The sequence below is a fragment of the Promicromonospora aerolata genome (assembly GCF_042682255.1).
GTDB lineage: Bacteria > Actinomycetota > Actinomycetes > Actinomycetales > Cellulomonadaceae > Promicromonospora > Promicromonospora aerolata.
The window spans coordinates 5,429,457-5,486,123 of sequence record NZ_JBHUHF010000001.1 but is presented as its reverse complement, the minus strand read 5'-3'; the positions used below and the strand labels follow the sequence as shown (position 1 = coordinate 5,486,123).

The following is a 56,667-nucleotide window of genomic DNA, read 5'->3' as shown; positions in this document are numbered from 1 at the left end:
GCTGAGGCGACCCGCTCGAATCTTCGGTAGAAGGTCAGGTGATCGGTCCCTCGGGATGCCGATCACCTGACCTTCTACCGACCACCCGGTTCCGTCGTCAGTGGGTGTGGTCGCCCAGGTCTGCTACGACGACGGCGAGGGTGCCGGGGCCGACGTGCACGCCCAGCACGGCGCTCAGCGGCGTGACCTCCACGTCCGCCCGCGTGCGGGTGTGGAGGCGGCCCGCCAGCGCCAGTGCCCGATCGTGCGCACCGAAGTGGTGCACGGCGACCACCGGCCGCTCCGCCTCGGCGACGTAGCCGGCAGCCTGTTCCAGCAGCCGCTCGGCGCCGACGGCGCGCGTGCGCACCCGCTGGGAGAGCTCCACCGCGCCGTCGGTCAGGCGCAGGATCGGCTTGACCCCGAGGACGGTGCCGAGCGCCGCGGCCGGGCCGGACAGCCGTCCGCCGCGGCGCAGGTACTCCAGGGTGTCGACCACGAAGACCGCGTGCGCCGTGCCGGCGACCTCGATCGCCCGCGCGGCGACATGAGCGGCGTCAGCCCCGGCGGCGGCGCACTCCGCTGCCGCACGGGCCGCGAACCCGAGGCCGGCCGCGCCAGTGCGCGAGTCCACTGCGCGCACCTGCAAGGGCGAGCGCGCGGCCGCCGTGCCCGCCGACCCCACGGTCCCGGACAACGCCCCGGACAGATGCACCGACACGATGGACCGGGCGCCCTCGTCACCGAGACCGCGGTAGACGGCCGCGAAGGCTTCCGGGGACGGCTGGGACGTGGTCATCTGCGCACCGCCGGCGACCAGCTCGGCGAGCTGCTCGGGGGTGATGTCCTCGCCCTCGGCGTAGGCCTCGTCACCCACGAGGACACGCAGGGGCACGACGACCGGTCCGTCCGGCAGGCCGGCGGGCAGGCAGGCCGTCGAGTCGGTGACGACCCGCACCTCCTGGGGTGCCGGGCTGGAAGAACGACGTCGGGTGCGCATGACCGCGTCACTCTATCCGCGCGGGGAACCGGACGGCGAAACCGTGGGCGCCTCCCCGCGCGCTGGGCCGGAGCCCGACCTAGCATCCGAGACATGTCTGATGCATCGACGCCCGACCTTGCCGCCCTCCGCGAGGCGGCCGCCGCAGCCCAGAGGGCCCTGAAGGAGGCGGAGCGGGCCGCTGCGTCGACAGATGCCGAGACGGCCGCCACGTCCCCCGCCGCAGCGCCGAGCGATGTGCTCCCCACGGGTTACGCGGCCGAGGTCGCCGCGGGCTACGCGGCGGAGGCCACCCTGCCGCTGGGCGCCCTGCTCGAGGGCGAGCCCGGCGGCGACGTCACCGCGAACCCGCAGGTGCAGGTCGGATTCGCCCTGTCGATGCTGAACCGTCACGGCCTCGTGGCGGGCGCCACGGGAACCGGTAAGACCAAGACGCTCCAGGGCATGGCCGAAGGGTTGTCCCTGGCCGGTGTGCCCGTCTTCCTGGCGGACGTCAAGGGCGACCTGTCCGGGCTCGCCCTCCCGGGCGCGGACAACCCGAAGGTCGCGGAGCGTGCGGCGAGCGTCGGGCAGGACTGGACGCCCACCCAGTACCCGGTCGAGTTCTACTCCCTGGGCGGGATCGGCAAGGGTGTACCGATCCGCACCACGGTCACCGACTTCGGGCCGCTGCTGATGTCCAAGGTGCTCGGGCTCAACGAGACGCAGGAGTCCAGCCTCGCCCTGATCTTCCACTGGGCCGACAAGAAGGGTCTGGCGCTGCTGGACCTCAAGGACCTGCAGTCGGTGATCGCCCACCTCACCTCGGACGAGGGCAAGGGTGAGCTCAAGGGCATCGGTGGCGTCTCGGCGGCCACGGCGGGCGTCATCCTGCGCGAGATCGCCGGTCTGGAGGGGCAGGGCGCCGACGTCTTCTTCGGGGAGCCCGCGTTCTCCACGTCCGACCTGATCGCGACCACGGGCGGCCTCGGCGTGCTGAGCGTGCTGGAGCTGCCGGCCGTCCAGGACCGCCCGCAGCTGTTCTCGACGTTCCTCATGTGGCTGCTCGCGGACCTCTTCCAGGAGCTGCCGGAGGTGGGCGACGCGGACAAGCCCAAGCTCGTGTTCTTCTTCGACGAGGCGCACCTGCTGTTCGCGGACGCCTCGAAGGACTTTCTGCAGCAGGTGGTGCAGACCGTCCGGCTCATCCGGTCCAAGGGCGTGGGCGTCTTCTTCGTGACGCAGTCGCCGAAGGACGTGCCGTCGGACGTCCTGGCCCAGCTCGGCAACCGCGTGCAGCATGCGCTCCGGGCCTTCACGCCCGACGACGCCACGGCGCTGCGTGCCGCCGCCCGCACGTTCCCGAGGTCGCCGTACGACCTCGAGCGCCTGCTGCAGGAGCTGGGCACGGGCGAGGCGGTGGTCACGGTGCTCACCGAACGGGGCGCGCCGGCGCCCGTCGCCTGGACGCGGGTGCGGGCGCCGCAGGCGGCGATGGAGCCGGCGGCCGACGCCGAGATCGACCGCGTGGTGGCCGCCTCGCCGGGTCAGGAGAAGTACGGCACGGCGGTCGACGCGGAGTCGGCGTTCGAGCTGCTCCAGGCCAAGGCGCAGGAGCAGGCCGCCGGGCGCGCCGCCGCCGACGGCGAGGAGTCGGCAGCCGGAGACCAGCAGGAGCTCGCCCGGGAGCGTGCCCGGATCGAGAAGGAGGCCGCTACCCGGGAGAAGGCAGAAGCGCGGGACAAGGAGAAGGCCGCCCGGGACCGGAACCGCGTGGTGGGTTCCCTGGCTCGCACGGCGGGCACCGTCCTGGTCCGCGAGCTGACCCGCTCGCTCTTCGGCACCCGCCGCCGCTGACCCTCGGGACGGTCAGGCCGGGACTATGTTGACCAGCTTCGGGGCTCGGACGATCACCTTTCGCACGCCGCGGCCGTCCAGGAACTTGACCACGTTCGGCTCGCTGAGGGCCGCCGCCTCCAGGTCCTCCGCGGTGATGTCCGGGGCGACCTCGAAGCGGGCACGCACCTTGCCCTGAACCTGGACCACGCAGGTCACGGTGTCCTGGACCAGGTACTCCGCGTCGGCCGTCGGGAACGGCGCGTGCGCCAGCGACTCCTCGTGCCCGAGCCGGGACCACAGCTCCTCCGCGATGTGCGGCGCGATGGGCGCCGTCATCAGGACCAGCGGCTCGACGGCGGCACGCGGAACCGAGTCCAGGCCCGTGAGGTGGTTGTTCAGCGTGATGAGCTTGGCGATGGCGGTGTTGGGCCGCATGTTCTCCATCTCGACGCTGACGTCGGCGATGGTGCGGTGCACGGCGCGCAGGGTGGCGGTGTCCGGTTCCTCGTCGGTCACCGTGAGCTCGCCGGTCTCCTCCGAGACGACGTTGCGCCACAGCCGCTGCAGGAACCGCTGCGAGCCGACGACGTCCCGCGTGTTCCACGGACGGGACTGGTCGAGCGGGCCCATCGCCATCTCGTAGACCCGGAACGTGTCGGCGCCGTACGCCTCGTACATCTCGTCCGGCGAGACGACGTTCTTCAGCGACTTGCCGATCTTGCCGTACTCCCGGTTCACCGGCTCCCCGCGCCAGGTGAACCCGGTCTGCTCGTCGCCCTCGACCTCGGCGGCCGGGACGTACACGCCGCGCGCGTCGGTGAACGCGTACGCCTGGATGTACCCCTGGTTGAAGAGCTTGCCGAACGGCTCCAGGCTCGACACGTAGCCCAGGTCGAACAGGACCTTGTGCCAGAACCGCGCGTACAGCAGGTGGAGCACCGCGTGCTCCACGCCACCGACGTAGAGGTCGACGCCGCCGGCCGGGCCGGACGTCGCGTTGTGCCGCGGCCCCATCCAGTACTTCTCGAGCTCCGGGTCCACGGCGTGCGCCGTGTCGGTCGGGTCCAGGTACCTCAGGTAGTACCAGCACGAACCTGCCCAGTTGGGCATGGTGTTCGTGTCGCGGCGGTAGGTCTTGGCGCCGTCGCCGAAGTCGAGCTCGACGTTGACCCAGTCCTCGTTGCGGCCGAGCGGCGCCTCGGGTGCGGAGGCCGCGTCGTCGGGCTCGAACGTGCGCGGCGAGAAGTCCGGCACCTCCGGCAGCTCGACGGGCAGCATCGAGTCGGGCAGCGCCACCGGGCGGTCCTGCTCGTCCCACACCACCGGGAAGGGCTCGCCCCAGTAGCGCTGACGGGAGAACAGCCAGTCGTTCAGCCGGTAGGTGGTGGTGCCCTCGCCGATCCCCTTGGCCTCGAGCCACTCGACGATCCGGGCCTTGGCCTCGGCCACGCCGAGGCCGTCCAGCGAGACCTCGTCGTTCGAGGAGCGGACGGCGACGCCGTCACCCGTGTACGCGCCGACGTGCCCCTCGGGCAGGCCGCCCTCGGGCTCCACCGTGTGGATCACCGGCAGGTCGTAGGCCTCGGCGAACGCGAAGTCGCGCTCGTCGCCGCCCGGCACCGCCATGATCGCGCCGGTGCCGTAGCCCATGAGCACGTAGTCGGCGGTGAACACCGGGACGGACGTGCCCGTCACGGGGTTCACGGCCAGGTGCCCCGTGAACACGCCGGTCTTCTTGCCCGCATCGGCCTGCCGCTCGACGGCCGTCTTCGCGGCCGACTCGCGCCGGTAGGCGGCCACCGCTTCGCCTGGGGTCTCGTAGCCGCCGGTCCATGCCGGGCGGGTGCCCTCCGGCCAGGCGACGGGCACCTCGTCGAGCAGCGGGTGCTCGGGCGCCACGACCATGAAGGTGGCGCCGAACAGCGTGTCCGGGCGGGTCGTGAACACCTCGAGGCTGCCGCCGGCGCCCGCCGGGTCGTACTCGGCGGTGCCGACGACGTCGAACCGCACTGCGGCGCCGAAGGAGCGGCCGATCCAGTTGCGCTGCATCGACTTGACCTTGTCCGGCCAGTCGATGAGGTCGAGGTCGTCGGTCAGCCGGTCCGCGTACGCGGTGATGCGCATCTTCCACTGGCGCAGGTTCTTGGTGAACACGGGGAAGTTGCCGCGCTCGGACCGGCCGTCGCTCGTGACCTCCTCGTTCGCCAGCACGGTGCCGAGGCCTGGCGCCCAGTTCACCGGCGAGGAGTCCACGTAGGCCAGCCGCTGCGCGTCCACGACGTCGCGCTGCTGCCCGTCGCTCAGCGCCGCCCAGACGGCGCCGCCCGTGTTGTCGCCCTCATGGCCGGGCACGGGTCGCGCGCCCGCGGCCAGCTCGTCACGCAGTTCGCCGATCCTCCGGGCACGCCCGCGCCCGCCGTCGGGCCGCTGCGCGTCCTCGTCGTACCAGGAGTCGAAGATCTGCAGGAAGATCCACTGCGTCCAGCGGACGTACTCGGGGTCGATCGTCGCGAACGAGCGGCGCGAGTCGTGCGCGAGGCCCGCGCGCCGCAGCTGCCGCTTGTACGTGACGATGTTGCGCTCGGTGACCAGGCGGGGGTGCTCACCCGTCTGCACGGCGTACTGCTCGGCCGGCAGGCCGAACGCGTCGAAGCCCATCGTGTGCAGCACGTTGTCGCCGCACATGCGGCGGTACCGGCCGACGACGTCGGTGGCGATGAAGCCCAGCGGGTGACCCACGTGGAGTCCCGCGCCCGAGGGGTACGGGAACATGTCCATGAGGAAGTACGGGTCGCCCTCCGCCGGGCGCTCGCCCGGCCCGGTAAGTCGCCCCTGCGGGTTGGCCGCATGGAATGTTCCGCGCTCCTCCCAGATGTCCTGCCAGCGCAGCTCGATCTGCTGCGCGAGGGCTGGGGTGTAGCGGAAACGGGGCTCGTCCGAGGACGTGGTGCGCTCGGGGGCGTCGGGCATTGTCACGCGGCCGAGTCTACCGACCGAGCAGGTCCCCGGCTCTCGGTCGTCCACAGGGTGAAGGTTCATCCGACATTCGCCCGCTCCTCCCCCGAAGTTGTCCGTCCGGGTGCTCGAATTGCGCGCATGATGCCCTCGTTGCGAAAGCTTCTCGCCGCCAGCATCGCCGCCACCGTCGTGTGGTCGGCCCCGACCGCCGTCGCCGTACCGTCGCCGACGGACGACCTCGGCCCAACCGGCAACGCCCCCGCCGACCACGTGGTCCTCCTGGCGCTCGACGGGTTCGACGTCGAGTACCTCGACCACGTGCGGGACGGCACCAGCCCGATGCCGAACCTGCAGCGCCTCCTGCGCCGCGGGAGCGTGACGACCTCGACCGGCGTGATGACGTCGATCACCAACCCGTCCTGGTCGTCCGTGGCTACCGGCGCCTGGCCGGAGACCCACCGCAACACCGCCTACTGGTTCAACACCGAGACGAACACCGCCCGCGGCCAGCAGCGTGACCTCGCCGTGCCCACCATCGCCCAGTCGGTCCGCGAGCAGGGCGGCAGCGTCTTCTCCGCCCAGTGGTTCATCCTGCAGAACTACGGCGTCACCTATGGCGACCCCGACGGCCTCTACACCCAGCCCGGCGGCGACTGCGCCCGCCGCACCGACGACGCCGTCGCCGTGCTGCGCGGCGAGCCCGTCAGCTCGGGTGGGCAGATGGTCACCGCGAGCGGCATCCCCGAGCTCATGGCGGTCTACTGCGACACGCTCGACGCGATCGGGCACCAGGGCGGCGACGCCGACCCCCGCATCCCGGGCGCCCTGACGGAGATCGACCGGCAGATCGGGCGGATCGTCGCGGCCACGAAGGAGGCCGGCACCTACGGCCGCACCGCGTTCGTCATCACGGGTGACCACGGCATGACGACCTTCGACAAGGGCTTCGGCGCCGAGGGGCTCGCCGCGATCGAGGCAGCGGGCTTCACCCCGCAGGTCCTCACCAGCGGTCGGTCACCGGCGCCCGGGACCGACGTCGCGATCGTCGTGGGCGGTGTCGCGGACGTCCGGATCATCGGCGAACAGGCGGGTGACCCGGCCGCCGTCCGCCGGCTGCGGGCGGCGCTGGAGACGCTGCCCCAGGTGCGGAACATCTTCGACAAGGCCGACCAGAGGCGCATGCACATGAGCCCCAACTACGGGGACCTGGTCGTCGAGCCCGAGCCGGGCTGGTCGTTCGGCGCGACGCCGGCCGGACCGGTCGGACGCCACGGCTCGACCACGGAGCTCCGTGTGCCGCTGGTCCTCGCCGGTGCGGGAGTACGGCCCGGAGTGCACCCCCGTGCACCGCGCCACATCGACATCGCGCCGACGATCTCGGCACTGCTGGGCTACGCGCCGCCGTCGGGCAGCGAGGGCCGGACGCTGCGCGAGGCGCTGCGCCGCTGAGCGGCGCCGCGGCTGAGCCGCACCGGCGCCGCGAGGTGACTGTAGGAGAACGGGGTGTGTTGCTGTCCGTAGACGGTGTCCACGGACAGCAACACACCCCGTTGGGTAACTACCAGCTCGGCCCGCCGCCGGGCCTGCTCCGGGTCGCCAACCGTCCCAGTCGTCAGTCGTCCCAGGAGATCTCGATACCCACCGCCCGGCCGCCGTGCGTGCGGGGCCGTCCGATCAGCGTGACGAGCGTGAACCAGCGGAACCGGTTGCCGTACTTCGCCGTCATCGCGCGCTTTGCGGTGCGCAGCCCGGACGCAGGGAGCACCTGCGCCCGCCCGCTCCGCCATGCGTCATGAGGCATGCCGTCGAAGTCGGACGGCGCGACCTCGACCCGGGGATCGCGGCTGATCCGCCGCACCTTCCAGGAACGCACGGGCGTGTACCCGTACAGGCGCTCGCCGTCCCGGGCGAGCCAGATCGGCGTCGTCACGGGCGTCCCGTCGGCTCGGAAGGTCCGCAGGGCGTAGTACTCGTCAGCGGGGCGGTCTCGGTGCGGCATGTTCTCGGGTCAGAACGACGCGACCAGGTGTCCGCCGACCGCCAGCATCAGCCACGCCACGGCGGCGACGTAGCCGATGACCAGGATGATCGTGCGGTTACCCACCAGTGCGTCCCGGAACCCCGTGCTCATGGGCAGGTCACCGGACTGCGCGCCCCGCACCACCTGGTACCAGAGCAGCGGCCACATGATGGTCCAGACGACCATGCAGGCAGGGCACAGCGCGACGATGACGTAGAAGCTGGTCCACATCAGGAAGAAGATGAGCGCCTGGCCCAGCACCGTCCCGACCAGCAGCGACATCCAGTACCAGCGCGGGAGCCGTGCACCGACCAGCAGCACGACACCCGTTGTGATGACGACCGGGAACGCCGCAAGACCCAGATAGGGGTTCGGGAAGCCCAGCAGCGCGCCCTGCCAGGAGTCCATCGCGGCGCTGCAGGTGACGAACAGGTTGATGGTGCACGACGCGACCCGGTCGGGATCGATGAACGCCAAGTACTTCTCGACGGCGAGCCACATCGCGGCGCCGAACCCGATGCCGCCCAGCACCACCAGGAGCAGCCCCATGGTCCGGCCGCCGAGCGGTCTGGGCCCCGGCACGGCGAGGTCGTTCTCATCGTTCATCGAGCTCTCCGACGACGTCGTGGTCGTTCCGGTCTCAGTCACCCGCCCAACGCTACCGGCGCAGACTGGGACATTGCTGAGTCCTGGGTCACAAAGTGGTCTCCGCGGGCTGGTGGGCCACCCGCTGCCGCCCGAACGCCAGGATCATGCCGAGCCCCAGCAGGGTGACCACCACTCCGGCCCAGGCGGGCGCCAGGTAGCCCCAGCCGGCGTCGATGACCACGCCCCCGAGGAACGCCCCCGCGCCGTTGGCCACGTTGAGCCCCGCGTGGCACAGCGCCGCACCCAGGGACGACGCCCCGGGTGCCAGGTCCATGAGCCGGGTCTGGAACGCGAGGCCCAGCATCTGCGACGTGACGCCGAGCAGGAACAGCGAGGCCAGGGCGGGCACCACGGAGGAGCCGGTCAGCGCGAACAGCACCAGCGACGCCGCCGTCGCCACGAAGCCGATGATCACCGCGCGCAGCACGCCGCGGTCGGCGAGCCGCCCACCGATCTGCGTGCCCACGGTCATGCCGACGCCGAACAGGGCGAGCACCCACGGCACCGCACCGCCGGGCAGACCGGTCACGCCCGTCATGGTCGGAGCCACGTAGGTGTAGACGGCGAACATGCCGCCGAACCCGATGGCGCCCGCGGCGAACGCGAACCACAGGGGCGCGTTCCGCAGGGTCGCCAGCTCGGTACGCACGGAACGTCCCGGGCCGCCGGCGGCATCGGGGACGAGGCGCCACAGACCCAGCAGCGTGACCAGCCCGAGCGCCCCGATCAGCACGTAGGACGTGCGCCACCCGGAGACCTGGCCCACCCACGTGGACAACGGCACGCCCACGACGTTCGCGATGGTCAGGCCGGTCATCATCATCGCGACGGCCCGCCCCCGCTGGGCCGGGCCCGCGACGGCGGCACCCACGGCCGCGCCGACGCCGAAGAACGCCCCGTGGGGCAGGCCCGCGAAGAACCGCCCCACCACGAGCCAGCCGATGTCCGGCGCCGCGGCGGACAGCACGTTCGCGAGCGTGTAGGCACCCATCAGCACCAGCAGCAGCCGCTTGCGCGACATCCGGGCAGCGGCCACGGTCAGCAGCGGCGCCCCGACGACGACGCCGAGCGCGTACGCCGTGATGGTGTGCCCCACCTGCGGGTCGGTCGCGCCCAGGTCCGCGCCGACGTCGGGCAGCAGCCCCATCGCGGCGAACTCGGTGGTACCGATCGTGAACCCACCGACGGCCAGCGCGACGAGCGCGGGGGCCGCCTTGCGCATCGAGCCCGCGCCGGCCACCTCGTCGGGGGCGTGCTGGGGTGAGCTGGTCGCCATGGGGGTCTCCAGGAGTGTCGTATCGATTCGGGTGACCGTCGGCGACACCGGCGACGAACGAAGGGGAACGGGAGGAGACTACCTCTGCGCGACCCACACGCGGGACGCCGCCAGCAGGCCGAGATCAGCGACCCGCTCGGCCGGACCGGGCAGTGCGCCGGACGCCGGGACGTCGCCGTCCGGCCCCGGACCGTCCGCCGGACAGGTCCAGGACACGGCGACCGTGCCCGCGAACTCGCGCCGCGTCGTGACCTCGACCTGCATGTCCAGGTCCAGGCCGAGCTCCGCGAGATAGCGCAGCGCCTCCGGATCCGCGTCCGAGATGCGCACCACCGTGCCGATGTCGCCCGCGTGCATGGACGACAGCGGCACCGCGTCCGGCCGCACGACCGTTCCGTCGGCCGCCGGGATCGGGTCGCCGTGCGGGTCGCGCGAAGGATTCCCCAGGCGCTCCGCCATCCGCTCGACGAAAACGTCTGAGACCGCGTGCTCCAGCACCTCGGCCTCGTCGTGCACCTCGTCCCAGCCGTACCCGAGCTGGTCGACCAGGAACGTCTCCAGGAGCCGGTGCCTGCGCACCATCATGAGCGCGAGCCGGCGGCCGTCGTCCGTCAGCCGGATCGCGCCGTACCGCTCGTGCTCCAGCAGACCCTGCCCGGACAGGCGGCGCACCGTCTCCGACACGGTGGACGCCCCCACCCCCAGCCGGTCGGCGAGATGCTTGGTGGTCACCTTCTCGTCCGACCACTCCTGGGCGGACCACACCGCCTTCAGGTAGTCCTGGGCGACGGGCGTCAGCTCGGCCGGGTCGGTAGCGATCTCCACGCCCCCGAGCCTAGTTGTCGGTCGGCGACGACGACGGCACCGGACCGGTGCCGGACGTCACACCGTCCGCGGCATCACCCGGAACCTCGTCGGGCAGGGGAACCGGCGGCGGGATCGGCTGCCGCTCGCTCACCGACGCCTCGCCCTTCGGCGTGACCTCGACGAGCTGCCAGTCCACGAACCGGCGCCGCTCCGGGTCGAACCGCAGCACCGTCATCTCCGAGGAGTCGCGCAGCGGTCCCACCGACGTGTTGCCCTTCGTGGCACCGCCGGTGCTCGCGTTCACGTACCGCACGCCGTACCCGACGACGTCCGGCCCGATCCGCTTGTGCATGTGCCCCGAGATCTGGAACGGCACGCAACCCGACTCCAGCGCCGCGTCACCGACGGCCGGCTGGTGGATGAGCAGCAGGTCGACGCGCTCCTCGCCGGTGTACCCGCCCAGCCCTGGCTCCCCGGCGGCCTCGCACGCCACGTCCCGCAGGCGCTCGCCTGCCTCCTCCGGCGTCTCCTCGCGGGCGATCACCGTGCCGCTGCCGATCCGCGTCTCCAGCGGGTCCCGGTCCCCCAGGATCCGCACCCCCTCGACCTCGACGACGTCTCCGTCGAGCACGATCTGGCCGTTCGCCAGCTCCGTCGCCGTGGTCAGGCGGGAGTCGTGGTTGCCGTCCGAGACCACGAACGGGACACCGTCGGGCACGGCCGACGCGAACGAGTCGACACAGACGGACTCCACACTCGTACCGTTGATGGTGGTGTCCCCGGCGTTGAGCATGGCGTCGGGCCCGACCTTCGCGGCGAGGTCCCGGATGAGGGGCGTCATCCCCGTGTTGCAGTGCAGGTCGGAGACCAGGAAGAGCGTCACGTAGTCGGTGCTCTCGGGGCTGTCGGACGCCGTGGGGCCCTGCTCGCCCTCCGCGGCCTCCTGCTCGGCCACCCGCGCGTCCCAGGCCTCGTTCAGCTTCTCCCGCGCTCCGGCGTAGAACACCTCGTTGGCCTGGTACGTCTCCACCAGCTGGCCGCTGTACGTGTCGATGACACCGGCCAGCCGGCCCGTGATGCGCGCCCCCTCCAGGGCGGTCCCCTCGAACACGGGCGAGGCGGGCAACGAGGCCCGCTCGTCGGGCCCTGAGCTCGACGTGGCGGTGCTGGCCACCAGCACGGCGACGAGCACCACGCCGGTGATCTCCCAGGTGCGCGGCACCAGCATCCGGGCAAGGTCCCGCCGTCGGGCGGCGCCCAGCAGGGCCCGCAGACCGAAACCGGCCGCGACCAGCACCAGGGCGGCCGTGCCCGCGCCGCGCGCCGCGTCCCAGACGAGCGCCCATGCCACGGTACGCACCGTCTGCTGCGGGGTGTCGAAGAACTGGAGGTAGCCGTCGAGGTCGCCGGCGAGCGCGTCGAAGCTCGCCGTGTCCACGGCCGAGAGATCGGCGGGGATCTCGTGCACGGTGATCCGCACGCCGAGGTTGAACGGCAGCGGGGAGTCCGTCACGACGGTGCCGAGCGGACCGAGGTCGGCGAGCAGCCTGTCGTTCGCGGTGACCCCGTACGTGGCCTCGTGCGGGCCGAGGCTGAGGTCTGCCTTGGCGGTCGTGATCCCGAACGTCAGGCACACGACGGCTGCGGCCACACCGGCGAGGGTCCAGCGCAGCCAACGGGGCGGGTTCGTGCGGCTCATCGGCCCTACCTTTTCATGGGCGGCGGCCGCTGCGTGCCGCCGCTCCGGGTGGTGGGCTCGGTGGGTCGGGTGGGCTGGGCGCGGGGGTCCGGCGATCCGGCGGGCTGGTGGGCTGGTGGGTCGGCGGTCCGGCGGGTCTGGCGGGCTGTGGGGTCGGTCGCGCTCGGTCATCCGGCACCGGGCGCGCCGAACCGCAACATAACGACGACCCCGGACGCCGAACCGCAGAGAACACGTCACCAACCGCCCGTTGAGACATGCAACGTTCGGCTCGACGGCCAGGTCCACGCTTAACGTGCGGCTCGGCGACCGGTCCCGTTGCTGGCTGTGCCGAACCGCAGGCTGCGAGTCGATGAGCCGGCACCATGCGCGCCGAACCGCAACATAACGACGACCCCGGACGCCGAACCGCAGAGAACACGTCACCAACCGCCCGTTGAGACATGCAACGTTCGGCTCGGCGACCAGGTCCACACTTAACCTGCGGCTCGACCCAGGCTCGACCCCAGGCTCGACCCCAGGCTCGACCCCAGGCTCAGACATCCAACTTGCGGCTCGACGGCCCGGCGGCTCGGCGCTCGGCGCCAGGACCGGCACGATGGCCCGGTGTTCGCCCTCGAGTCGGTCTGGCGCCCGGCCGCACCCGTGGCGCAGGTGTGGCCCCTGCTCGCCGACCCCCGGTTCACCTGGCCGGACTGGTGGCCCGGGCTGACCGCCGCCGCGACCCACTCCGTCGTCGGACCGGACGGTCTGGCCGCACCCGGGACGTGGGCGCACCTCCGCGTCCGCAGCCCGCTCGGGTACGCATTGCGGTTCCGGCTCGACCTGGTGCGCACGACGGCGCCGTCCGACGGCGAGCCCGGCCGCGCGGGCCTGGACGTCTCGGGCGACCTGTCGGGCCGCGCCGACGTGACGGTGTCCGCGACGGCTACCCCCGGCGCCACCGAGGTAACGCTCCTCTGGCAGGTGTCCCCCGTACCTGTCTGGTTCCGCGCCGCTGCCCGAATCAGCCCCGGACCGCTGGCGCGCGCGCACGCACACGTGATGCGGGCGGGCGAACGCGGCCTGGCGGCCCGACTGGCCACGTAGCATCTGACGGCACGGCTGCCACGAAGCCCCGCCAGCCCCGAGCCGACCGGACGGGGCCGGTCAGCCCGCCTTCTGGGACTTCGACTTCGGCTTCGACCTCGGCTTCGACCGCGACTCGGACTTCGAACCGGACTTCGACTTCGACTCCGCGACGCTGCGCTTGAGCGCTTCCATGAGGTCGACCACCTCCGCGCCCTCGCCCTCCTCCTCGGCCGCCTCGCCGAACGTCGCCGCCGTGTCGACGGTCTCGCCCGCCTCGAGCTTCGCCTCGACGAGCTTGCGCAGCTGCACCTGGTACTCGTCCTCGTAGTCCTCGGGCGTGAAGTCGGCCTCGAAGCTGCTGACGAGCTGCGCCGACATCGTGAGCTCCTTGTCGGAGATCTTCGCGGGCTCGTCGAGGGACGGAAAGGCTGCCTCACGCACCTCGTCGGCCCAGAGGAGGGTCTGCAGCACCAGCACCTCGTCCCGCACCCGCAGGGCGGCCAGCCGGGTGCGCTGGCGCAGGGCGAACTTCACGATCGCCGTGCGGTCCGTCTCCTCCAGCGTGCGACGCAGCAGCACGTAGGCCTTCGTGGACTTGGAGTCAGGCTCGAGGTAGTAGGTCCGGTCGAACATGATCGGGTCGATCTGCTCGCTGGGCACGAACTCCACCACCGAGATCTCGCGGTCCCGTTCGGCCGGGAGATCGGCGAGGTCCTTCTTGGTGAGCACCACGGTGCGCTCGCCGTCGTCGTAGGCGCGGTCGATGTGCTCGTACGGCACCACTTCGCCGTCGATCTCGCACACGCGCTTGTATCGGATGCGTCCACCGTCGGCGTCGTGTACCTGGTGCAGCGAGACGTCATGGTCCTCGGTCGCGCTGTACAGCTTGACCGGAACGTTGACGAGGCCGAAGGTCACGGCGCCCTTCCAGATCGCCCTCATCCTTCTATAGTGCGCCCCAAGCGCACTACATGCCCAGGTTTCGGTCTGGACCGACGTCGGAGGCCGGTGTCAGAGGCCGGAGCGGTCCAGCTTGGCGCAGAGCTCGGCGTTGGAGGGTTCCACGAGGTGCTCCCCGTCGGGGAACACCAGGACCGGGATGGTCTTTCGCCCGGTCAGCGCCTCGGCCTCGTCCGCTCGGGCCGGCTGCGCGGCGAGGTCCACGTACACGTAGCTCACGCGGCGCACGTCCAGCACCGCCTTGCTGCGGCGACAGTCACGGCACCACTCGGCGCCGTAGACGGTGAGCTGCTCAGGGCGGGCGATCGACGAGGTATCGCCGGCAGTCGCCCGGGGCGCTGCGAACACGTCGATCGCGAGGTCATCCGAAATCACTCGCCGGAGCCTAGCGGAGATCCCGCAGCCGTCACGACCACGAGGCACGTGATCTCGCTGACCCTGGGCGAGGTGCCCCGACCGACGGCACGATGGTGTGATGGCGTCCACGCAGCAGACGGTCATGGTCGACGGGCACCGCCTCCGCCTGAGCAACCTCGACAAGGTGCTCTTCCCGGCGTCGGGGACCACCAAGGGCGAGGTCCTGCACTACCTGACCCAGGTCGCTCCCGTGCTGCTGCCCCACGCCGCCAACCGGCCCGCCACGCGCAAGCGGTGGCCCGACGGCACGGGCGGGCAGATGTTCTTCCAGAAGAACCTCGACGCCTCCACCCCCGACTGGGTCAAGCGACGGTCGATCCAGCACAAGACCTCGGCCAACGACTACGTGCTGGTCAACGACCTCGCGACCCTGACCTGGCTGGGCCAGACGGCGACCCTCGAGCTGCACACCCCGCAGTGGCAGTTCGGCCGTACGGGGGCCCGCCTCGACCCCGACCGCCTGGTGCTCGATCTCGACCCCGGTCCCGGCGCGGGCCTGGCCGAGTGCGTACAGGTCGCCCGGTGGGCACGAGAGATCCTCCAGGGCATGGGCCTGGACCCGTATCCCGTGACGTCGGGCTCCAAGGGCATCCACCTGTACGCGGCGCTCGGCAAGGCGCAGGACACCCGCCTCGACTCCGACGCCGTCTCCGCCGTCGCGCACGAGCTCGCCCGCTACCTTGAGTCCGAGCACCCCGACCTCGTCGTCAGCGACATGAGCAAGAGCCTGCGCACGGGAAAGGTGCTGGTCGACTGGTCGCAGAACAACGGCAACAAGACCACCATCGCGCCCTACTCCCTCCGGGGCCGCGACCGGCCGTGGGTCGCGGCGCCCCGCACCTGGGCAGAGCTCGACGACCCGGAGCTCGCCCAGCTCACGCCGGACGAGGTCGTCGCCCGGGTCGAGGCCGACGGCGACCTCCTCGCCCCCCTCCTCGAGGGCCATCTCTCCGCACTGGAGCCGACGCCGGAGCGCCTGGCCACCTTCGAGAAGCTGGAGACCTACCGGGCCAAGCGCGACCCCGCCAAGACCCCCGAACCGTTCGGACCCGAGTCGGACGCCGCACCGGGCGCCGCACCCGGCTTCGTCATCCAGGAGCACCACGCCCGCCGCCTCCACTGGGACTTCCGCCTGGAGCACGACGGCGTGCTCGTCAGCTGGGCGCTCCCGCGCGGCGAACCGACCGACCCCGCCAAGAACCACCTGGCCGTGCAGACCGAGGACCACCCGCTGGAGTACGGCTCGTTCGAGGGCACCATCCCGAGCGGGGAGTACGGGGCCGGCGAGGTCACCATCTGGGACTCCGGCACCTACGAGCTCGAGAAGTGGCGGGACGACGAGGTGATCGTCACCCTCCGCTCCGCCGAGCGCGGCGCCCGGCGTCTGGCCCTGATCCGCACGGGCGGCCGCGACGGCGACGCGGAGAACAACTGGCTGATCCACCTGACGAAGGCCCAGCCGGGCGCGCCCGCGAGCGGTGGATCGTCGCCCGCCCGCAAGGCGCCGTCCCGGCGAGAGCCCAGCGCCCGGCCGCAACGCGCACGGCGCCCCATGCTTGCCACCACCGCGGCGCCCGGCGAGCTGATCCAGCCCGACGACTGGATGTTCGAGATGAAGTGGGACGGGTTCCGCGCCCTCGCCCACGTCCCGGACCCCGATACGGTGCGCCTGGTCAGCCGCTCCGGCCAGGACCTCACAGTCACCTTCCCCGAGCTGGTCGCGCTCGCCGGCCAGGTGGACCCAGCCCGGCTGCCCGTCGTGCTCGACGGCGAGATCGTCGCCCTCGACCGCGACGGCCGCCCCGACTTCCGCCGGCTGCAGCAGCGCGCCAACCTCCGCAAGGAGCGCGACGTCGCACGCGCCCGGGCCCGCGTCCAGGTGGACCTCATGCTCTTCGACGTCCTGCAGGCCGAGGGCGACAGCGTCACCGAGCGCCCCTACACCGAACGGCGCGAGCTGCTGGAGACCCTCCTCACCGCCCACGCCCCGATCCACCTCCCGCCGGCGTTCGACGGAGACCTGGACGCCGCCATGCACACGTCGCGCACGCTGCGGCTCGAGGGCGTGGTCGCCAAGCGCCGCACCTCCACCTACGCCGAACGGCGCTCGAGGGAGTGGCTCAAGCTCAAGCACAGCGCGATGCAGGAGGTGGTGATCGTGGGCTGGCGCCCGGGCCGGGCGAACGCCTCCGTGATGGGCTCGCTGCTCATGGCCGTACCCGACGACGGCGAGACGGGGGACGGCCTGCGCTACGTGGGGCGGGTCGGTACGGGCTTCACCGAGCGCGAGCGCCGGGAGATCACCGCCCGGCTGCAGAGCATGGAGCGCAAGACGCCCGGCGTGCTCGGGGTCCCGGCGGAGGACGCGTCGGACGCTCGCTGGGTGACGCCGAAGCTGGTGGGCGAGGTGACGTACGCCGACTGGGCCGAGGGCAGCGGCAAGGCATCCGGCGAGCGGCGGATGCGGCACTCCGTGTGGCGCGGCTGGCGTCCGGACAAGTCGCCGGAGGACGTCGAGGTCGAGGCGCCGGGTCAGGGCTGAGGCCGACGCCACCGCCTCCCGTGCGGCGCGGGCCGCGCCGTGGTCGCTTGGCACACTTTTACAGCATTACTCCCCTTTCGCGCAGCGCCGTCGTACGGTGTTGTGCGACGGACGGAGGACATAGATGTTCAGACACCCCCAGCGTCTGGCCGCCCCGACGGCCATCCTTGCCGCGCTCACGCTCGCGGCCGTCCCGGCGACAGCCGTCGCCGCACCAGGAGCGACCCCCAGCAGCTCCCCCGCGCAGCAGCTCGCCCACGGTCTGCGCGACCCTTTTCCACAGATCGAGCTCCCGGACCGGATCGACCTGCCCGACGCCTTCCAGCCCGAGGGCATCACGACCGCCGGCCCGTTCGCGTGGTTCGGCTCGCTCGCCGACGGCGACATCTACCGTGCCGATCTCCTGACCGGCGAGGGCGAGGTGATCAGCCAGGGCCCCGGTACGCCGTCGGTGGGGCTCACCGTGGACGTGCGGGACCGCCTGTTCGTCTCCGGTGGCACCGGGGGCGACGCTCGCGTCGTCGACGGGCGCACGGGTGAGGTGCTCGCGACGTACGACCTCGGCGGTGGCTTCGTGAACGACGTCGTCGTGACGAAGGACTACGCCTACTTCACCGACTCCCAGCGTCCGGTGATCCACCGGCTGCACCTGGGCCCGGGCGGCAGGCTCACCGACACGTTCGACCAGCTGGCGCTGCACGGCGAATGGGAGCAGGTCGACGGGTTCAACGCCAACGGCATCGCGACGTCGCCCGACGGCAAGTCCCTGCTGGTCGTGAACTCGACGACCGGTCGCCTCTTCCGGGTGGACCCGGACAACGGCCATGCCCACCAGGTGGACCTCGGCGACGACAGCCTCGCGAACGGCGACGGCATGCTGCGGACCGGGCGCACGCTCTACGTCGCCCAGAACACCCGCAACCAGGTGGCGACCGTACGGCTCGACCGCGCGGCGTCAACCGGGCGGGTCGTCGAGACCCGGACCAGCGACGACTTCGACACGCCCACCACCATCGCCCGCTTCGCCGGTGCGCTGTACCTGCCCAACGCCAGGTTCACCACGGTGCCGGAGGACGACACCGAGTACTGGGTCACGCGCCTGCCGTTGCACTGACGGGCATCCCGCTGACGGGTGTCTTGTCGCGCCGGAGGATCCCGCCCACCTGGCGGTCGCGGAATACCTGCGTCCGCCAGGTGGGTTGTCGCTGGCATGCGAGCCATCACGTATTCGACGTTCGGCGGCGCCGACGTCCTCGAGCTGACCGAGCAGCCGGACCCGCACATCGGCCCGGACACACTGCTGGTGCGAGTCAGGGCCGCCTCGGTCAACCCGGTCGACTGGAAGGTCCGGCAGGGCTACCTGGCGGGCCTGATCGACACGGTGTTCCCGGCGATCCCCGGCTGGGACGTCGCGGGTGTCGTCGAGCAGGTGGGGCTGGACACCCCTGAGTTCGAGGTCGGCGACGAGGTGTACGGGTACGTGCGCAAGGACACGGTGCAGGGCGGCACGTTCGCCGAGCTCGTCGCCGCACCCGTGCGCACCCTGGCCCGCAAGCCGCCGTCCCTGAGCTTTGAGGAGGCCGCGGCGGTCCCGCTCGCCGGTCTGACCGCCTATCAGACGATCCAGCGGGCCGGGGTCGAGGCTGGACAGACCGTGCTGGTGCACGCCGCGGCCGGCGGCGTCGGAGCGTTCGGCGTGCAGCTCGCCACGGCGCTGGGCGCGCGCGTCATCGGCACCGCGAGCGAGGGCAACCACGAGTTCCTGCGCGGGCTCGGCGCCGAGCCCGTGACCTACGGCGACGGCCTGGTCGACCGGGTCCGCGCGCTGGCGCCCGACGGCATCGACGTCGCCCTCGACTTCGCCGGCGGCGGCGCCGTCGCCGCCAGCGCCGAGCTCCTGGCCGACGGCGGCACCATCGCCTCGATCGCCGACGCCACCGCCCGCAGCGAGCACGGCGGGCACAGCATCTGGGCGCGCCCCTCCACCGCCGACCTCGACGCGCTCACGGCGCTGTTCGCCGCCGGCAAGCTGTCGGTCGAGCTCGCTCAGGTCTTCGACCTGGCCGACGCCGCGGACGCGCACCGGGCCAGCGAGACCGGGCACACCCGCGGCAAGATCGTCGTCCGCGTATAGGTCTCCTTGCCCGACGCGGGTGGTCGGTAGAACGTCAGGTGATCGGCATCCCGAGTTGCCGATCACCTGACGTTCTACCGACCACGCAGGGCCGCGCCGGCCCTCAGCCGTACACCGGCGGGTAGCCGACGGTGCCACGCAGCGTGGGATCCGCCGGATCGTAGGCCGGGAGCAGGTACACCTGGGCCGCCTCGGGAGGAGCCCAGTCCGGCAGGCGCATCTCGATCCCGTGGTCCCGAGCCGGACGGAAGCCGAGCGAGCCGTAGTACTTCGGGCTGCCCTCCAGGACCACCAGCGGTTCGCCGGCCTGCTCAGCACCCGCCAGGGCCGCCCGCACCAGGGCCGCGCCGATCCCCCGGCGCTGGTGCCCCGGGCTGACCGCGAGTGGTGTGAGCATCGCCGCCGGACGCTCGCCCGCGTCACCGGTCAGGGTGCAGCCGTCGATCATGACGCAGCCGACCACCTCGTCGCCCGACACCGCGACCAGCGCCGTCGCCGGGCGGTAGGTCCAGGACGCCCGGATGCGGTCCACGCCGTCGGCCACCTCGTCGTCGCCGAAAGCAGCGACCAGCACCTGCCGGATCGCGTCGAAGTCCTCCGGCCGTTCGGGCCGGACCTGCCAGCCGGTCACGCCGGGGCGTCCTCGGACGCAGCCTGCTCCGCGACCTCGGCCTGCGAGCGGAGGATGCAGAACTCGTTCCCCTCCGGGTCGGCGAACACCACCCAGCCGGAGCCGGGGCCGTACTTCCCGCGCCGATCGGCCAGCACCGTGGCACCGTGCGCGATCACGCGCTCGATCTCCGTGTCGCGCAGGTCGGCGCGCGGACGCAGGTCGAGGTGCAGCCGGTTCTTCGTCGTCTTGCCCTCCGGCACCTCGATGAAGAGGACGTTCACGCCCGCGCCGTCAGGGTCGGTGATCATGCACTCGTCATGGCCGGGCAGGTTCGGGTCGCCCGGCACGTCCACATATCCGAGGACGGGCTTCCACCACTCGGAAAGGGAGTACGCGTCGGAGCAGTCGATGGTGAGGTGCGAGATGAAGGCAGCCATCTTCGGACCCTGACACACCCGACCCGCCACCTCAACGATTTTCTCCGCCGCGGGACTCTCTTCCCGAGTGGTCGGTAGAACGTCAGGTGATCGGCCGCTCGGGCTACCGATCACCTGACGTTCTACCGACCACTCGACCTACCGACCGGGCCGGCCGGGCCGGCGGGGCCCGCGGGGCCGGTGGGGTGGGGGTGGGAGGAGACGGAGCGGGGTCAGGGCTGCACGCACGTCTTCCGGTATGTGGCGGAGCACCCGGGCGAGAGCTGGGCCCGCACCGTCCGACGCCGTCACGCGAACGATCCCCCAGCGTTCCTCCCGGAGATGGTCCTCGCGACGCTTCTCGTCGAACAGCGCACGGCCCGCATCGTGGCGAGGTCCCAGCGCCCCGGCGACGTACTTCACCCGCCCGTCGAACTCGGCCAGCAGCCGGAACGCCTCCCAGCCCAGGTCCGCCCGGAACTCGCCGTGCGGGGTGCGCACCCGCAGCTGTGTGGTCGGTCGCGGCAGCCCGGCTCGCAGGACCAGGTAGCGCAGCCAGGTCTCCCACGCCGACTCCGCTCCCGGGTCCGCCAGGTCGAGCACCAGGAGCGCCCGACGGCGGCCCCGTACGTCCCGCATCCCCGCCACGATCTCGCGAGCAGATCCAGCATCCATACCGAGGGCCAGCGCGTGGTCCACGATGACGAGCGCGAGCAACGGGTGCAGCGAGACGCAGCAATCCGCGACGGTGCGCGCCAGGCTGGTCACCGGCACACCGGCCACGCTGGTCCACTCGTGATCTGGGAGCGACAGACGGTGCCGCGCGATATCGGGGGCGGATGCCGACGAGGCCCGGTACGCCTGGATGACGTGGACGCGATCGGGCAGCCGCCACAGGCGCAGCCCGTGCAGCACGGCGGCCGACTCGTGGCTCACCACGGCACGGCGGAGCTGGGAGCTCACAGCGAGGACACGTGCGACCGCGCGGTCCCTGGCGTCCTGGTACGGGTCACCGGTCCCGTCCCGCCGAGCGCGGTAGGCACCTCGGCGGATCCTCTCCATCCTCTGGTCCCGCACGGCGCGGCGCAGCGCCTCGCGATCGTGCTCGCGGGCCAGGACTATCTCCGTGTCGTTCACAGAGCGAGGTTCGCTCAGATCCGGACCGGCGTGCCGCCTCCGATGCGCTGGCTGTGCACAACACGCCGAAACCAGGCCCTGTGGTCGCGCTAGTTCCCGCGCGACGCCTGCAGCCCGGCCCAGTACTACGGCCCAGGGCCGGGTGGTCGGTAGAACGTCAGGTGATCGGTAGCCCGAGCGGCCGATCACCTGACGTTCTACCGACCACCCGGTTCCCGGCCCCCAGGGCGGGTCAGCCCGGCGCGGAGCGGCCCTGGCGCCAGTAGCCCACGAAGTCCACGTACGCCTTGGGCACACCGCGCTCGTTGACCAGGTGCCGTCGCGCGCCGGTCGCCAGCGACGACTCGCCGACCGCGAACGCGTACACCTCGGTGCCCAGACGGGCAAGGTCCAGGCCGCGCAGCTCCGCGAGCGCCGCCTCGCCCAGGACGGCCCCCGCAGCGTCCCCGGCGGCGCCGCCCTCGCCGGCCCCCGGGTCGCCGTCGGACCGGACCACCCAGCGTCGCTCGACGCCGGGCGGCGTCCGGAACTCCTGCTTGTCCGCGGCCGTGGGGACCTCGATGACGGCGATGCCGCGGGCGTCGTCGGGGAGGGACTCACAGATGCCCGCGACGGCGGGCAGCCCGGACTCGTCGGCGACCAGGAGCGTCCAGTCGTGCGCGTGCCGCGGGTTGTAGGTGACGCCCTGGTCGAGGATGCCCACCCGCATACCCGGGTGCGCCTCCTGGGCGAAGCCGGCGCCGGGCCCGGCCGCCGTGGGGTGGTCGTCGGGGCCGGCGTGGAGCACGAAGTCGACGTCGATCTCGTTCAGGTCGGGTCGTGCGGCGCGGACGGTGTAGTTGCGCACCCAGGGCCGCCGGGCCTTCGGCGTGGTGAGGTACTCGGCGTACCAGAGCCCGGACGTGCGCGTCGGCAGGCGCAGCATGTCCTGACCCGCCCGGGGCAGGAAGAGGCGGAACCACTGGTCGTAGCCGGCCGGCGTGAGCTGGGCGAGCTCGTCACCACCGAGGGTCACCCGCATCATGCTCGGCGTGATGCGCTTGGTGTTGACGACGTCGGCCATCACGACGTGCGGGTCGACGGCTCGGCGTCCCTTGAATCCCATGCACTGAGGTTAGGCACACCTAACTAGGTTTGACCAGGGTCTGCTCCGGATCGGCCCGGCTCGTGTTGCGGATGCCGACCAGGGACAGCAGCCCCCCGACCACCAGGAGGGCCGCGGTCACCAGGAGGGCACGGTGGAACGAGGCGACGTCGAGCACCCCACCGGTGATGATGCCCGCGAACGCCACCGTCACCAGGCCGGCCACCCGCGCGACGGCGTTGTTCACCGCCGAGCCGATGCCCGCGTCCTGGGTGGGGACGGCCCCCAGGATGGCCGCCGTCAGGGGCGCCACCGTGATCGCGAGGCCGAGCCCGAACACGAGCTGACCGGGCAGCACCTGCGTGGGGTAGAAGGCGGTCTCGTCGATCGCGAGCATGAGCAGGTACCCGGCCCCGGCCACGAGGGGGCCCACCGTCATGAACAGCCGCGGCCCGTACCGGCCGGCGAGCGTGCCGAACCAGGCGGACAGCAGGATCATCGCGAACGTCGTGGGCAGCTGCGCCACCCCGGACCACGTCGCGGAATACCCGGCGACCTGCTGCAGGAACAGCGTGAGCACGAACCCGCCGAGCGAGAGCGCCCCGTAGATCGCGGTGGTGGCCAGGTTGCCCCACGCGAAGTTGCGCGCCCGGAACAGGCGCATCGGCAGCATCGGGTCGGCCGCCCGCCGCTGGTAGAGCACGAAGGCCACCAGCATCGCGGCGCCCGCGACCACGGGCACCAGCACACCGAGCGAGGTCCACCCGAGCCGCTCCCCCTCGATGAGGCCGAACACGACGCCCGCCAGACCGAACGCGGCCAGCACGGCACCCGGCACGTCCACCCGGCGTCCCGGCTCCCCCGGCGCCGCCGGTACCCCGCGCAGCAGCCAGAGGGTCACGGCGATGACGGGCACGTTGATCCAGAACACCCAGCGCCAGGACACGAAGTCGACGAGCATGCCCCCGACGAACGGGCCGACGATCATCGCGGCCGTCGTCCACGACGTCCACCGGCCGATGGCGCGGGCCTGCGCCTCGCCGCTGAACGTCGCCACGATCAGGGCAAGGGAGCTCGGCACCAGCAGGGCACCTGCCACCCCCTGGAGCGCACGCGCGATGACGAGGACGGGCCCGGTCGGCGCGAGCGCGCACAGCACCGAGGCCGCCGCGAACCCGACGAGCCCGACCGCCAGCACCCGACGGCGGCCGTACACGTCGGACACCGAGCCGGCCACGAGCATGAGGGCGCCGAGCGTCACCAGGTACGCGTCGACCACCCACTGCTGCAGGGCCAGCCCTTCCACGCCGGGCCCGCCGAGCTCCCGCGCGATCGCCGGCAGCGCGACGCTCACGACCGTCCCGTCGAGGAACGACACGAACGAGCCGAGCACGGCGACGAGGAGCACCCGTCTCTGGAGCGTGGTCACGGGCCACACGCTATGCCCAGCCACCGACACCCGCCCCGTCGCCGGCCGGCGACTTCGTCCGGCGCCGGATGTCGGGCACGATCACGTCATGGACCTGACGATCCGGCCCGCGACCCCCGACGACGCCGCGGCGTGCGCCGACATCTACGGCCACTACGTGCGCCACACCCACATCAGCTTCGAGTCGGACCCACCGAGCGGCGCGGAGATGGCGCGGCGCATCGCGAGCTGCTCGGCCCGGCACGCATGGCTCGTCGCGCAGGAGACCGAGGGCGGGGACGTCGTCGGCTTCGCCTACGGCGCGCCGTACTCCCCGCGCGAGGCCTACCGGTGGTCGGTCGAGACCAGCGTCTACCTGGAGGCCGGCCGACGGCGGACGGGGGCCGGCCGGGCGCTGTACGAGGCGCTCTTCGAGCGTCTCGCCGAGCGGGGGTACCGCCGGCTCGTGGCAGGCCTGGCCCTCCCGAACGACGCCAGCCTCGGCCTGCACACGGCGCTGGGCTTCGAGGTGGTGGGCACCCTGCGCGCGATCGGCTGGAAGCACGGGCAGTGGCACGACGTCATGCGCCTGCAGAAGGATCTCGCACCCCACCTCGACGGCGCGCCGCCCACGGCCCGGCCCACCCTGCCATGAGCGGCCAGGCGCCACGGGCGGGCGCCTGAACTACCTGCTCAGGGCACCGTCGTCAAGCCCGCGCTGCGATCATCGCGCACCGGCCGTTCGCGGCAGGATCCGTCCATGGACAGCACCGTCCGCGTCGCGACACCAGACGACGCCGCAGCCTGCGCCGCGATCTACGCCCCCTTCGTCGCCGACTCGGCAGCGACCTTCGAGACGAGCCCGCCGGACTCCCGCGAGATGACCCGCCGCATCGAGCGGTTCTTCGGCCGGGAGACGTGGTTGGTGCTCGAGACGGCGGGTGCCGTGGCCGGCTTCGCCTACGCCAAGCCGTTCGCGGACCGTCCGACGTTCCGCTGGACACTTGAGACCAACGTGTACGTCGCCGCCGACCACCAGCGGCGGGGAGGCGGTCGCGCCCTCTACGACACGCTCCTGGCACGGCTCGCACACCGCGGGTACCACCGCGCCGTCGCGAGCATCGTGCTGCCGAACGACCCGGCGATCGCCCTGCACGAGGCGGCCGGCTTCCACCGCGCGGGCGCCTTCGAGAAGATCGGCTGGAAGCTGGGCCAGTGGCACGACGCCGTGCTCTTCCAGCGCGACCTCGTGTCCGACGACGGCATCACCCCCGGCGACCGCACGGCCGACGCCGAGCTGCCCGGCCTGCTCACGCCCGAACCGCTCGAGGTCACCCGCACGCCGCTGCTCCGGCCCCACCCCGCCGAGGACCTGGTCGCCTACTTCGGCGACTGAGCCGGAGGCGCAGCGCAGGGTGCGGGCCGAGGGACGAGGCACACGCCCGGAGCGGAGCCGCAGGCTCAGGCGCCACGAACGGAGCCTGAGCCGGAGCCGAGCGGCTGCCACCACTGCCGCCCCTGACCCCTCCCGCCGCACCCGGACGTTCTAAGGTCGCCTGCATGAGTATTACCGTGCGCCCCGTCGAGTACGCCGACCAGCCCGACTACACCCGCCTCGGCGGCGAGGCGTTCGGGGTGCCCGAGGGCGGACGTCCCCTGCCGACCCGCGAGGAGTGGGCAGCCTCGGGCTTTCGCGAGTGGGGCGCGTTCGACAGCGACGGCATGGCCGCGCGCCTGCGGGTGTACGGGTTCACGTCGTGGTTCCACGGTGCCCGTGTCGCGACGGCGGGCGTCGCCGGGGTCGCCGTCGAACCGGAGCGTCGCGGCTCCGGCCACCTCGCGCGCCTGTTCGGCACGGCCCTCGACGAGGCACGCGAACGCGGTGACGCGATCTCCACGCTCTACCCGAGTGCGCCGGGCATCTACCGGCGCCTCGGGTACGAGGTGGTGGGCTCGTTCGACGACGTCGACGTGCCGCTGCAGAGCCTGAGCCGCGTGAGCGCGCCCGACGGCGTCGTCACCCGCCGGGCCGGCATCGCGGACTTCGACGCGATCACCGCCCTGCACCACACGTGGGCGTCCGCGCAGAACGGCCCGGTCTCCCGGGCGGAGAAACCGTTCTGGACCCCGCCGGAGAAGCTGTTCGCCGACTACACCGGCGTCACGCTGGCTGTCGACACCGCGGGCGAGGCGGTCGGCTTCGCGAGCTGGATCCGCGGCGAGGGGTTCACGCCCGCGACCGCCGTCATGGAGGTCGACGACCTCATCGCCCTGACGCCCGGCGCCGCCCGCGCCCTGTGGCGCACGATCGGCAGCTTCTCGACGGTGGTGGGCACGGCGCGGGTCTCGACGTCCGGCCTGGACCCCGCGTGGCTGGTGCTGCCCAGCCTGACCACGACGGTGCACTCGGCCCACCCGTACATGCTGCGGGTGCTGGACGTGGCCGCAGCCCTGGGCGGCGTGCGGTCGCCGCTCGAGGGTGCGCGCGTGCCGTTCGCGGTCCGCGGCACGCCCGACCTCGACGGTGCCTGGACGCTCACCGTGTCCGCGGGGGCCACCCACGTCGAGCGCGACACCGTCCCGCTCGAGGACGCGCACCACGAGCGTCCGGTCCTGAGCCCGAACGGGCTGGCGCTGCTGTACGCGGGGGCGCAGTCGGCGGGCAACCTGCGGTTCGCGGGCCACCTGACCGGGCCGGCCGGGCACGACGCCGTCCTGACCGCCCTCTTCTCGGGTCGACAGGTCCACGTCCGGGACTACTTCTGACCCACGCCGGTCCCGTCCGCCGGCCGGTCGGCCGTTCAGCGGGCGGGCCCATACTGGGGCACGTGAACATCCCGGTCGCCTGGTCCGTCGTCCTGATCCTCACCGCCGCGTGGAACCTGCTCATCTGGCCGCGGTTCTGGCAGCGCATCGTCGCCGACCCCCGCTCCCGGGACGCCGACGGCCGCGCGACCACGTTCCTCACCGTGCACAGCGTGCTGATCGCGGTCTCGCTCGCCCTGGCCCTGGCGGTCGGCGTGCTGGGCGTGCTCACCCTGCTCTGACCGGTGGGTTGTCACCATACCTGGAGGTAGGTATGGTGCGGGCATGAGCACGGACACGGCACGAGACCGCCTCGTCAGCGCGGCGCAGGGCCTCTTCGCCGCGCAGGGCGTCGGCGCCACCAGCCCTCGCGCGGTGCTGACGGCGTCCGGCGTCGGCCAGGGCAGCCTGTACCACCACTTCCCCACCAAGCACGACCTCGCCGTCGCCGCCGTCGGCGCCACCGTGGACCAGGCGCTCGCCCAGGCGATGCGGACCCTCGACAGCAACTCCCCCGCCATCGAACGCCTGGTCGCCTACCTCGAGCGGCCGCGCGACGCGCTGGCCGGCTGCAAGGTCGGCCGCCTCACGGCCGACGAGGCGGTGATGGACGACGAGGGCCTGCGCGACGTGCTCGACGCCTACTTCGTGCGGCTGCTCGGCGTCCTCACCGACATCTTCCGCGAGACGGGCCTGCCCGGCGACGTCGCCCGCGACCGCGCGCACGCCGCCCTCGCGATCATCCAGGGCGGGTACGTCCTGGCCCGCGCCCTGCAGGACCCGGACGCCCTGTCCGCGGCGGTACGCGGCTTCGTCGGCCTGCTCGACCAGAAGGAGCACCCATGACCTTCCGCGAGCGCCTGCGTGCGCTGCCCACGTTCGCCCGGCCCGGGCTCCCCGAGCTCGACCCGGAGGCCGCGCCGCCCACACCGCACGAGCTGTTCGTGGCCTGGATGGACGACGCGATCGACGCCGAGGTGCTCGCCGCGCACGCCGCGACACTCTCGACCGCGGACGCCGCAGGGCACGTCCACGCCCGCACGCTGCTCCTGAAGGACGTGACGGCGGACGGCTGGTGGTTCGCTTCGCAGTCGACGAGCCCGAAGGGGCACGACCTGGCGGTCAACCCGCACGCGGCCCTGACGTTCTTCTGGCCGGAGCTGGGCCGCCAGGTCAAGGTGACTGGGAGCGCGGCGCCGGCCGAGCCGGAGGCGAGCCGTGCCGACTTCCTGGCACGCCCGGACGTCTCGCGGGCCGCGGGCCTGGTCAACCACCAGAGCGAGCCGCTGGCGTCCCGGCAGGAGTACGAGCAGGCGTTCGCCGAGGCTCTGCGCGCCGTCAGTGCCGACCCCGAGCTGGTCGCCCCGGACTGGACCGCGTACGTGGTCACCCCCACGGCTGTCGAGTTCTGGCAGGCGCCCGATTCCGGTCCGCACGCCCGCCTGCTCTACCAGGCGGAGGCGGACGGCTGGACCACCGGGCTGCTCTGGCCCTGACCTTGTCGACCCCGAACCGAAACCACCGGAGGTACACCACCGTGACGAGCACCAGCACCGATCCCGTCCCGCACGCCCTCGCCGACTCGACCGCGGCGCTGGAGGCGCTGCTGCCCGCCGTCGGCCGGCTCACCGAGGCCGACCTCGCCGGGCCGTCGCCCCTGCCGGGGTGGACCCGTGGACACGTCCTGTCCCACATCGCGGGCATCGGGGGCGCGATGCTGCGGCAGACGGAGGCCGTCGAGCGCGGCGAGGTGGTGCCCGTGTACGCGAGCCAGGAGGCGCGCGAGGCCGGGATCGAGGCGGGTGCAAGGCGCACGGTCGCGGAGCACCTGGCGGTGCTCGAGCGCCTCGGTGCGGACCTCGCGGGGGCCTGGCCGGAGCCCGGCTCGCCGCTCTGGGCCGCTCCGAGCGGCTATCGCGGTGGACCGCTGTCCGGCTGCCTGCTCGCCTGGTGGCGGGAGGTCCGGATCCACGCGGTCGACGCGCTGGCGGGGACACCCGAGGCGGTCGGGTACGAGACCTGGGACGACGCCCTGTGCACCCATCTGGGCGAGTTCCTGGCGGTGCGGCTGCCCGACGGCGTGACCGTCGCCGACCTCGCCGGGGACCCGCGGGACGTCACGGCGTGGCTGGCCGGACGCGTCCCGGGGACGCCGCTGCCGGGCGACCTACCGGAGCTCGGCCCCTGGCCGTCCGCCGTGCCGGCCCGGTGACGGAGGTCACCGCCAAGAGCACGTGATTCGTGCCACAGCGCTCGTTCCGCTTTTCACAAGCCCGCTATCGTTCTTGACGTGACTTCTTACCTCCAGACAGCCCCGCGTCCCACCGAAGAGGTTGACGTCGCGCTGATCGGCGGAGGGATCATGAGCGCCACGCTCGGCGCGCTGCTCACGATCCTCGAGCCGACCTGGCGTATCGGAATCTACGAGCGCCTCGACGAGGTAGCACTCGAGTCGTCGAACCCGTGGAACAACGCGGGCACCGGCCACTCCGCGCTCTGCGAGCTGAACTACACGCCGCAGCGCAAGGACGGTTCCGTCGACATCTCCAAGGCGGTGACGATCAACGAGCAGTTCCACACCTCGCGCGAGTTCTGGAACCACCTCCTGACCGCCGGCCTGATGGAGGGCACGGACTTCATCAACGTCACGCCGCACATGACGTTCGTGCGCGGCGCCGACAACGTCGACTTCCTGCGGCGCCGCTACGAGGCGCTGAGCGTGCACCCGCTGTTCAGCGACATGGAGTTCAGCTCGGACCCGGCCGTCATCGGCAGCTGGGCACCGCTGATGACCCTGGACCGCGACACCGACGAGCCGGTCGCGGCGACGCGCGCCGCCGCCGGGACCGACGTCGACTTCGGCTCGCTCACGAAGAAGCTGGTCGACTTCGCAACCGCGCACAACACCGAGCTGCACCTGAACCACGAGGTGCGGGGCCTCAAGAAGCTGCGCGACGGCCGCTGGCGCCTCGCTCTGCGCGACCGCTCCTGGAACGCCGGCACCCGCGGCCGTACCGTCACCGCGAAGTTCGTCTTCGTCGGTGCGGGCGGCGGCGCCCTGCCGCTCCTGCAGGCGTCGGGCATCAAGGAGGCACGCGGTTACGGCGGCTTCCCGATCTCCGGCGAGTTCCTGCGCACGGACCACCCGGACCTCGTCGCCCAGCACCAGGCCAAGGTGTACGGCAAGGCCGACGTCGGCGCGCCGCCGATGTCGGTGCCCCACCTGGACACGCGCATCGTGGACGGCAAGAGCTACCTGATGTTCGGCCCGTACGCCGGGTTCAGCCCCAAGTACCTCAAGAAGGGCAAGTACCTGGGCCTGATCACGTCGCTGCGCCTGCACAACATCTTCTCGATGCTGGGCGCCGGCGTGAAGAACCTGGACCTCACGAGCTACCTGGTGGGTCAGGTCGCGGCGGCGCCGGAGACCAAGTTCCACGAGCTGCAGCGGTTCATGCCGACCGCGCAGCCCGGCGACTGGGAGAAGATCACCGCCGGCCAGCGCGTCCAGGTGATCAAGTGGGTCAAGGGCAAGGGCGGCGTGCTGGAGTTCGGCACCGAGGTCGTCGCGGCCCAGGACGGTAGCATCGCCGGTCTGCTGGGGGCCTCCCCGGGCGCCTCGACGGCCGTCTCCGCCATGACCGGGCTGCTGGAGCGCTGCTTCCCCGCCAAGTACGACGAGTGGAAGCCGCAGCTCACGTCGATGATGCCGAGCCTCGGCGGCGGCGCCGACTACGACGCCACGGAGCTCACCGGCGGTGCCGACCGGCGGGTCGCCGCGGGGGCCTGACCCCGACGCACGCCTGAACCCGACGAGCGCCTGAGCTCGACGAACTGAGGAGCGGTCGTCTCATCGGACCTGATGAGACGACCGCTCCTTTCGTTGGCACGTGCGGGCGGCGGAGCCGACGTCCGACGGCGGTCAGGCCGCCATCCGCACCGGGGGACGCCCCTCGGTACGGACCACGGCGCTCGGCCCGGCCGAGCGTCCTGCCCGGACCGTCACCAGGACGCCGGCCGACGCCGCGGCGAACGAGAACGCCCCGAAGCCGGTGGACCAGCCGTTCAGGTCGACCGTCAGGGCGAAGACCACGATCGCCGCCAGGGGCACGAGCATGCCGACGAGCACGGAGACGCGGGGCAGGCGTAGTGCCCGCGCCGTCCGCGCGACACACCAGCCGACGACGGCCCAGGTGAGCAGCGTGAGGACGGCGCCACCGTACGAGGCGAACAGCTCGCCGGCGTTGTGGGCGCCGTCGGGCGGCCCGAAGTAGAAGAGCTCGGTGGTCGCGACAAGCACCAGGAACCCCACGATCGCGACCGATCCGGTCACGAGAGAGCGTGTCAACACTCGGCCTCCGCACTGAGGGACTACACCGGACTTTCCTGGCGTACCCCTTTATACCAACTCGTTACCGCGCCATGTCAGCGCGTCACCTTCAATTCACCCACACATGACGACCGGAACGCAAAGATCGCCGGCGCTCAGCAGGGTCACAGCGCCTGCACGATGAGCTCCACCTGGTCCTTCGCATCGCCGAACAGCATCGCGGTGTTCTCGCGGAAGAACAACGGGTTCTGTACGCCCGCGTAGCCCGTCGCCATGGACCGCTTGAAGACCACCACCTCGCGAGCCTGCCACACCTCGAGCACCGGCATGCCCGCGATGGGTGACGCCGGGTCGTCCTGTGCCGCGGGGTTCACGGTGTCGTTGGCGCCGATCACCAGCACCACGTCGGTGCTGTGGAAGTCGCCGTTGATCTCGTCCATGCCGAGCACCTGGTCGTACGGGACCTTCGCCTCGGCGAGCAGCACGTTCATGTGCCCGGGCAGCCGGCCGGCGACCGGGTGGATACCGAACCGCACGGTGGTCCCGCGCGCCGTGAGCCGGGCCACGAGGTCCGCCACCGGGTACTGGGCCTTCGCCACCGCCATGCCGTACCCGGGCACGACGATCACCGACCGCGCGGCGGCCAGCCGGTCGGCCACCTCGAGCGCCGTGGTCTCGCGGTGGGTGCCCTGCTCGGCGTCGCCGCCCACGGCGGCGACTCCCGTGCCCGCACCGAACCCGCCCAGAATCACGCTCACGAACGACCGGTTCATCGCGCGGCACATGAGGTAGCTGAGGATCGCACCCGACGCGCCGACGAGGGCGCCCGTGATGATGAGCAGATCGTTGCCCAGCATGAAGCCGGCCGCGGCCGCTGCCCACCCGGAGTAGGAGTTCAGCATCGAGACGACGACGGGCATGTCACCGCCGCCGATCGCCGCCACCAGGTGCCAGCCCAGCGCCAGCGCCACCGCCGTCATGAGCAGGAGCGGGAGGAGGCCCGAGCTGCCGGCCGCGAGGAACCACCACAACAGTCCCGCGCACGTCACGACAGCGGCCAGGTTGAGCCAGTTGCGGCCCGGCAGCATCAGCGGGGACGACCTCAGCCGCGCGGACAGCTTCCCGAACGCCACCACGGAGCCGGTGAACGTCACGGCGCCGATCAACACGCCGAGGAACACCTCGACGCGGTGCACGGCTCCGCCGGACGCGGCCCCGGCGGGGTCCGTCAGGTAGGACCCGAAGCCCACGAGCACCGCCGCCGCGCCCACGAAGGAGTGCAGCAGCGCGATGAGCTCCGGCATCTGCGTCATCTCGACGGTCCGCGCCCGCCAGGTGCCCACGGCGGCGCCCACCACGAGCACCAGGAGGATCAGGCCCGCCGTCTGGCCCACGGGCCGCTCGGACCGGTCCAGCGCGAGCGCTACGGTCGCCGCCAGCGCCAGGCCCATGCCGATCATGCCGAGCAGCACGCCGCGCCGGGCGGTCTCCTGCTTCGACAGCCCGGCCAGGGACAGGACGAACAGCACCGCCGCCACGAGGTAGACGGCCTGGACCACGGACTCGACGGTCATCGGGTGCTCCCCTCGCCCAGGTCGCCCCGCCCCGCCCCAGGCTGCCCCATCCCCGACGGTCCCGCGCCAGACTCAGGAGTCACCGGAGTGACCTGTGCTCCGGACACGTTGGCCGGGCCACGGCGGAACATCCCGAGCATGCGATGGGTCACGAGGAAACCGCCGAAGATGTTGATGCTCGCCACCGCCGACGCCAGCACCGCCAGCGTCGTCACCACCGGGTCCGCGGAGCCGATCTGCAGCATCCCGCCGACCAGGATGATGCCGGAGATGGCGTTGGTCTGGGACATGAGCGGCGTGTGCAGGGCGTGGCTGACGTGCGAGATCACGTAGAACCCGACCACGACGGCGAGCGCCAGCACGGTGAAGTGCGCGGCCTGCTCGGCGGGTGACGCGGCGACGACGAGCGCGGCGAGCAGTGCGCCGACCGCCAGCAGCCCGGTCCGGGCCGTCGGCTGCGCCGGTCGCGACCCGCTCGCCGCCGGCTGGGCACCGCGCCCCGCCGGTTGCGCACCGCGCCCTGCCGGTCGAGCCGGTCCGGGGCCCGGCGCGGTCCCGGCAGGGTCTCCCGCCGGCGGCCGGGCCACCGACGAGGACACCGCCACCGGCGGTGGCGGCCACAGCACCTCGCCACCGGCGGCGACGGTCATGCCACGCACGACGGCGTCGGCCGGGTCGAGCGCGAGGTGGCCGTCCCGTGCCGGTGTGCCGAGCTGGACCAGGTTGGCGACGGCCGTGCCGAGCAGCTCCGACGTGTGCCGCGGCATGCGGTCGGGCAGGTCGGTCCAGCCGAGGACCACCACGCCGTTGGGGCTGACCACGCGCTGCCCCGGCACGGTCAGCTCGCAGTTGCCGCCGCCCGGCGCGGCGAGGTCGACGATCACGCTGCCCGGCCGCATCTGCGCGACCATCTCGGCGGTGACGGTCGTGGGCGCGGTCCCCCGCACCAGGGCCGTCGTGACGACGATGTCGGCGGCCGCCGTCTCCGCGGCGTAGACGCGCAGCGCGGCCGCCTCCTGGTCGGTCGTGAGCACCGAGGCGTACCCGTCGGCGCTGACCTGTTGCGCGGCGTCGTCCGCCCGGACGACGGTGGCGCCCATGGACTCGATCTGTTCCGCGACCTCCGGCCGCACGTCGAAGGCGCGCACCTGGGCGCCGAGGCTGCCGGCCGCGCCGATCGCGGCGAGGCCCGCCACCCCCGCGCCGATCACGAACACGTTGGCGGGCGGCGTCGTGCCGGCCGCGGTGACCTGTCCGGAGAACATGCCGCCGAACTCGCCGGCCGCCTCGACCACCGCCCGGTACCCCGCGACGTTGGACAGGGCGCTGAGCACGTCGAGCGACTGCGCGCGCGAGATGCGCGGTACGGCGTCCAGGGCCAGGGCGGTGACGCCCCGGTTGGCGAGGGCGCGGACCAGGTCGGGGCGCGACGCAGGGGCCATCTGGGCGATGAGGACCGCGCCGATCCGCAGCCCGTCCGGACCGCGCGCGCCCGGTCGCAGTCCCGCGGGCCCGGGCGCGGCCAGCACGTCGGGCGCCCGGGTGATCGCCACGACGTCGGCGGACCACGCCGCGGCGTCGGGCACGATGACGGCGCCCGCGGCCTCGTACGCGGCATCCGGAAAGCCCGCCCCCGCGCCGGCGCCGGCCGCGACGGACACGTCGTAGCCGAGGCCGACCAGCCGGGCGGTGGTCGTCGGGGTGGCGGGCACGAGCGGCCCGCCGTCGTCCGGGATACCGATGCGCATGTGCCCCTCCTCGCTCACGTGCGCAACCTACCGCCTGACCTCGCCGGACCGGACATGCCCTGCGGTCATGCCGACACCACCGGTGGCGGAAAGGTGACCGGGAGCCGTACGGGCTGACGGATCCACAGCGTCTGGTCCCAGGTGACCTCGTCCACGGGGATCCGCAGCACGACGTCGAGCCGGCGGAGGATGGTCTCGACGGCGATCCGCGCGATCACCCGTGCGGTGCGGGGCGCCGGGCAGGCATGCGGCCCGGTGCCGAACGACACGTGGGCCCGGCTGCCGACGTGGTCCCACGGGTCGCCCGTGTCCATTCTCGGGTCGGTGTTCGCGGCGTGGATCGCCAGGACGAGCGGGTCGCCCGCCGCGATGTGCTTGCCGTCCAGCACGATGTCCTGGCGGGCGAAGCGAGGCAGGGTGTTGATGGTCGGCGTGGAACGCCAGAGCACCTCGTCCATCGCGTTGTCCAGGTCGATGCGGCCCCCGTGCAGCCGGCCCGAGAACCGTGAGTCGGTGAGGGTCAGCAGCAGGGTCTGCGCCACCCAGGCGGTGAGGGTCAGGTTGCCCGAGTAGGCGACGATCAGCAGCGTGTGGGCCACCTCGGTGTCCTCGCGCATGTTCGGGTGCGCGGCCAGCGAGCTCGCGAGGTCGCGCTGCGGGCGCTTGCGCCGGACCGCCACCAGACCGCTGAGCAGGCTGTCCACCTCGACCACCGCGGCGGCCGCGTCGGTCCCGCCGCCGGCGACCCTCCGGGTCAGGTCGAAGAGGCGCTGCCCGTCCTCCGGGTCGAAGCCGATCATGTCGGCGATGACGAGGAACGGGATCACCGAGGCGTACTCGAGCATGAGGTCCGCGCGGCCGCGGTCCTCGAAGCGGTCGATGAGCAGGTTGCAGAAGGAGCGCACCTTGGCGGCGGTGATGCCCTCGGACAGCTGCTCGAACGCGTCGTCGAGCGGTTCGCGCAGGCGCTGCCGCAGTGCGCCGTCGGTGTGGTTGGCGGCGAAGCGCTGCTGGGCCGTGAAGACCGGGCGCAGGCCCGACGTCTCGGGCAGGCCGCCACGCGCGTGCCCGTTCCAGGTCTGCGGGTTGGTGGCGAAGATGTGCTCGTTGCGCATGACGTCGTAGACGAGCCGCTGACCCATCACCAGCCAGGCGGGCACACCGGGCTCCAGCTCGACGGGGGCCACCTCGCCCCACTCCCGCTCGAGCTCGTCGTAGAACTCGCGCGGGTCGGGCAGCGCCGACGCGCGCACCAGCGGCTGCAGGCGCGTGACGTCGTCGAGACGAACAGGTCTGGTCCCCCGCCAGGGCCGGTCCTGCGTGCCGCGCATGTGCATGTCATCCAGCAAGGTGGCCGGCCCTCTCGGAATGGGAGCCCGGGCGGTACCGACGGGCCACCGGCACACCGAACACTTGCCGGATATAACCGGATTCAGGTAAATTCATTGATTCGCCGTATCTGTGCATCATCATCGATCACCCAGGGTGAACCCGCCCGTGTTCCACCTGGCACCGTGACCTGGGCCAAGCCCGTGGCTACGATGTCCGCGAGGGCACACACACTGTCGCACCCTCGATCGACCCTGTCGAGACCCATCCGGACGGAACGACTGTCGGCCACCCGCCGACGAACAAGGGGGGCACGTGACTCTGGACGCGGACCGGGAACGCCCGGACGACCTGGTGCAGAGTGTGGCCCGCGCCTTTCGGGTGCTCGAGGTCGTCACCCGCTCGCCCGGCCTGCCGGTGAAGGCGATAGCCCGCCGCAGCGGCCTCAACCTCTCCACCACCTACCACCTTGTGCGCACGCTCGCCTACAAGGGCTATGTCACGCGGCTCAAGGACGGTACGTACGACGTCGGCGAGCAGGTGAGCCAGCGCTTCTACGAGCAGCTCGGCTCGCTCGGCCGCGGTCCCGACACCCGCGAGGTGCTGCGCCACCTCGCCCAGAGCACCGGCTACAGCGCCTACCTCGGGCGCATCAGCGCCGGCCGGGTGGTCGTCGTCGACTACGCGGAGGCGCCGGGATCGCCCTACCTCGAGGACCTGGAGCGCGGCCTCGACGTCTCCGCCCACGCCACCGCGCTCGGCAAGGCGCTGCTGCTCGGCATCTCCCGCCGGGAGCGCTACGAGCTGGTGGTCGACGCCGGGATGCGCAAGTTCACCGCACGCACCGCCTCCGACATCAGGTCGCTCGACGCGCAGCTGGCCCGCCTGCGGCCCGACACCGTGGTCGAGGAGCACGGCGAGTTCCGCGACGACATCACGTGCGCCGCCCACCTCGTCCCGCGCCGGGCCGGTGAGCACGCCACGTGGGCCGTCGGGCTCAGCATCCCCGGCGAGTCGGTACCCCCGCAGGCCCGTCGCGAGCTCGGCCTGGTCGCCGGGGACCTCGCGACGGTCTGAACCGGGCCCTTCCCACGCCGTCGGCGCGGTTCAGCCCGACCGGCGGCGCAGACCGGCCAGCCGCTCCGTGTTGCGGAACACCATGAGTCGCGCCAGCCGGTCGCCGTCGTACTCGGCGACGGACGCCATCGTCGGCACGCCGTCGCGCAGCGCCATCGTGCCCAGCGCCCCGTTGATCTCGACGGGAACCCACTCCAGGTCCGCCATCGTGCCGTCGCCCGCGAACGCGATCAGGGCACGCGACACCTTGTCGGCGCCCCGGATGATCCGGCGTGCCGCGCGGACCACGCCGCCGCCGTCGGTCACGAGCTCCACCTCGGGGGCGAGCGCGGCCACGACGCCGGCGAGGTCGCCGGTGAAGCACGCCGTCAGGAACCGCTCGGTGGCCTCCGCGTGCTGCGGGCCGGCGGGCGTATAGCGGGGCCGACGGGCCCGCACGTGCTCCCGGGCCCGGTGTGCCGTCTGCCGCAGGGCGGGCACGTCGCGGTCCAGCACGTCGCCGATCTCCTGGTACGACAGGTCGAACACCTCACGCAGCACGAACACCGCCCGCTCCAGGGGTGACAACGTCTCCAGCACGACGAGCAGCGCAAGCGACACCTCCTCGGCCCGCTCGACCGGGAGGGCGGCGTCGGGCGTGGTGAGGAGCGGATCGGGGAGCCACGGCCCCACGTACGTCTCCCGAGCGCGCTGCAGTGCGCGGAGCCGGTTCAGGGACAGCCGCGTCGTGATGCGCACCAGGTAGGCCCGCGGCTCGAGGACGTCGGACCGGTCCGCCGCGGACCACCGCAGCCACACCTCCTGCACGACGTCCTCGGCGTCGGCGGCCGCGCCGAGCATCTCGTAGGCGACGGTGAAGAGCAGACGGCGGTTGGCCTCGAACAGCTCGGTGAGCTCGGTGACCTGGGGGCCGGGGGCCGGGCTGGGGGCGGGGCTCGGGTTCGGGACTGGGCTCGGGTTCGGCACTACTGATCCCCCACCTCGGCGAGGGCCCCACCGAGCGGCACCTCGCAACGGTCGCTGAAGCCCTGTGCGCTCAGCCCCATGGCCGCGTTCAGGCGGCTGCGCAGGTTCTCCACCGCGACGATCGCCACGAGCTCCGTGAACGCCTTCTCGCCGAGAGCCGCGGTCAGGCGGGCGACAAGATCGTCGTCGACGGACGGCGGCGTGGCCGTCTCACCCTCCGCGAGCGCCAGCACGTCCCGCTCCAGCTCGGAGAACCGCTCGCTCGACCGCCAGGCCGGGACGTCGTGCAGCTTCTCCGGGTCCATGTGCTCATGCTCCGCCTCCCAGTAGCCGAAGTCGACGCACCACGTGCAGCCGATCGCCACGGAGGCGGCCATCACCGCCAGCGACTTCAGGCCGGGGTCCAGCGCCTTCCAGCCGCCGACGCCGAGCTCGGTGAGCGCATACGTCCGGGTCACCTTCCCGTGGTGCCCGACGGCGACCAACGGGTCCAGCACGGCCCCGTACCGACGGCGGGAGAACGCGGCCATGACCCGGTTGGTGAGGGTGTTCGGTATGGCGCTGGTGATCCTGGTGCTGATGCTGCGGTCCGTCGCGCTCGGACTGCGGGGCGATGGACTGCGGGACTCGGGACTGCGGGACTCGGGAGTGCGGGACATGGTGGGCTCCGTTCGGTGCTGCGCCAACGCGGACACCCTCAGGACACCACTCGGCGCCCGGGCGTGACACGACCGCGCCGTGAGCCGGGTCACACGGTGCGTGGAGCCACGTCGGTCGTCGGCTCGGGGCCGAACCGCAGGTTGCGCGTCGGCCGGGGTCCGCCGAGCCGCACGTTCCGAGTCGCGGGTGCACCGATCCGCGTCACCGGGCGCGCCGAACCGCACCTTGACCGTCACCCGGTGAGTCGAACCGCAACATGACCATCGCCCGATGGGCCGAACCGCAACTACCACGTCACCGGATGCGCCGAACCGCAGGGTGCACGTCTGGTTGGCGTCCGGTGGACCACCTTGTTTCGGTTCGGCACACCTGGTGACTCGAAACTTGCGGCTCGGCGCAGGCGGTGACTCGGAACGTGCGGTTCGGCGCATCCGGTGACGTGGAACCTGCGGTTCGGCGTACAACACGACTCGGAACGTGCGGTTCGGCGCAGCCCATCACGTGGAACCTGCGGTTCGGCCCACCGGTGTGACTCGAAACCTGCGGTTCGGCACCGCTCCGCAGCCACGCAGCCACGCAGCCACGCAGCCACGATCAACCTGCGGTTCGACCAAACCGTCCCCCAACAACGCCAACAACGCCCAACAACCCCAACACCCTCACACCGGCACGCAGAGCGTCAGCGCCTCCCGGTGGGCCTCGACCGTGACGGGCAGCGGTCCCACGTGCTCGCCGTCGGCGTACGCGACCAGGCCGGCCGGGGCCCCGACGCGAATCGCCGGCGCCCGGAGCGTGGTGACGTCCGGTCGCCCGACGTGCTCGCCGGCCTTGATGATCCCGTCGAACGCCATGAACCGGAACCGGCCCACCGCGTGCACCAGGGTGACGTCGAGAAGCCCGTCCGTCGGGTCGGCTCCGGGGCAGATCGGCACGCCACCGCCGTAGGACCTGGTGAGGCCGATCCCGAGCAGATATCCGTCCTGGGCCAGGGCGGGTGCGCCCACGGGCTCCAACCGGTATCCGAACCGCTTGAGCCGCAGCCATTCCGCGTACACGGCGATCCGGTACCGGGCGGGGCCGGTGGGCCAGGTCATACGGTTGGTGCGCTCGTTGGTCAAGGAGTCCAGCCCGGCGCACAGGACGGTGACGAAGTGGCGCACGGTGCCGTCGTCGGCCGTGACGGTGCCCGTGTCGACGCGCTTGCGGCCGCCGTCGAGCACCAGGTCCGCCGCGACCGCCGGGTCGTCGAGGGGGATGCCGTGCTCGCGGGCGAGGTCGTTGCCGGTGCCGCCGGGAATCACCGCGAGCGGCAGGCCCGCCTCGACGACCGGCTCCAGCACGGACGAGACGGTGCCGTCACCTCCGGCGACCACGACCACGTCGGGCCCCTCGTCGACCGCCTTCCTGCCGAGCACCGCGGTCTCCTGGGCGTCGATGCCCTGGTAGACGCGGACCTCGGCACCGCGCGACCGGAGCCGGTCCACTGCTGCTCGACCGCTCCCCTCGCCGAATCCGCGACCGGACGCGGGATTGACGAGCACCGCGATGTGCCCGGCTCCGCCGTACTGCTCAGTCATGTCAGCTCCACGCGCCCACCGTCGGACGCCCTGTCGTCGAACCTGCGAAGAATGCGGTGGCCCGCAACCTACCCGCCCAGCCAACCGGCCCAGTCCACCCAGCCAGCCCAGCCCAGTCCACCCAGCCAGCCCAGCCACCCAGCCAACCGACCCACTTCATCTACCGGCAGGATCAATCCCCAGGACCGGCCGGCCCCACCGGCCCGAGCAGCGCGCCGGGGTTCATGATCCCGGCAGGGTCCAGCTCGGCCTTGACGGCCCGCAGCATGCGGACCCCGACCTCGCCGATCTCCTGCTCCAGCCACGGGGCGTGGTCCGTGCCGATCCCGTGGTGGTGACTGATGGTCGCGCCTGCCGCCAGGATCGCGTCGTTCACCCGGTGCTTCACCCGGCCCCACGGCTCGAGCGGGTCGGCGCCGAGCCCCGCGATCACCGTGAAGTACAGTGACGCGCCCGTCGGGTAGACGTGGGAGATGTGGCAGAGGATGCGGTTCCGCGCACCCTCCTGGGCGAGCCCGTCCGTGAGCGCCTCCGTGACGGCGGCCTTCAGCGCGTGCAGGTTGGACCACGTGGTGGCGGTCTCGAGGGTCTCGCAGAACACGCCGTGGTCGAGCAGGGCGTCCCGCAGGTAGGGCGCCTTGAACCGGCCGTGGTCCCACGACACGGCCAGCTTCTCCGCGGCCGGCTTGCCGCCCGCCTCGCGGAGCACGCGTGTGGTGGCCTCGCGCCGGGACTGCGCCGCCCCGTCCGGCCCTTCGTGCAGCACGATGGCGGAACAACCCCGGGCCAGCGCCTTGCCGATGCTGCCGACCTGCGCGAGCGAGACCGCCGTCTCGTCCTCGTCGGACAGCCGCAGCACCGTGGGGCCGGTGCCCAGCTGGGCCACCCGGCGCAGCGCGTCGGTGCCGGTCACGAAGTCGCCGAAGGTCCAGGCGTCGAACAGGCGCACCTCGGGCGTGGGGTGCACCCGCACCCGCACCTGCGTGATCACGCCGAACGTGCCCTCCGAACCGAGGAACCAGCGCAGCAGGTCCGGCCCCGCGGCGGATCCGGGCGCCCGCCCCAGGTCGAGCACGCCCGTCGGTGTCACGACCCGCAGCCCCGTCACCATGGCGTCGAACCGCCCGTGCCCGGCCGAGTTCTGACCGGAGGAGCGCATGGCGGCGAATCCGCCGAGGGTCGCGAACTCGAAGCTCTGGGGAAAGTGCCCCAGCTCGAAGCCGTGCTCGTCCAGTGCCGACTCGGCGGCCGGCGCCGTGGTCCCCGCCCAGAGGGTCGCCTCCTGGGCGGTGGCATCGAGCGTGACCAGCCCGGCCAGCCAGCGCAGGTCGAGGCTCACGACACCTCGGTGCGCACCGGCGTCCGGCTCCAGCCCGCCGGTCACGGCGGTGCCCCCACCGAACGGCACGACGGCGAGACCGCGTTCACCGGCGACGGCCAGCACCGCGGCCACCTCGTCCTCGGACCCGGGCAGCACGACGACGCCCGGCGCCACCTGCTCGGCCCGCCGCCGCCGCAGCAGGTCCGGCGTGGACTTGCCGCCCGCGTGCAGGATCCGGGTCTCGTGCCCCGTGTCGACCTGACGGGAACCGACCACCGCGGCGAGGGCCGCCACGTCGGCGTCGTCCAACGGCGGGGTGGTGACCGTGACCTCGGCGATGTCCGGCGCCGGACGCGCTGCGGGCGACCGGCCGAGCACCGCCGTGAGCAGCAGCTTCACGCCGCCAGGGAGTCCGTGTGCGGCGCCGGGGTCGCCCCAGCCGGACCACCGCATGTCGATGCGCTCGTGCTGCGGCTCTGTGCTCACGTGTCCTCCGTGTCGTCGGCGGGCCTGACCGGCCGGCCCGAGTCGCGTTACAGTGTGACACAACATGACAATCCGTAACGCAGCCCCCGATCCGATCTCGCCCACGGACCAGCCCGGCGCCGGCCACGACGACATCGAGGCGCGCCTCCTGGCGTCCGCCGCCGAGCTGGTCGCCACCCGGGGCACCCGCGGGCTGTCCGTCACCGAGCTGGCCCGGGCGGCCGGCGTCTCCCGGCCCACGGTCTACCGCCGCTGGGAGTCGGCCGAGGACGTGCTGCGCGCCCTCCTCATGCACCACGCCCAGCGCGTGATCACCGCCGTCGGCCCGTACGCCGGTGACCGGGCCGACATCGTGGCGAAGGTCGTCCGGTTCAGCGAGCTGATCCGCACCGACCCGGTCTACGGGCGTCTGCTGACCCACGAGCCGGAGGTCTTCACCCAGTACGCGTTCCAGCGGATCGGCCGGTCCCAGCGGGTCAGCCTGGAATGGCTCGCCAGCGCGCTCACCGCCGCCCAGCAGGGCGGGACGGTGCGGCCGGGACCGGCCTCCGACCTGGCCGTCATGGTCCTGCTCATCACCCAGTCGACGGTGCTCTCGTACCGCACGGTCACCACGGTGATCGACGCCGATGCCCTGCGCACCGAGCTGGCCCATGCCCTCGACGGCTATCTCCGCCCCTGACCCGGCACCGCACCCGACACCACCCGACGCAACCCGTCGCCACCCGACACCCCACCGGAAGCTGGACCGATGCAACGCTCTGCCCTGACCGCCGTCCGGCGTGCCCGCGAGCTCGACGAGCTCGCCTCTGAGACGGTCGACCTGCTCGTGGTCGGTGGTGGTGTGACGGGCACCGGCGTGGCCCTCGACGCGGCGGCCCGCGGCCTGTCCGTGGCTCTCGTGGAGGCCCGCGACCTCGCCTGGGGCACCTCCCGCTGGAGCTCCAAGCTCGCGCACGGTGGCCTGCGGTACCTGGCCACCGGCGATGTCGGTGTGGCCCGCGAGAGCGCACGGGAGCGGCACGTGCTGATGACCCGCACCGCGCCGCACCTCGTCCGCGCCCTGCCGCAGGTGCTCCCCCTCGCCCCCGGCGTGGGCCGTCGGCAGGGCCTTACGGCGGGCATCGGGTTCGGCCTCGGCGACCTGCTGCGCCGGGACGCCGGGACCCCCTCCCGGGTGCTGCCCGCACCACGTCTCGCCCGGCCCGGCGAGGCCGCCCGGCTCGTGCCCGCCGTCACGCGGACGCGGCTGCGCGCCGCCTGGATAGCGCACGACGGCCAGCTGGTCGACGACGCCCGGCTCGTCGTCGCCCTGGCCCGCACCGCCGCGGGACGCGGGGCGAAGATCCTGACCCGGGTCCGGGCCGCCCACCTGCGCGCCGACGGCGCGACGCTCGAGGACACGCTCACCGGTGCGACCCTCGACGTCCGGGCACGCGTGGTCGTGAACGCCACGGGCGTGTGGGCCGGGACCGTCGACCCGTCCGTGCGGCTGCGCCCGAGCCGGGGCACGCACGTCGTGGTGCCCGCCGCCCGGCTGGGCCACCCGAAGGGTGCGCTCATGGTGCCCGTGCCCGGCTCCGGCTCGCGCTACGTCTTCGCGCTGCCCACGCAGCTCGGGCGGGTCGTCATCGGCCTCACCGACGAGGAGGCGCCCGGCCCCGTCCCGGACGTGCCGGAGGCCACCCCGGCCGAGGTCGACTTCCTGCTCGGGACGGTGTCCGCTCTGCTGGAGCGCCCCCTGGTGCCCGACGACGTCGTGGGCACCTTCGCGGGGCTACGGCCCCTCGTCGACACGGCTGGGCCGGGTGACGACGGGGGCACCGTGTCGTCCGACGTCTCGCGCAAGCACCTCGTGGAGGTGTCACCGGCCACGGGGGCGGTGAACGTGCTGGGCGGCAAGCTGACCACCTACCGGACCATGGCCGAGGACGCGGTGGACCTGGCCGTGCGGCACGCCGGTCTCACCGCGGGGCCGTGCTGGACCGCCGACCTGCCGCTGGTCGGAGCGCCGCCGCCGGGCGGGCCCAGCACGCCGGCCCCGCGCCTCCCGGCCCCGCTGGTCGCGCGATACGGCACCGAGGCCGCCGGGGTGCTGGCCGGCGCCGTGCTACCGGGTGCGGCGTCCGCCGTCGGACAGGGGATCCCGGGGGCCGAGCACCTGGACGTCACGCGGGCCGAGATCGAATGGGCGGTCACGCACGAGGGTGCGCTGGACGCGGACGACGTGCTGGACCGGCGCACCCGCATCGGGCTGGTCCCCGCCGACCGTGCGGCGGTGCACGACGTGGTGGCGGAGCTCGTCACCGACACCCTGGCACGACGCCGACCCTAGTGCGGGGGCGTGCGTTCTCGTTGGCGGCGTGGGGCGCGGAGCACGGACAGCGACACCATGCAGGCGATGAACCCGAGCAGCCAGCCGCCGGGGATGTCGCTGAGCCAGTGGTAGTCCAGCCAGGACATCAGCGCCCCCGCGATCATCACGATCACGGCGACGACGGGGATCAGTCTGCGCAGCCGGCGGATGCTCGGGTTGAGCCCGCCGTGGGCGAACAGCAGGCAGAGGATGAAGAAGCCGGTGAAGAACGTGTTCGCCGCGTGGCCCGACGGGAAGGCCTGGCCGCCGGCGTGCAGCACGTCCATGTTGTGGTGCGGGCCGGTGCGGCCGAGGCCGAACTTGGTGCCGTAGCCGATCGAGGCGATGGTGGCGAGTCCTGCGAGGACGGCGAGCACGGGTCGGCGGGTGCCGATGTTCCAGAGCGAGCCGCGTCCACCCTGCTTCCACGCCACGTAGAGGGCGGTCCCGCCCACCATCGGGATGGTGAACATGCGCTCGCCCGTGATGCTCGCGACGATGTCGAGGAAGAGCTTCTCCCACCCCATGGGGTGGTGGGCGTCGACGTAGTAGTGGAACTGCCAGTCCCAGGCGATGAACGGGCCGCGGACGACGACCTGCCAGATGAGCAGACCGAACACGAGCACCCCGAGGACTGCCGCGAGCACCGAGCTGCGCCACGTCGGACGGGTCGACGGGCCGAGCGGAGCCTCGGTTGACGGTGACCCCACGCGCGTTCCACCCCTGCCCTCTGATTGCGCCATCAAGCCGATCCTACGGGTTTCAGGACGGTTGCTCGGCACCGGGCCTAAGCCGGCGGGCGCGGGGGCGCGGTACTCTCCCGGACCTTGAGCTCCACGGGCACCACCTCGTGCAGGTCCTCGGAGTCGGCGTCGTCCTCGTTCTCCCCGGTGCGCACCTGCTGCAGCAGCCGGGCCACGAGCCGTCGGCCGATCTCGTCGAAGTCCTGCGCCACCGTCGTCAGCGGCGGCCAGAGGTAGCCCGCCAGCAGGACGTCGTCGAACCCGACCACCGAGACGTCGTGCGGCACGGTACGCCCGGCCTCGTGCAAGGCGCGGAGCACACCGGCGGCCATCTCGTCGTTGGCGCAGAAAACCGCCGTGACATCGGGGTCGGTGACGAACCCGCGGCCGGCGGCGTACCCGGAGGCCGCCGTCCAGTCGCCCTCGACCACTTCGGGGACCGGGCGGCCGGCCGCGTCGAGCGCCCCGCGCCAGGCCTCCGCGCGCATCTGGGCGGGCGCCGAGTCGGCCGGCCCCGCGACATGGTGCACCGTCCGGTGCCCCAGGTCGAGCAGGTGCTGGGTGGCACGGCGGGCGCCGTCGGCCTGGTCGGCGCCGACGGCGGGGTGGTGGCCGACGAAGCGTGAGTCGGACACCACGACGGGGAGCCGGGGTGGCAGCGCGAGCGTGTCCGGCGTCGCGGTCTCGGCCCTGATGATCACGAGACCGTCGATGGCCTGGTGGGACAGCCGGGTCGCCGCGGCGGAGACGACGTCGGACGACGGGCTCTCGACGTCGATCAGCGTGACCGTGTACCCCTCTCGGCGCGCTGCCTCGACCACCGCCTCGACCGTCCGGGACTCGCCTGTCCGGGCGAGCCGGTGAGCGATCACACCGATGGTCCGGAAGCTGCCGTACCGCAGTGCCCGCGCGGCGGTGTTCGGCGCATAGCCGAGCTCCGCCATCGCCGCCAGCACCCGGTCCCGCGTCGCAGGTCGCACGTTGTCCAGACCCATCGACACGCGCGAGACGGTCTGGGTCGACACTCCGGCGAGCGCGGCGACGTCGGCCAGGGACGGGCCTCTGCCCTCCACCGCATCCACCTCCTCGTGATGCACCGTCACACCGGGGCGCGCTTGACACCCCGTTCACTCACGAGCACCCTAGTCCGCGTCACCATGTTTACGTCAACACGACGACATGCTGGCCCCACTCGTGAAGGAGCGACTCCCGTGACCACGCTCGCATCGCCGTTGGCCGTGCCCAAGACCCGTGAGCGGATGCGACACCGCAACCGCTGGACAGGATGGGGCTTCGTCGGCCCGTTCATGGCCGTGTTCGCCCTCGTCTTTCTCGCGCCGATCGCGTACTCGCTCTACCTGAGCCTGTTCCAGACGCAGCTCGTGGGCGGTACCTCGTTCGTCGGGTTCGACAACTACGCCCGGGCGCTCGGCGACCCGCAGTTCTGGGACGGCGTCGGCCGCGTCACGCTGTTCCTCCTGGTCCAGGTACCGGTGATGCTCGGCATCTCGCTGCTGGTCGCCCTCGCCATCGACAGCGGCCGCCTCTACGGGCGGGACTTCTTCCGCCTCACGATCTTCCTGCCGTACGCGGTACCGGGTGTCGTGGCGGCGCTGATGTGGGGCTTCATGTACGGCGACCGGTTCGGCCTGGTCGGCAACTTCAACGACCTGTTCGGCACCAGCCTCCCGGACCCGCTGGCGTCCGCCCTGCTGCTCCCGGCGATCGGCAACATCGTGACCTGGCAGTTCGTGGGCTACAACATGCTGATCTTCTACGCCGCGCTCCGGGTCGTGCCGACGTCCCTGTACGAGGCCGCGGAGATCGACGGCGCAGGACCGTGGCGCGTGATCTCCGCGATCAAGCTGCCCGCCATCCGGGGCGCCCTCGTCGTGGCGACGATCTTCTCGATCATCGGCTCGTTCCAGCTCTTCAACGAGCCGAGCATCCTGCAGTCGCTGTCGCCCAACTACATCTCGACGCACTACACCCCGAACCTGTACGCCTACTCGCTGTCCTTCTCCGGCCAGCAGTACAACTACTCGGCCACGGTGGCGATCATCATGGGCGTGCTCACGATGCTCGTGGCCTACGTGGTGCAGCTGCGCGGCATGCGCAAGGAGGCCTGAGCCATGAGCACCAACGCCCTGCTGAACGCACCCACCGTCCGCACCCGACGGCCCCGCCCGCGCATCACCTCGCGCCGCACCTCGCACGCCCGCCCGACCCGCAGCGTGCTGCTCACGGTCCTCACCGCCCTGATCGGCGTCTACGCCCTGATCCCGCTGGTGTGGCTGGTGTTCAACGCGACGAAGACCCAGCCCGACCTGTTCAGCTCGTTCGGCCTCTGGTTCAGCGGCGACTTCGCCCTCTGGGACAACATCGTCGGCGTCCTCACCTACGACGGCGGCGTGTTCCTGCGCTGGTTCGCCAACACCCTCCTGTACGTCGTGGCCGGAGCGGGCGGCGCCACCCTGCTGGCCCTGCTCGGCGGCTACGGCCTGGCGAAGTTCACCTTCCCCGGCAAGCGCGCGGTGTTCGCCGTCGTCATCGGCGCGGTGGCCGTACCGGGCACCGCCCTGGCCGTGCCCACGTTCCTCATGTTCGCCAACATGGGCCTGACGAACACCCCGTGGTCCGTGATCATCCCGTCGCTCATCTCGCCGTTCGGGCTGTACCTCATGTGGACGTTCGCGGCCGACGCCGTACCGGACGAGATCATGGAGGCCGCCCGGATCGACGGCGCCAGCGAGGCCCGCACGTTCTTCCAGGTGGCCCTGCCCATGCTGGCCCCCGGCATCGTGACGGTGCTGCTGTTCACCGTCGTCGCGACGTGGAACAACTACTTTCTGCCGCTCATCATGCTGCGCGACCCGGACTGGTACCCCCTGACCCTGGGCCTGAACGCGTGGAACGAGCAGGCGACCACGGCCGGCGGCGAGGCGATCTTCAACCTCGTCATCGCCGGCTCGCTCCTCACGATCCTGCCGCTCATCGCGGTCTTCCTGCTCCTCCAGCGCTACTGGCAGTCGGGCCTTGCCGCCGGCAGCGTCAAGGAGTGAGCAGTACCGCACGCCCTTCCCCCAGAACTGATCCGACTGACGATGAAGTGAGAGGAACCACCATGACCATCCGCCACCACCGCGCCGTAGGTGCGCTCGCCGCGGCGAGCGCCCTGGCGCTCACCCTGACCGCGTGCGGGTCCGGGTCCGACGGCGGCGACGCCGCGGAGGCCATGTCCCCCGAGGACATCTCCGCGGCGCTCGAGGAAGGCGGCGACCTGCTGGTCTGGGCCTGGGAGCCCACGCTGGAGAAGGTCGTCGACGACTTCGAGGCCGAGTACCCGAACGTCGACGTCGAGCTCGCCAACGTCGGCACGGGCAACGACCACTACGTGGCCCTCCAGAACGCGATCAGCGCGGGCTCCGGTGTGCCCGACGTGACACAGATGGAGTACTACGCCCTGCCGCAGTTCTCCATCGGCGAGTCCCTCGCCGACCTCGCGCCCTTCGGCGCGGGCGAGCTGGACGGCACCTACTCCCCCGGCCCGTGGGGTGCGGTGACCGACGGCGACGCCGTGTACGGCCTGCCGATGGACTCCGGCCCGATGGCCCTGTTCTACAACGCCAAGACCTTCGAGAAGGCCGGCGCCGACGTGCCCGCCACGTGGGAGGAGTTCGTCACGGCGGCCGAGAAGATCCGCGCCTCGGACCCGAACGCATACATCACGGCGGACAACGGCGACGCCGGGTTCGCGACGTCGATGATCTGGCAGGCGGGCGGGCACCCGTTCGAGGTGGACGGCACCGACGTCACCGTGGACCTCGCCGACGAGGGTTCGGCGAAGTTCACGGACATGTGGCAGCAGATGCTGGACGACGACCTGGTCGCGAACGTCCCCGCCTGGACCGACGAGTGGTTCCAGGGCCTGGGCAACGGTGAGATCGCCGCGCTCGTCACGGGCGCGTGGATGCCCGCGAACCTCGAGTCCGGTGCGGCACCGGCGTCGGGCGACTGGCGCGTGGCGCCCATGCCGCAGTGGACCGCCGGCGCCCAGGAGACCGCCGAGAACGGCGGCTCCGCGCTGTCGGTCACGGACGCGAGCGAGAAGAAGGCGCTGGCCTACGGCTTCCTGGAGTACGCGAACGCCGGCGACGGCGTCGCGACCCGCCTGGAGGGCGGCAACTTCCCGGCAACGCTCGCGGACCTCACCGACGAGGAGTTCCTCGCCGTCGAGTCCGAGTACTTCGGCGGCCAGAAGATCAACGAGGTGCTCTCGGAGTCGGCGACGAGCGTCGTGACCGGCTGGCAGTACCTGCCGTACCAGGTGTACGCGAACAGCGTGTTCCCGGACACCGTGGGCCAGTCGTACACGGGCTCGACGCCCCTGGCGGACGGCCTGGCCGCGTGGCAGCAGTCCATCGTCGGCTACGGCAACGAGCAGGGCTTCACCGTCAGCGAGTGAGCCGGCCGGCACGCAGACCGGGACGACGGCGGGGGCTCTCCCCGCCGTCGTCCCGTTTCCCCCCACCACGACAGCACTCCGAGGAACCACATATGCCCACGTTCGAGATCGGACCCGAGGACTTCCTGCTCGACGGCGAGCGGACACAGGTCGTCAGTGGCGCGCTGCACTACTTCCGCGTACACCCCGACCAGTGGGCCGACCGCATCCGCAAGGCCCGGCTCATGGGCCTGAACACCATCGAGACGTACGTGCCGTGGAACTTCCACGCGCCCGAGCCCGGCGTGTTCGACCTGGACGGACGGCGCGACCTGGGCCGTTTCCTCGACCTGGTGGCCGCCGAGGGCCTGCACGCGATCGTGCGGCCCGGCCCCTACATCTGCGCGGAGTGGGACGGCGGCGGCCTTCCCGCCTGGCTGCTGGCCGACGCCGCCGTGGGCGTGCGTCGCCACGAGCCGCGGTTCCTCGAGGCGATCGGCAAGTACTACGCGAGCCTGCTGCCGCTGGTGGCCGAGCGTCAGGTGACGCACGGCGGCCCGGTCCTGATGGTGCAGGTCGAGAACGAGTACGGCGCGTACGGGAACGATCCGGCGCCCGAGCGGCAGAAGTACCTGCGGGCGCTCGTGGACCTGATCCGCGGCCAGGGCATCGACGTACCGCTGTTCACCTGCGACCAGGCGAACGACGAGATGCTCGCCCGGGGCGGCCTGCCGGAGCTGCACAAGACCGCGACCTTCGGGTCGCGCACCGCCGAGCGGCTCGAGGTGCTGCGCAGGCACCAGCCGACGGGGCCGCTGATGTGCATGGAGTTCTGGAACGGCTGGTTCGACTCGTGGGGCCTGGAGCACCACCTCGCGCCCGCCGAGGCGAACGCCGCCGACCTGGACGACCTGCTCGCGGCCGGCGGCTCGGTCAACCTGTACATGTTCCACGGCGGCACCAACTTCGGGCTCACCAGCGGCGCCAACGACAAGGGCATCTACCGGCCCATCGCCACGTCGTACGACTACGACGCGCCGCTCGCGGAGGACGGCACGCCGACCGCCAAGTACTACGCGATGCGCGACGTGATCGCGCGGCACCTGCCCGTGGCCTCGGCCGAGGAGCTGGGCGCTGATGCCGCCGGGGCGTCAGCCGGTGCGGGGGCACCCGTGCTCGACGTCGAGCTCACCGCGCACGTGCCGCTCGCCGACGTCCTGCCGGGTCTGCTCCGCGAGGAGCTCCGCACTTTTCCGTACGTGCCGACCACCGACGACCTGGAGCTGTGGTCGGGCTTCGCCGTCTACCGCACCGACCTCCGGGCCGACGACGCCGTCCTGAGCGTCGCCGAGGTGCGGGACCGCGCGGTGGTGCTGGTCGACGGCGAGCAGGTGGGCGTGCTCGACCGCGGCTCGCACACGTTCGCCGTCGCGCTCCCGGCCCGTGCGGGCGAGCTCACGCTCCTGGTCGAGGACCAGGGACGCGTCAACTACGGGCCGCGCATCGGCGAGCCCAAGGGAATCATCGGGCCGGTACGCACCGCCGTGCGGACGCTCGACGAGTGGCAGGCCGGCGCATTACGCGTCGAGGACGCGCCGAAGCTGCTGGAGGCTGCGCTGGACGCCGCCGCGCACGCCCCGTCCGGGGGCGCGGCCGTGGCAGGCCTGCACCGCTCCACGTTCGATGCGGTGGCCGGAGCCGACCACTTCCTGCGCCTCGACGGCTGGACCAAGGGCCTGGCCTGGATCAACGGCGAGCTGCTCGGCCGCTACTGGAGCCTCGGCCCGACGCACACGCTGTACGTGCCGGGACCGCTGGTGCGCGCCACGGGCAACGAGCTCGTGCTGCTGGAGCTGCACGGCGGGGCGAGCAGGCGGGCGTCGTTCGTCGACGGCCCGGCCCTGGGCGTCACGGAGCAGTAGGTCGGTCGCTCGGCGTCCGGACCGCGATTCTCTTCGAGACCTAGGTTTCTCCGCTTTCGACGGCCTGAAAGCGAAGGAACTTAGGTCTCGAAGGGGTTGGGCGGTGGGCCGGCCGGTCACGGGCAGGCCCGCTGCCCGTCCTTCCAGACCTCTGACACCAGGGGGACGCCGGGGCGGTAGGCGAGGTAGGTGTGGCTGGGAGCATCCAGGACCGTCAGGTCGGCACGGGCACCGACGCGCAGGTGACCGACGTCGTCCCGCCGGAGCGCCGCCGCCCCGCCCGCCGTCGCCGACCAGAGCGCCTCGGCGGGGCTCATCCGCATCTCGCGCACCGCGAGCGCCACGACGAACGGCATGGACGAGCTGTAGCCGGAGCCCGGGTTGCAGTCGGTGGCCAGCGCCACGGGGACGCCGGCGGCGAGCAGCCGGCGCGCGTCCGGGTAGGGCGACCGGGTGGAGAACTCGACGGCGGGCAGCAGGGTCGCGACGGTGCCCTGCCCGGCGCCCGCACCCCAGGACCCGGCCAGCGCGTCGACGTCGGCGTCGGTCAGGTGGGTGCAGTGGTCGACGCTGGCCGCGCCGACCTCGACCGCGAGCCGAGCTCCTGGACCTTGCGAGAGCTGGTTGCCGTGCACCCGGGCGAGCAGGCCGGCCCGCAGCCCCGCCCGGAGCACGGCGCGGGACTCGTCCTCGTCGAACGCCGTGGGTGCGGCGGGCTCGCAGAACACGTCGATCCAGCGGGCGTGCGGTGCGCAGGCGGCGAGCATCGGCCCGGTCACGAGGTCCAGGTAGCCGGGGCGGTCGGTCGCGTACTCGGCCGGAACGGTGTGGGCACCGAGGAACGTCGTCTCGGGCGTGAGCTCCCGGGCGATCCGCAGCATACGGGCCTCGGTGGTGACGTCCTGGCCGTAGCCGCTCTTGATCTCGACGGTGGTGGTGCCCTGCGCGAGCATCTCCCGCACGAGCGCCTGGCCGCGCGCCCGCAGGGTGTCGTCGCTCGCGGCGCGGGTGGCGGCGACCGTGGTCGCGATGCCGCCGCCGGTGTACGGCTCGCCGGTCATCCGCGCGGCGAACTCCGCGGCCCGGTCCCCCGCGAACACCGTGTGGGAGTGCGCGTCCACGAAGCCGGGGATGACGCACCGCCCGCCGAGGTCGACGACCTCGTCGGCGGCCGGCGCCGACGCGGCGGGTCCCGTCCAGGCGATCCGGCCGGCCTGCACGACGACAGCGGCGTCCGGCACGGTGCCGAGCCCTTCGCCGCGTGCCAGGTCGTTGGTGACCAGCTCACCGATGTTGGTCAGCAGCGTGCTCATGTCCTGGTCTCCTTCGTCACGTCCCGGCCGGTGGCGGCCCAGATCTCCTCGATCGCGTCCGCGAGCATCCGCGCGACGTTCCCGACCCGGTGCTCACCGTCGCGGACGACGAGCTCGCCGCCCGCGACGACGTCGGACACGTCGGGGGCGCCTGCGGCCAGCACGACCTGCGCGGGGTCGACCCCCGCCGTGCGCACCGTGTCCAGGCGGATCGCCACGAGGTCGGCGGGCGCCCCGACGGCGATCCGTCCGGCGTCCGGCCGACCGAGCGCGGCGTGGCCGGCCGACGTCGCGAGCTCGATCAGCGTGGCGGGCGGGAACGCGCCGCGCCGTCCGGCCGCGAGGCGTTCGTGCTCCTCGACGCCGCGCGCCTCGGCCAGCACGTCGGCGCCGACGTGCTGGTCCGTGCCGACGGACAGCGGGCTGCCCGCCCGCAGCAGCCGGAGGCCGGGGGCGATGCCGTCGGCGAGGTCACGCTCCGTCGTCGGGCAGAGGCAGACGCCCGTGCCGGAGGCGCCGAGCAGCGTCACGTCGTCGTCGGTCAGGTGGACCGCGTGCACGGCAGTGGTGCCGGGGCCGAGCGCTCCGGCGTCGTGCAGGAGCCGCGTCGGCGTGACGCCGAAGGCCGCGAGCGCCGCCTCGTTCTCCCCGGGCTGCTCGGACAGGTGGACGTGCCAGGGTGCTCCGGTCCGTCGCGCCCAGCGGGCCAGCTCCGCGAGCTCCGATGGCGCGACGGCGCGTACCGAGTGGGCGGCGGCGCCGACGAGCACGCGGTCGTCGTCGGCCCAGGCGGCGCGCAGCGCGTCCACGCGCCGCGCCCACGCCTCGACGGTGCCGTCGCCGAAGCGTGCCTGCTCGGGTGCGAGCGGCTCGTGGCCGTCGGGGCCGAGGCCGCCGTGCAAGTAACAGGTGTCGAGCAGGGTGAGGTGCACCCCGGCGTCGCGCGCGGCGGAGCGCAGGGCCTCGGCCATGGCGTTCGGCCCGCCCTCGGACTCCGGGTAGGGCGTCCCGTCGGCCCGGTGGTGCACGTAGTGGAACTCGCCGACGGCGGTCGTGCCGCCCAGTGCCAGCTCCGCGAGGACGGCACGCGCCAGCCGCTCGTACAGCTCCGGGGTCAGCGCTGTGGCCAGTGCGTACATCCCCTCGCGCCAGGTCCAGAACGAGCCGCCGTCCGCGTGCGCCCGGCCGCGCAGCGCGCGGTGGAACGCGTGGGAGTGCGCGTCGGCGAGCCCGGGCAGGACGAGCCCGCCCAGCCGTACGTCACCGTCCGCCGCCGGGGCTGCGACCTCGACGGCCACGATCCGGCCCTCGGCGGTCTCGACCCGCACCGACTCGGCGACGTGACCCGGCGCCCCGCCGTCCCCGGGCAGCCAGGCCCGCTCGCACCAGAACCCCATGGCGCCCCTCTCTCGTTCCGTCGCATCGGGTGATCGGCAAACCGTCACGTGTTCGGTTCCTCGGGGTGCCGACCACCTGACGTTCTACCGACCACGGCGGTCCCGGCGGGGCCGGAGGGCCCGGCGGGGCCGGAGGGCCCGGCGGGCCCTTCCGTGAGGAGGGCCCTGAGGGTTGCCGTCAGGGCGCGGACTCCGGCGTCGCAGTCGGCGTTCTCCGCGTGCTCGGCGGGCGAGTGCGAGATCCCCGTGGGATTGCGCACGAACAGCATGGCGGTGGGGAACCCGGCCGCCGCGAAGATGCCGGCGTCGTGCCCGGCGCCCGTCCCGATCACCGGTGCGGGCCTGCCGGAGCCCGGCCGCCCGACGATGTCGGCCAGCCGCCCCGCGAGCTCAACATCGAACACGGTCGCAGGAGTCCAGGACTCCTCGACCACCCCCCACCCCCCACCCCTGACTCCCCCGTCGGCTCTCTCGGCCGAACGCCGTGCTGGTTGCGCTATGGAGCCTGGATCCGCCACCGCCACGGCGTTCGGCGAACCGAGGACGGCCAGGACCGATTCCTCCGTCTCCGCGCGAGCGTCGATCCAGGCCCGGACCCGGGACGGGATCGCGTTGACGCCGTTCGGCTCGACCTGGACCTTGGCCACCGTGGCAAGCGCCCCGGCGTGCTCGGCGGCCGCGCGCACGTCGGTGATGAGCCGGGCGAGGTCCAGCATCGGATCGTGGCGGTGGGCCAGCGGCGTGGTACCGGCGTGATTGGCCTCGCCCGCGAGGTCGACGCGCCAGCGGCCGTGCGGCCAGATCGCGGCGCCGACGGCGACCGGAGCCTCCTCGTCCACCGGCAGATCGGCGAGGTAGCGCCCCTGTTCCACGTGGAGCTCGACGAAGACGCCGACGCGTGCGAGGGCCTCGTCGTCCCGCCCGTAGTGCCCGACCAGGCCGCCATCGGCCGCGTCCTCGCCGACCCGCCGCAGCACGTCCGCGAGGCTGTCCCCGGCGCCGTCGCGCAGCGCGAGGAGCTTGTCCGCGCCGACCGTCCCGGTGACGGCCCGCGAGCCCAGGCAGGCGAGCCCGAACCGGGCGCCCTCCTCGTCGGAGAAGTTCACGATCCCGAGCGGCCGCTCCGGGCGCACACCCGCGGCGCGCAGGGCGTCGAGCGCCGCGAACGCGCTCGCCACCCCGAGCGGACCGTCGAACGCGCCGCCCCCGGGCACCGAGTCGAGGTGGCTGCCGGTCACGACACCCGGCCCGTCGACGTCCGGGTCGCCCCACCACGCCCACTGGTTGCCGGCGCGGTCGGTCACCACGGCCAGGCCCCGTGCGTCGGCCTCGGCGGCGAACCACTCGCGCAGGGCCAGGTCGTGCGCGGTCCACGCGAACCGCTCGTAGCCGCCCGACGGCGCCCGCCCGACGTCGGCGATCGCCCCGAGCAGCTGCCCCACCGACGTCGTGCCTACCGGGGTTCCGGTCACGGCGTCTCCCGCATCGGCACGCGCAGCCCGCCCCGTTCGGCGGCCGCCACGGCGTCGTCGTACCCGGCGTCGACGTGCCGCAGCACCCCTGTCGCGGGGTCGTTCGCGAGCACCCGGGCAAGCTTCTGGGCGGCGAGCGGCGTGCCGTCGGCCACGGACACCTGCCCGGAGTGGAGCGACCGTCCCATCCCGACGCCGCCGCCGTGGTGGATCGAGACCCACGTGGCACCGGACGCGGTGTTCATCAGGGCGTTCAGCAGGGGCCAGTCGGCGATGGCGTCCGAGCCGTCCGCCATGGACTCGGTCTCCCGGTACGGGGAGGCCACGGAGCCGGAGTCCAGGTGGTCGCGCCCGATGGCGAGCGGCGCGGAGATCTCGCCCGACGCCACGAGCTCGTTGAACCGCACTCCCGCGACGTCGCGCTCCCCGTGCCCGAGCCAGCAGATGCGGGCCGGCAGCCCCTGGAACGCGACCCGGTCCTGGGCGGCACGGATCCAGCGGCCGAGGTGGTCGTCGTCGGGGAAGAGGTCCAGCACGGCCTGGTCGGTCACCGCGATGTCGCGCGGGTCACCGGACAGTGCCGCCCAGCGGAACGGGCCCTTGCCCTCCGCGAAGAGCGGCCGGATGTACGCGGGCACGAAGCCGGGAAAGTCGAACGCCCGGTCGTACCCGCCCAGGCGGGCCTCGTCGCGGATCGAGTTGCCGTAGTCGAACACCTCGGCGCCCGCGTCCTGGAAGCCGACCATGGCCTCGACGTGCCGGGCCATCGACTCCCTGGCCCGGTCGGTGAACCCGGCCGGGTCCTTCTCGGCGAGGTCGGCCCAGTCCTCCAGCGCGACGCCGGACGGCAGGTACGACAGCGGGTCGTGCGCCGAGGTCTGGTCCGTGACGATGTCGACCTCGACGCCGCGACGCAGCAGCTCCGGCACCACGTCGGCCGAGTTCCCGACCACGCCCACCGACAGCGCCCGGCGCTCCTTCTTGGCCATGAGGGCCAGCTCGACCCCTTCGTCCAGCGACGAGGCGACGACGTCGAGGTAGCGCGTGTCGACGCGGCGGTGCAGCCGGGCCGGGTCGACGTCGACCACCAGGCAGACGCCGCCGTTGAGCGTGACGGCCAGGGGCTGGGCGCCACCCATGCCACCGCAGCCGCCGGTCAG

51 protein-coding genes (2 of these 51 running past the window's edge) are annotated in these 56,667 nt (G+C 72.6%); 23 read left to right on the top strand and 28 right to left on the bottom strand.

Annotated elements, in window-relative coordinates; all coding sequences use genetic code 11:
- Nucleotides 1–5 carry the end of an alpha/beta fold hydrolase gene (locus ACFSL2_RS24380; RefSeq protein ID WP_377200315.1) on the top strand. It extends 874 nt beyond the left edge of the window, so only the last 5 of its 879 coding nucleotides appear in the window; its start codon lies off the left edge, out of view; the stop codon is at nt 3–5.
- A gap of 92 nt (nt 6–97) precedes the next feature.
- On the opposite strand, the gene ACFSL2_RS24375 is transcribed toward ACFSL2_RS24380, so the two are convergent.
- A complete protein-coding gene (locus ACFSL2_RS24375) occupies nt 98–979 on the bottom strand; it encodes a DegV family protein (RefSeq protein ID WP_377200314.1) in 882 nt (293 codons plus the stop codon).
- A gap of 93 nt (nt 980–1,072) precedes the next feature.
- On the opposite strand from ACFSL2_RS24375, the gene ACFSL2_RS24370 reads away from it, so the two are divergent.
- Nucleotides 1,073–2,815, top strand: a complete 1,743-nt coding sequence (locus tag ACFSL2_RS24370; protein ID WP_377200313.1) for a helicase HerA-like domain-containing protein — start codon at nt 1,073–1,075, stop codon at nt 2,813–2,815.
- Nucleotides 2,816–2,827: 12 nt separating this feature from the next.
- Here the strand turns inward: ACFSL2_RS24370 and leuS are convergent, their stop codons facing one another.
- Complete coding sequence (gene leuS / locus ACFSL2_RS24365) at nt 2,828–5,767, bottom strand: leucine--tRNA ligase (RefSeq protein ID WP_377200890.1); 2,940 nt, start codon at nt 5,765–5,767, stop codon at nt 2,828–2,830.
- A 138-nt stretch (nt 5,768–5,905) separates the two neighbouring features.
- Here leuS and ACFSL2_RS24360 point away from each other — a divergent pair, with 138 nt between their 5' ends.
- Nucleotides 5,906–7,204, top strand: coding sequence for an alkaline phosphatase family protein (locus tag ACFSL2_RS24360; RefSeq protein WP_377200312.1), 1,299 nt, complete (start codon nt 5,906–5,908; stop codon nt 7,202–7,204).
- A gap of 163 nt (nt 7,205–7,367) precedes the next feature.
- Here the strand turns inward: ACFSL2_RS24360 and ACFSL2_RS24355 are convergent, their stop codons facing one another.
- From ACFSL2_RS24355 to ACFSL2_RS24335, 5 genes are all read right to left on the bottom strand, one after another.
- A complete protein-coding gene (locus tag ACFSL2_RS24355; protein ID WP_377200311.1) occupies nt 7,368–7,754 on the bottom strand; it encodes a PPOX class F420-dependent oxidoreductase in 387 nt (128 codons plus the stop codon).
- Between the two features lie 9 nt (nt 7,755–7,763).
- On the bottom strand, nt 7,764–8,423 hold the full coding sequence (locus ACFSL2_RS24350) for a vitamin K epoxide reductase family protein (protein WP_377200310.1): 660 nt from the start codon (nt 8,421–8,423) through the stop codon (nt 7,764–7,766).
- Nucleotides 8,424–8,469: 46 nt separating this feature from the next.
- Entirely contained in the window at nt 8,470–9,699 is a 1,230-nt protein-coding gene (locus tag ACFSL2_RS24345; RefSeq protein WP_377200309.1) for an MFS transporter, read from the bottom strand.
- A 78-nt stretch (nt 9,700–9,777) separates the two neighbouring features.
- Nucleotides 9,778–10,524, bottom strand: a complete 747-nt coding sequence (locus ACFSL2_RS24340) for a metal-dependent transcriptional regulator (protein ID WP_377200308.1) — start codon at nt 10,522–10,524, stop codon at nt 9,778–9,780.
- A gap of 10 nt (nt 10,525–10,534) precedes the next feature.
- Nucleotides 10,535–12,205, bottom strand: coding sequence for a metallophosphoesterase family protein (locus tag ACFSL2_RS24335; RefSeq protein ID WP_377200307.1), 1,671 nt, complete (start codon nt 12,203–12,205; stop codon nt 10,535–10,537).
- A 606-nt stretch (nt 12,206–12,811) separates the two neighbouring features.
- On the opposite strand from ACFSL2_RS24335, the gene ACFSL2_RS24330 reads away from it, so the two are divergent.
- On the top strand, nt 12,812–13,294 hold the full coding sequence (locus ACFSL2_RS24330; RefSeq protein WP_357467912.1) for an SRPBCC family protein: 483 nt from the start codon (nt 12,812–12,814) through the stop codon (nt 13,292–13,294).
- A 60-nt stretch (nt 13,295–13,354) separates the two neighbouring features.
- Here the strand turns inward: ACFSL2_RS24330 and ku are convergent, their stop codons facing one another.
- Both ku and ACFSL2_RS24320 read right to left on the bottom strand, forming a co-directional pair.
- Complete coding sequence (ku, locus tag ACFSL2_RS24325; protein WP_377200306.1) at nt 13,355–14,218, bottom strand: non-homologous end joining protein Ku; 864 nt, start codon at nt 14,216–14,218, stop codon at nt 13,355–13,357.
- Nucleotides 14,219–14,287: 69 nt separating this feature from the next.
- Nucleotides 14,288–14,611 carry a glutaredoxin family protein gene (locus ACFSL2_RS24320; protein WP_377200305.1) on the bottom strand — a complete coding sequence of 108 codons (324 nt, stop codon included), beginning with the start codon at nt 14,609–14,611 and terminating at the stop codon, nt 14,288–14,290.
- A gap of 100 nt (nt 14,612–14,711) precedes the next feature.
- On the opposite strand from ACFSL2_RS24320, the gene ACFSL2_RS24315 reads away from it, so the two are divergent.
- The 3 genes from ACFSL2_RS24315 (at nt 14,712) to ACFSL2_RS24305 (ending at nt 19,329) form a co-directional block, all read left to right on the top strand.
- Nucleotides 14,712–17,195, top strand: a complete 2,484-nt coding sequence (locus ACFSL2_RS24315; RefSeq protein WP_377200304.1) for an ATP-dependent DNA ligase — start codon at nt 14,712–14,714, stop codon at nt 17,193–17,195.
- 124 nt (nt 17,196–17,319) lie between these two features.
- Nucleotides 17,320–18,309 carry an SMP-30/gluconolactonase/LRE family protein gene (locus tag ACFSL2_RS24310; protein ID WP_377200303.1) on the top strand — a complete coding sequence of 330 codons (990 nt, stop codon included), beginning with the start codon at nt 17,320–17,322 and terminating at the stop codon, nt 18,307–18,309.
- A 96-nt stretch (nt 18,310–18,405) separates the two neighbouring features.
- The gene (locus ACFSL2_RS24305) at nt 18,406–19,329 is read left to right on the top strand and encodes an NADP-dependent oxidoreductase (protein WP_377200302.1); all 924 of its coding nucleotides are present in this window, start codon (nt 18,406–18,408) and stop codon (nt 19,327–19,329) included.
- A 103-nt stretch (nt 19,330–19,432) separates the two neighbouring features.
- On the opposite strand, the gene ACFSL2_RS24300 is transcribed toward ACFSL2_RS24305, so the two are convergent.
- The 5 genes from ACFSL2_RS24300 to ACFSL2_RS24280 all read right to left on the bottom strand — a co-directional run bounded on the left by ACFSL2_RS24300 (nt 19,433) and on the right by ACFSL2_RS24280 (nt 24,008).
- Nucleotides 19,433–19,960: a GNAT family N-acetyltransferase gene (locus ACFSL2_RS24300; protein ID WP_377200301.1), complete on the bottom strand. Its 528-nt coding sequence runs from the start codon at nt 19,958–19,960 to the stop codon at nt 19,433–19,435.
- A complete protein-coding gene (locus ACFSL2_RS24295; protein WP_377200300.1) occupies nt 19,957–20,379 on the bottom strand; it encodes a VOC family protein in 423 nt (140 codons plus the stop codon). Before ACFSL2_RS24295 ends, ACFSL2_RS24300 begins: the two co-directional genes overlap by 4 nt.
- Nucleotides 20,380–20,517: 138 nt before the next feature.
- On the bottom strand, nt 20,518–21,495 hold the full coding sequence (locus ACFSL2_RS24290; protein WP_377200299.1) for a hypothetical protein: 978 nt from the start codon (nt 21,493–21,495) through the stop codon (nt 20,518–20,520).
- Between the two features lie 232 nt (nt 21,496–21,727).
- Complete coding sequence (locus tag ACFSL2_RS24285) at nt 21,728–22,600, bottom strand: siderophore-interacting protein (RefSeq protein WP_377200298.1); 873 nt, start codon at nt 22,598–22,600, stop codon at nt 21,728–21,730.
- Between the two features lie 19 nt (nt 22,601–22,619).
- On the bottom strand, nt 22,620–24,008 hold the full coding sequence (locus ACFSL2_RS24280) for an MFS transporter (RefSeq protein ID WP_377200297.1): 1,389 nt from the start codon (nt 24,006–24,008) through the stop codon (nt 22,620–22,622).
- A gap of 88 nt (nt 24,009–24,096) precedes the next feature.
- Here ACFSL2_RS24280 and ACFSL2_RS24275 point away from each other — a divergent pair, with 88 nt between their 5' ends.
- The 8 genes from ACFSL2_RS24275 to mqo all read left to right on the top strand — a co-directional run bounded on the left by ACFSL2_RS24275 (nt 24,097) and on the right by mqo (nt 30,582).
- Nucleotides 24,097–24,642 carry a GNAT family N-acetyltransferase gene (locus tag ACFSL2_RS24275; RefSeq protein ID WP_377200296.1) on the top strand — a complete coding sequence of 182 codons (546 nt, stop codon included), beginning with the start codon at nt 24,097–24,099 and terminating at the stop codon, nt 24,640–24,642.
- Nucleotides 24,643–24,747: 105 nt separating this feature from the next.
- Nucleotides 24,748–25,383 (top strand): GNAT family N-acetyltransferase, encoded by a 636-nt coding sequence (locus ACFSL2_RS24270; RefSeq protein WP_377200295.1) that lies wholly within the window; start codon nt 24,748–24,750, stop codon nt 25,381–25,383.
- A 164-nt stretch (nt 25,384–25,547) separates the two neighbouring features.
- Entirely contained in the window at nt 25,548–26,753 is a 1,206-nt protein-coding gene (locus ACFSL2_RS24265; protein WP_377200294.1) for a GNAT family N-acetyltransferase, read from the top strand.
- A 62-nt stretch (nt 26,754–26,815) separates the two neighbouring features.
- Nucleotides 26,816–27,034: an SCO4848 family membrane protein gene (locus ACFSL2_RS24260; protein WP_377200293.1), complete on the top strand. Its 219-nt coding sequence runs from the start codon at nt 26,816–26,818 to the stop codon at nt 27,032–27,034.
- Nucleotides 27,035–27,077: 43 nt separating this feature from the next.
- The gene (locus ACFSL2_RS24255; RefSeq protein ID WP_377200292.1) at nt 27,078–27,638 is read left to right on the top strand and encodes a TetR/AcrR family transcriptional regulator; all 561 of its coding nucleotides are present in this window, start codon (nt 27,078–27,080) and stop codon (nt 27,636–27,638) included.
- The gene (locus ACFSL2_RS24250) at nt 27,635–28,288 is read left to right on the top strand and encodes a pyridoxine/pyridoxamine 5'-phosphate oxidase (protein WP_377200291.1); all 654 of its coding nucleotides are present in this window, start codon (nt 27,635–27,637) and stop codon (nt 28,286–28,288) included. Before ACFSL2_RS24255 ends, ACFSL2_RS24250 begins: the two co-directional genes overlap by 4 nt.
- Nucleotides 28,289–28,329: 41 nt before the next feature.
- Nucleotides 28,330–29,004, top strand: coding sequence for a maleylpyruvate isomerase N-terminal domain-containing protein (locus tag ACFSL2_RS24245; protein WP_377200290.1), 675 nt, complete (start codon nt 28,330–28,332; stop codon nt 29,002–29,004).
- A 78-nt stretch (nt 29,005–29,082) separates the two neighbouring features.
- Entirely contained in the window at nt 29,083–30,582 is a 1,500-nt protein-coding gene (gene mqo, locus ACFSL2_RS24240; RefSeq protein WP_377200289.1) for a malate dehydrogenase (quinone), read from the top strand.
- A 132-nt stretch (nt 30,583–30,714) separates the two neighbouring features.
- On the opposite strand, the gene ACFSL2_RS24235 is transcribed toward mqo, so the two are convergent.
- The 4 genes from ACFSL2_RS24235 to ACFSL2_RS24220 all read right to left on the bottom strand — a co-directional run bounded on the left by ACFSL2_RS24235 (nt 30,715) and on the right by ACFSL2_RS24220 (nt 35,775).
- The gene (locus ACFSL2_RS24235) at nt 30,715–31,143 is read right to left on the bottom strand and encodes a hypothetical protein (protein WP_377200288.1); all 429 of its coding nucleotides are present in this window, start codon (nt 31,141–31,143) and stop codon (nt 30,715–30,717) included.
- A gap of 143 nt (nt 31,144–31,286) precedes the next feature.
- The gene (pntB, locus tag ACFSL2_RS24230) at nt 31,287–32,696 is read right to left on the bottom strand and encodes a Re/Si-specific NAD(P)(+) transhydrogenase subunit beta (RefSeq protein WP_377200287.1); all 1,410 of its coding nucleotides are present in this window, start codon (nt 32,694–32,696) and stop codon (nt 31,287–31,289) included.
- Nucleotides 32,693–34,444, bottom strand: coding sequence for a Re/Si-specific NAD(P)(+) transhydrogenase subunit alpha (locus ACFSL2_RS24225; RefSeq protein ID WP_377200889.1), 1,752 nt, complete (start codon nt 34,442–34,444; stop codon nt 32,693–32,695). The genes pntB and ACFSL2_RS24225 overlap by 4 nt, the downstream gene beginning before the upstream one ends.
- Before the next feature lie 65 nt (nt 34,445–34,509).
- Nucleotides 34,510–35,775 (bottom strand): cytochrome P450, encoded by a 1,266-nt coding sequence (locus tag ACFSL2_RS24220; RefSeq protein ID WP_377200286.1) that lies wholly within the window; start codon nt 35,773–35,775, stop codon nt 34,510–34,512.
- A gap of 313 nt (nt 35,776–36,088) precedes the next feature.
- Here ACFSL2_RS24220 and ACFSL2_RS24215 point away from each other — a divergent pair, with 313 nt between their 5' ends.
- Nucleotides 36,089–36,850 carry an IclR family transcriptional regulator gene (locus tag ACFSL2_RS24215; RefSeq protein WP_377200285.1) on the top strand — a complete coding sequence of 254 codons (762 nt, stop codon included), beginning with the start codon at nt 36,089–36,091 and terminating at the stop codon, nt 36,848–36,850.
- Between the two features lie 30 nt (nt 36,851–36,880).
- Here the strand turns inward: ACFSL2_RS24215 and sigJ are convergent, their stop codons facing one another.
- Nucleotides 36,881–37,816 carry an RNA polymerase sigma factor SigJ gene (gene sigJ / locus ACFSL2_RS24210; protein WP_377200284.1) on the bottom strand — a complete coding sequence of 312 codons (936 nt, stop codon included), beginning with the start codon at nt 37,814–37,816 and terminating at the stop codon, nt 36,881–36,883.
- Nucleotides 37,816–38,346 carry a carboxymuconolactone decarboxylase family protein gene (locus ACFSL2_RS24205; protein ID WP_377200283.1) on the bottom strand — a complete coding sequence of 177 codons (531 nt, stop codon included), beginning with the start codon at nt 38,344–38,346 and terminating at the stop codon, nt 37,816–37,818. Before ACFSL2_RS24205 ends, sigJ begins: the two co-directional genes overlap by 1 nt.
- Between ACFSL2_RS24205 and ACFSL2_RS24200 the strand changes: the two genes are divergently transcribed.
- Nucleotides 38,345–38,542, top strand: a complete 198-nt coding sequence (locus ACFSL2_RS24200; protein WP_377200282.1) for a hypothetical protein — start codon at nt 38,345–38,347, stop codon at nt 38,540–38,542. The two genes, ACFSL2_RS24205 and ACFSL2_RS24200, sit on opposite strands and share 2 nt — an antisense overlap.
- Nucleotides 38,543–39,135: 593 nt before the next feature.
- Here the strand turns inward: ACFSL2_RS24200 and ACFSL2_RS24195 are convergent.
- Complete coding sequence (locus ACFSL2_RS24195) at nt 39,136–40,053, bottom strand: diacylglycerol kinase family protein (protein WP_377200281.1); 918 nt, start codon at nt 40,051–40,053, stop codon at nt 39,136–39,138.
- Nucleotides 40,054–40,225: 172 nt separating this feature from the next.
- Nucleotides 40,226–41,860 (bottom strand): FAD-binding oxidoreductase, encoded by a 1,635-nt coding sequence (locus tag ACFSL2_RS24190; RefSeq protein ID WP_377200280.1) that lies wholly within the window; start codon nt 41,858–41,860, stop codon nt 40,226–40,228.
- Between the two features lie 64 nt (nt 41,861–41,924).
- Here ACFSL2_RS24190 and ACFSL2_RS24185 point away from each other — a divergent pair, with 64 nt between their 5' ends.
- Nucleotides 41,925–42,542, top strand: a complete 618-nt coding sequence (locus ACFSL2_RS24185; RefSeq protein ID WP_377200279.1) for a TetR/AcrR family transcriptional regulator — start codon at nt 41,925–41,927, stop codon at nt 42,540–42,542.
- Nucleotides 42,543–42,611: 69 nt separating this feature from the next.
- Nucleotides 42,612–44,195: a glycerol-3-phosphate dehydrogenase/oxidase gene (locus tag ACFSL2_RS24180; RefSeq protein ID WP_377200278.1), complete on the top strand. Its 1,584-nt coding sequence runs from the start codon at nt 42,612–42,614 to the stop codon at nt 44,193–44,195.
- On the opposite strand, the gene ACFSL2_RS24175 is transcribed toward ACFSL2_RS24180, so the two are convergent.
- Both ACFSL2_RS24175 and ACFSL2_RS24170 read right to left on the bottom strand, forming a co-directional pair.
- The gene (locus ACFSL2_RS24175; RefSeq protein ID WP_377200277.1) at nt 44,192–44,926 is read right to left on the bottom strand and encodes a phosphatase PAP2 family protein; all 735 of its coding nucleotides are present in this window, start codon (nt 44,924–44,926) and stop codon (nt 44,192–44,194) included. The genes ACFSL2_RS24180 and ACFSL2_RS24175 overlap by 4 nt on opposite strands.
- A 77-nt stretch (nt 44,927–45,003) precedes the next feature.
- Complete coding sequence (locus ACFSL2_RS24170; RefSeq protein ID WP_377200888.1) at nt 45,004–46,041, bottom strand: LacI family DNA-binding transcriptional regulator; 1,038 nt, start codon at nt 46,039–46,041, stop codon at nt 45,004–45,006.
- 177 nt (nt 46,042–46,218) lie between these two features.
- On the opposite strand from ACFSL2_RS24170, the gene ACFSL2_RS24165 reads away from it, so the two are divergent.
- The 4 genes from ACFSL2_RS24165 to ACFSL2_RS24150 all read left to right on the top strand — a co-directional run bounded on the left by ACFSL2_RS24165 (nt 46,219) and on the right by ACFSL2_RS24150 (nt 51,325).
- On the top strand, nt 46,219–47,088 hold the full coding sequence (locus ACFSL2_RS24165; protein WP_377200887.1) for a carbohydrate ABC transporter permease: 870 nt from the start codon (nt 46,219–46,221) through the stop codon (nt 47,086–47,088).
- 3 nt (nt 47,089–47,091) lie between these two features.
- The gene (locus ACFSL2_RS24160) at nt 47,092–48,021 is read left to right on the top strand and encodes a carbohydrate ABC transporter permease (RefSeq protein WP_377200276.1); all 930 of its coding nucleotides are present in this window, start codon (nt 47,092–47,094) and stop codon (nt 48,019–48,021) included.
- A gap of 62 nt (nt 48,022–48,083) precedes the next feature.
- A complete protein-coding gene (locus tag ACFSL2_RS24155) occupies nt 48,084–49,424 on the top strand; it encodes an extracellular solute-binding protein (RefSeq protein WP_377200275.1) in 1,341 nt (446 codons plus the stop codon).
- A gap of 92 nt (nt 49,425–49,516) precedes the next feature.
- The gene (locus tag ACFSL2_RS24150; RefSeq protein ID WP_377200274.1) at nt 49,517–51,325 is read left to right on the top strand and encodes a glycoside hydrolase family 35 protein; all 1,809 of its coding nucleotides are present in this window, start codon (nt 49,517–49,519) and stop codon (nt 51,323–51,325) included.
- A 116-nt stretch (nt 51,326–51,441) separates the two neighbouring features.
- On the opposite strand, the gene hutI is transcribed toward ACFSL2_RS24150, so the two are convergent.
- The 4 genes in view from hutI to ACFSL2_RS24130 are tightly spaced (at most 44 nt apart) and all read right to left on the bottom strand, a layout consistent with a single transcriptional unit that may run on beyond the window.
- The gene (hutI, locus tag ACFSL2_RS24145; protein ID WP_377200273.1) at nt 51,442–52,638 is read right to left on the bottom strand and encodes an imidazolonepropionase; all 1,197 of its coding nucleotides are present in this window, start codon (nt 52,636–52,638) and stop codon (nt 51,442–51,444) included.
- Nucleotides 52,635–54,035, bottom strand: coding sequence for a formimidoylglutamate deiminase (locus tag ACFSL2_RS24140; RefSeq protein WP_377200272.1), 1,401 nt, complete (start codon nt 54,033–54,035; stop codon nt 52,635–52,637). The genes hutI and ACFSL2_RS24140 overlap by 4 nt, the downstream gene beginning before the upstream one ends.
- A 44-nt stretch (nt 54,036–54,079) precedes the next feature.
- Nucleotides 54,080–55,507 carry an allantoate amidohydrolase gene (locus ACFSL2_RS24135; RefSeq protein ID WP_377200271.1) on the bottom strand — a complete coding sequence of 476 codons (1,428 nt, stop codon included), beginning with the start codon at nt 55,505–55,507 and terminating at the stop codon, nt 54,080–54,082.
- On the bottom strand, nt 55,504–56,667 hold the 3' portion of the coding sequence (locus ACFSL2_RS24130) for a urocanate hydratase (RefSeq protein WP_377200270.1). The gene runs 510 nt beyond the window's last position; only the last 1,164 of its 1,674 coding nucleotides appear in the window; its start codon lies beyond the right edge, outside the window — the gene reads right to left on this strand; it ends in the stop codon at nt 55,504–55,506. The genes ACFSL2_RS24135 and ACFSL2_RS24130 overlap by 4 nt, the downstream gene beginning before the upstream one ends.

Excerpts from the sequence above, each read along its gene's own strand:
- ACFSL2_RS24375 (WP_377200314.1), bottom strand. The coding sequence starts at position 979 with ATGCGCACCCGACGTCGTTCTTCCAGCCCGGCACCCCAGGAGGTGCGG.
- ACFSL2_RS24370 (WP_377200313.1), top strand. The coding sequence starts at position 1,073 with ATGTCTGATGCATCGACGCCCGACCTTGCCGCCCTCCGCGAGGCGGCC.
- leuS (WP_377200890.1), bottom strand. The coding sequence starts at position 5,767 with ATGCCCGACGCCCCCGAGCGCACCACGTCCTCGGACGAGCCCCGTTTC.
- ACFSL2_RS24355 (WP_377200311.1), bottom strand. The coding sequence starts at position 7,754 with ATGCCGCACCGAGACCGCCCCGCTGACGAGTACTACGCCCTGCGGACC.
- ACFSL2_RS24345 (WP_377200309.1), bottom strand. The coding sequence starts at position 9,699 with ATGGCGACCAGCTCACCCCAGCACGCCCCCGACGAGGTGGCCGGCGCG.
- ACFSL2_RS24335 (WP_377200307.1), bottom strand. The coding sequence starts at position 12,205 with ATGAGCCGCACGAACCCGCCCCGTTGGCTGCGCTGGACCCTCGCCGGT.
- ku (WP_377200306.1), bottom strand. The coding sequence starts at position 14,218 with ATGAGGGCGATCTGGAAGGGCGCCGTGACCTTCGGCCTCGTCAACGTT.
- ACFSL2_RS24315 (WP_377200304.1), top strand. The coding sequence starts at position 14,712 with ATGGCGTCCACGCAGCAGACGGTCATGGTCGACGGGCACCGCCTCCGC.
- ACFSL2_RS24310 (WP_377200303.1), top strand. The coding sequence starts at position 17,320 with ATGTTCAGACACCCCCAGCGTCTGGCCGCCCCGACGGCCATCCTTGCC.
- ACFSL2_RS24305 (WP_377200302.1), top strand. The coding sequence starts at position 18,406 with ATGCGAGCCATCACGTATTCGACGTTCGGCGGCGCCGACGTCCTCGAG.
- ACFSL2_RS24295 (WP_377200300.1), bottom strand. The coding sequence starts at position 20,379 with ATGGCTGCCTTCATCTCGCACCTCACCATCGACTGCTCCGACGCGTAC.
- ACFSL2_RS24285 (WP_377200298.1), bottom strand. The coding sequence starts at position 22,600 with ATGGGATTCAAGGGACGCCGAGCCGTCGACCCGCACGTCGTGATGGCC.
- ACFSL2_RS24275 (WP_377200296.1), top strand. The coding sequence starts at position 24,097 with ATGGACCTGACGATCCGGCCCGCGACCCCCGACGACGCCGCGGCGTGC.
- ACFSL2_RS24270 (WP_377200295.1), top strand. The coding sequence starts at position 24,748 with ATGGACAGCACCGTCCGCGTCGCGACACCAGACGACGCCGCAGCCTGC.
- ACFSL2_RS24265 (WP_377200294.1), top strand. The coding sequence starts at position 25,548 with ATGAGTATTACCGTGCGCCCCGTCGAGTACGCCGACCAGCCCGACTAC.
- ACFSL2_RS24255 (WP_377200292.1), top strand. The coding sequence starts at position 27,078 with ATGAGCACGGACACGGCACGAGACCGCCTCGTCAGCGCGGCGCAGGGC.
- ACFSL2_RS24250 (WP_377200291.1), top strand. The coding sequence starts at position 27,635 with ATGACCTTCCGCGAGCGCCTGCGTGCGCTGCCCACGTTCGCCCGGCCC.
- pntB (WP_377200287.1), bottom strand. The coding sequence starts at position 32,696 with ATGACCGTCGAGTCCGTGGTCCAGGCCGTCTACCTCGTGGCGGCGGTG.
- ACFSL2_RS24225 (WP_377200889.1), bottom strand. The coding sequence starts at position 34,444 with ATGCGCATCGGTATCCCGGACGACGGCGGGCCGCTCGTGCCCGCCACC.
- ACFSL2_RS24220 (WP_377200286.1), bottom strand. The coding sequence starts at position 35,775 with ATGCGCGGCACGCAGGACCGGCCCTGGCGGGGGACCAGACCTGTTCGT.
- ACFSL2_RS24200 (WP_377200282.1), top strand. The coding sequence starts at position 38,345 with ATGACCCGGTTGGTGAGGGTGTTCGGTATGGCGCTGGTGATCCTGGTG.
- ACFSL2_RS24205 (WP_377200283.1), bottom strand. The coding sequence starts at position 38,346 with ATGGCCGCGTTCTCCCGCCGTCGGTACGGGGCCGTGCTGGACCCGTTG.
- ACFSL2_RS24195 (WP_377200281.1), bottom strand. The coding sequence starts at position 40,053 with ATGACTGAGCAGTACGGCGGAGCCGGGCACATCGCGGTGCTCGTCAAT.
- ACFSL2_RS24185 (WP_377200279.1), top strand. The coding sequence starts at position 41,925 with ATGACAATCCGTAACGCAGCCCCCGATCCGATCTCGCCCACGGACCAG.
- ACFSL2_RS24180 (WP_377200278.1), top strand. The coding sequence starts at position 42,612 with ATGCAACGCTCTGCCCTGACCGCCGTCCGGCGTGCCCGCGAGCTCGAC.
- ACFSL2_RS24165 (WP_377200887.1), top strand. The coding sequence starts at position 46,219 with ATGCGACACCGCAACCGCTGGACAGGATGGGGCTTCGTCGGCCCGTTC.
- ACFSL2_RS24160 (WP_377200276.1), top strand. The coding sequence starts at position 47,092 with ATGAGCACCAACGCCCTGCTGAACGCACCCACCGTCCGCACCCGACGG.
- ACFSL2_RS24155 (WP_377200275.1), top strand. The coding sequence starts at position 48,084 with ATGACCATCCGCCACCACCGCGCCGTAGGTGCGCTCGCCGCGGCGAGC.
- ACFSL2_RS24150 (WP_377200274.1), top strand. The coding sequence starts at position 49,517 with ATGCCCACGTTCGAGATCGGACCCGAGGACTTCCTGCTCGACGGCGAG.
- hutI (WP_377200273.1), bottom strand. The coding sequence starts at position 52,638 with ATGAGCACGCTGCTGACCAACATCGGTGAGCTGGTCACCAACGACCTG.
- ACFSL2_RS24140 (WP_377200272.1), bottom strand. The coding sequence starts at position 54,035 with ATGGGGTTCTGGTGCGAGCGGGCCTGGCTGCCCGGGGACGGCGGGGCG.